We start from the raw sequence: 43,070 nt of genomic DNA on the forward strand, positions 1-43,070 counted from the left end.
AATGTTGGCCAGAAGCTGTTTGGAGCTTCCTCGGATAGGCCTGATACATAGATGCAACCGGGTACCAATGTTTGAAAAGCGGGTTGACAGTGGAGGGCGAGTCCATACATAGGAGCGAGCTTGCTCGAGAAAACCTGGAGAGCGCCGCGTACAACCTGATTACCCGCGTTATCGTTGGCGATTTTCGCGAGCAGGCTCGCTCCAAGGTTTGGGTCAGGCCAGGGCCTTGAGCAGCGTATCAATATCTTTCAGGACGCTCGCGTCGCCCTTTTCGCCCCAATACAGGGCAATCATTTGTTTGTCGGCCTCGACCTTGTAGACGTTTGCCGGCAGCGTTGCAAAATGCGGCAACAACTTCTCATCCACACAGGGTTCACGCCACTGATTGACCCACAGCCCCGGCTCCAGCTGCCAGTAGCTCCAGGTTGCGGGCGCGTTGCCGCGTCGTGGCCGGCAATACTGCGCGCACGGGCTCGGCGGCTCCTGTTTGAGCCAGTGCGGCCACTCCTGGGGCGCCAACTGCATGGCCAACCCGATGCGGCGTGCCTCCATGCGCAGGGCCATGCGCCCACTCTGCTGGCGCGAAGGGCGCAGCCATACCAGGGGGCTTAAAACCACCGCAAGGATTGACACCACTATCCAGACCGTCATATGTGTACTCCCGAATTTCTAGATGAGCGGATTTGATCTGCGGCAACCCCATCCGCTTGAAAGCAGCCATACTGAACTTATTGCAGCCCCCTGGAGGAACGCCTCATGCCCTACGAACATATTCTGGTCGCTGTCGACCTGACCGAAGAGTGCGATCCAGTGATCAAGCGCGCACAGGAATCCGCAATTGCCAATGGCGCCAAACTGTCGTTGGTGCACATCGTCGAGCCCATGGCCATGGCCTTTGGTGGTGACGTGCCGATGGACCTTTCCCAGCTGCAGCAGCAACAATTCGACCAGGCCAAGGAGCGCCTCGACCGCTTGATCCTCAAGTATCCCAAAGTCAGCAAGGAAAATTCCCACCTTACCTACGGTCAACCGCGCCAGGAAATCCACCACCTGGCCAAAGAACAGGGTTGTGACCTGATCGTAGTAGGTAGCCATGGGCGCCACGGCCTGGCCTTGCTGCTGGGCTCCACCGCCAATGATGTATTGCATGGTGCGCCGTGCGATGTACTGGCCGTCAAACTGGTAAAGAGTTCGTAAGACCAATAGAGGTCTAATGTGGGAGCTGGCTTGCCTCCTCCCACAGTTGAATCGCATTTCATATTAAAAAGCCCGGCGCTCATGAAGAGTGCCGGGCTTTTTTATTGCGGGTCGATCAGTCAGGCATCCAGCTCGGCCCAACGCTCAACCAACGCTTCCAGCTCCTGGTTCAGCGTCTCCAGAGAGGCGATGACCTTGGCGGTTTCTGCCGCAGGGCGCAGGTAGAAGCCGGCGTCAGCCATTTCCGCTTCCACCGCAGCGATCTGCTGTTCCTTGGCATCGATATCGCCTGGCAAGGCTTCCAGTTCACGCTGCAACTTGTAGCTGAGCTTTTTCTTGGCAGGCGCAGCTTCAGCAGCCGGCGCTGGCGTTTCGGCAGCGACCGGAGCCACCACCGCCGTATTCAGGTCGGCCTTGCCCGACTTGCTCTCGGTCACGCCCAGCAAGCGCGGAGAACCGCCCTGGCGCAGCCAGTCCTGATAACCGCCCACGTATTCACGCACCTTGCCTTCACCTTCGAAGACCAGGGTGCTGGTGACCACGTTGTCGAGGAATTCCCGGTCGTGGCTGACCATCAGCACGGTGCCGTTGAAGGTCAGCAAGACCTCTTCCAGCAGTTCCAGGGTTTCCACGTCGAGGTCGTTGGTCGGTTCGTCGAGGACCAGCAGGTTGGCCGGCTTGCTGAACAGCTTGGCCAGCAGCAAACGCGCACGCTCACCACCAGACAAGGCCTTGACCGGCGTGCGCGCACGTTGCGGGCTGAACAGGAAGTCGCCCAGGTAGCTGAGTACGTGGCGGCTCTGGCCGTCGATGTCGATAAAGTCGCGACCTTCGGCGACGTTGTCGATCACGGTCTTTTCCAGGTCCAACTGGTGGCGCAACTGGTCAAAGTAGGCCACATCGATGCGAGTGCCCTCTTCCACCTTGCCGCTGGTCGGTTGCAGACCGCTGAGCATCAGCTTGAGCAAGGTGGTCTTGCCGGTACCGTTGGCGCCCAGCAGGCCGATACGATCGCCACGCTGCAGGACCATGGAGAAGTCCTTGATCAGGAACGGGCCGTCCGGGTGATGGAAGCTGACGTTCTCCAGCACCATCACTTGCTTGCCCGACTTGTCGGCAGTATCGAGCTGGATATTGGCCTTGCCGGTACGCTCGCGGCGCTCACTGCGCTCGACGCGCAAGGCTTTCAAGGCACGCACGCGGCCTTCGTTACGGGTGCGACGGGCCTTGATGCCCTGGCGGATCCAGACTTCTTCCTGGGCCAGCTTCTTGTCGAACAGTGCGTTGGCGGTTTCTTCAGCCGCCAGGGCGGCTTCCTTGTGCACCAGGAAGCTGGCGTAGTCGCCGTTCCAGTCGATCAGGCCGCCACGGTCCAGCTCGAGGATGCGCGTGGCCAGGCTCTGCAGGAATGCACGGTCGTGCGTGATAAACAGCACGGCGCCCTGGAAGTCCTTGATGGCCTCTTCAAGCCAGGCGATGGCGCCGATGTCCAGGTGGTTGGTCGGTTCGTCGAGCAGCAGCAGGTCCGGCTCGGACACCAGCGCCTGGGCCAGCAGCACGCGACGACGCCAGCCACCGGACAATTCGGCGAGGGTCTTGTCGGCCGGCAGTTGCAGGCGGCTCAGGGTGCTGTCCACCAGTTGCTGCAAGCGCCAGCCATCACGGGCTTCGAGGTCTTGCTGGACGTGCATCAGCTTGTCCAGGTCTTCCTCGGTGACGCAGTTCTGCGCCAGGTGATGGTATTGCGCGAGCAACTCGCCAACGCCATCCAGGCCTTCGGCTACCACGTCGAACACTGTCCGTCCGTCGGCCACCGGCAATTCTTGCGGCAATTCGCCGATCTTGAGGCCCGGGGCACGCCAGACAGAGCCGTCATCGGGCTTCTGGTCACCTTTTACCAGCTTCATCATGCTGGACTTGCCGGTGCCGTTGCGGCCGATGATGCACACCCGCTCACCACGGGCGATCTGCCAGGACACCTTGTCCAACAACGGCATGGCGCCGAAAGCAAGGGACACATCGCTGAATTTGAGCAGGGTCATACGCTTCTCCAAAAACTGGGCGCGCATTCTACCTGACTTGAGGGTGGGATGCGGTCGGGATTTTCTGTATAGACACGTTCCGTAGGACATTTCCGTCGAACTTGAACGAACCAGCCGGCAAAGCTTTCGCGGGCCGCTGGCAAAAGGCTAAGCTAGGGGCAATCAGTGTCGGCGATGCCGGTGCTAGTCGTGATTTCTCTGCACGGACGTCTCATGCGCAGTCGCCTTTTCAACTTTTTATCTTGCCTGCTTCTTTCCGCCACTGCCGTTCAATCCGCCCAGGCGGTGGATCTCACCACTCAACGCCAGTATTACGATCAAGCCAAACGCGCCCTGGCCAAGGGCGACACCGGCCCTTACATGCAATACAGCCAGGCCCTGGCCGACTACCCGCTCACGCCCTATCTGGCCTATGACGAGTTGACCGCGCGCCTGAAAACCGCAAGTAACGAGGAAATCGAACAATTCCTCGCCAAACACGGCGACTTGCCCCAGGCCAACTGGATGAAACTGCGTTGGCTGCGCTGGCTGGCCGAACGCGGCGATTGGCAGACTTTTGAAAAGTACTACGACACCAAGCTCAATTTCGTCGAGCTGGACTGCCTGCATGGCCAGTACCAGCTCAGCCACAATCTGAAAGCCGAAGGCTACAAGACCGCCGAAAAACTGTGGATGACCGGCAAATCCCAGCCAGCCGCCTGTGACGCCACCTTTGGCCAATGGGCCGCTGCCGGCCAACTCACCGAGCAGAAGATCTGGGACCGCGCCAAGCTCGCCGCCGAAGCGCGTAACTACGCGCTGGCCAACAGCCTGGTGAAAACCCTGCCGACCCTTGGCGCCCAGGGCCGCCTGATGGTGGATGTGGCGCAAAAGCCGGACATGCTCAGCGACCCATCGCGCTTCCAGCCGGCCACCGAGGCCATGGCTGACGCCGTGGGCCTGGGGCTGCGTCGCCTGGCGCGCCAGGATCCGGACAAAGCCATGTCGCTGCTCGATGGCTACGCCAGCAGCATGCACTTCTCCCGTGACGAAAAAGTGTCGATTGCCCGCGAGATCGGCTTGACCCTGGCCAAGCGCTTCGACCCGCGCGCGCTGGAGGTCATGACCAAGTACGACCCCGAGTTGCGCGACAATACGGTTTCCGAGTGGCGTCTGCGCCTGCTGTTGCGCCTGGCGCGCTGGGAAGACGCCTACCAGTTGACCCGCAAACTCCCACAGGACCTGGCCAGCACCAACCGTTGGCGCTACTGGCAGGCACGCAGCCTGGAGCTGGCCGAGCCGAAGAACCCGCAAGCCTTGGTCCTGTACAAAAACGTGGCCAAGGAGCGGGACTTCTACGGTTTCCTCGCTGCTGACCGCTCCAAATCCCCTTACCAGTTGAACAACAAGCCGCTGGTGATGAGCCAGGCGCTGGTCAACAAGGTGCGCAATACCCCTGGGGTGCGGCGTGCCCTGGAATTCTACGCCCGTGGCCAGATCGTCGACGGTCGCCGCGAGTGGTACCACGTCAGCCGTCATTTCAACCGTGACGAGATGGTCGCCCAGGCCAAGTTGGCCTACGACATGAAGTGGTACTTCCCGGCCATCCGCACTATCAGCCAGGCGCAGTACTGGGACGACCTGGACATCCGCTTCCCGATGGCCCACCGCGACACCCTGGTGCGCGAAGCCAAGGTACGCGGCCTGCACTCCAGCTGGATCTTTGCCATCACCCGCCAGGAAAGCGCGTTCATGGACGATGCCCGCTCCGGCGTCGGCGCCAGCGGCCTGATGCAACTGATGCCCGGCACCGCCAAGGAAACCGCACGCAAGTTCAGCATCCCCCTGGCCTCCCCGGCCCAGGTGCTGGACCCGGATAAAAACATCCAGCTCGGCGCTGCTTACCTGAGCCAGGTGCACAGCCAGTTCAACGGCAACCGCGTGCTCGCCTCCGCTGCCTACAACGCCGGCCCAGGCCGCGTGCGCCAATGGCTGCGCGGCGCAGACCACCTGAGTTTCGACGTATGGGTGGAAAGCATCCCCTTCGACGAAACCCGCCAGTATGTGCAGAACGTGCTGTCTTATTCGGTGATCTACGGGCAGAAGCTCAATTCACCGCAGCCTTTGGTGGATTGGCATGAGCGGTACTTCGACGACCAATAAGGCTCTGAACCTGCTTCTAATGTGGGAGGGGGCTTTTGCCCCCCGATTGCAGGCTGTCAGTCACACGCCTATTGCTGATCCGCCGCTATCGGGGGCAAGCCCCCTCCCACAGGGTCTGCACTGAACTGCAGCGCCGCCAACCGCGCATACAGCGGATTGCTCGCAATCAACTGCTGATGCGTGCCCACCGCCACCAGCTTTCCCTGGTCCATCACCGCAATGCGGTCGGCATTCTTCACCGTGGCCAAACGGTGGGCGATCACCAGCGTGGTGCGCCCCTGCATTAGCTGCGGCAGCGCTTGCTGGATAAGGTGTTCACTCTGGGCGTCGAGGGCGCTGGTGGCTTCGTCCAGCAGCAGAATCGGCGCGTCCACCAACAAGGCGCGGGCGATGGCCAGGCGTTGGCGCTGGCCGCCGGAGAGGCCCAGGCCACTTTCACCTAAGTGGGTCTGGTAGCCGTCGGGCATTTTCAGGATGAAGTCGTGGGCGTGGGCGATTCGGGCGGCGGCTTCTACCTGGGCGATGGAGGCAGAGGGGTTGCCGTAGCGGATGTTGTCCTCGACGCTGCCGAAGAACAACGCCGGGCTCTGGGACACCAGAACGAAATGGCGCCGCAGGTCTAACGGGTCAAGCTCGGTCAGCGGCTGGCCTTCGAGCAGGATTCGGCCTTGCTGGGGGTCGTAGAAGCGCAGCAGCAGATCGAAAATCGTCGACTTGCCCGCACCGGACGGCCCTACCAACGCCAGGGTTTCGCCCGGGTTGATGGTCAGGTTCAAGCCGTCGATGGCGTAGCAGTCCGGTCGCGAAGGATAGGAAAAGCGTAGGTCCTGCAGTTCCATGCGGCCACTGACGCGTTCCGGCAAACGTACGCCGCCTGTGGCGGGCGCCTGGATCTCGTTGCCTGACTGCAACAGCTCACCGATACGCTCGGCTGCACCAAAGGCACGCTGCAACTCGCCAAGCACTTCGCTCAGGGTGCCGACGGCGCTGCCGACAATCAGGCTGTAGAACACGAACGCCGCCAGCTCACCGCCGGAAATGCGTCCGCTGATCACGTCCATGCCGCCCACCCACAGCATCACGCCTACCGCGCCGAGCACCAGCATGATCACCAGGGTGATCAGCCAGGAACGCTGCAAGATGCGTTTACGTGCCGTGACAAAGGCGTCCTCGACGGTAACGGCGAAGCGCTGTTCGTCCTGCACCTGATGGTTATAGGCCTGCACGGTCTTGATCTGGCCCAGCGTCTCGGCGACATAGCTGCCGACGTCCGCGATACGGTCCTGGCTCAAACGCGACAGGCTGCGCACACGGCGCCCGAAGATCAGAATCGGCGCCAGCACCAGCGGCAACGCCACCACCACGATGCTGGTGAGCTTGGGGTTAGTGATAAACAGCAACACGATGCCGCCGATCACCATCAGGGCATTGCGCAGAAACAGCGACAGTGATGAGCCGATCACCGATTGCAGCAAGGTGGTGTCGGTGGTCAGCCGCGACTGGATTTCCGAGCTGCGGTTGTTCTCATAGAAGCCGGGGTGCAGGTAGATCAGGTGGTTGAACACCTGCCGGCGAATATCGGCCACCACCCGCTCGCCAATCCACGACACCATGTAAAACCGCGTGAAGGTGCCCACGGCCAGGCCGAGCACCAGCAGCATGAACAGGCCTATAGACTGGTTGAGCAGATGCGGCGACTGGGTCATGAAGCCCTGGTCCACCAACAGGCGTATGCCCTGCCCCATGGACAAGGTGATGCCAGCGGTGACGATCAGCGCCAACAGTGCGCCAAGCGCCTGCCAGCGGTAGGGCGCGATAAAGCGGCTGGCCAGGCGAATCGCACGGCGTTGACGGATTGAGAACATGGAAGGATCACCAATGGAGAGTCTATACATCAACATTGGGGGAACTTGCACAAATAACAATGAGTCAGGTTAATTATGCCCACCGATGCAGGCCGCTAGAGGCTATCGGTCTAAGACTCATCTGGAAATATGTACCGGTTTCTGGTGGACTGGGTGTTCGAACCGATGAGCGTGTAAGGAGTTGTAACAGCGCGTTCATGCGGAGGAATTAAAGTAGGTACACAACCTGATGAGGAGACAGGCCATGACCTTGCAAAACAGCAGCAACGCCAAGATTGAAGTGATCCGCCAGCCGCAGCGATTGCCTTGCTCGTATATCGATGCCAAAGGCCGGGAAGTGCAGATTACCGAAGAAATGATCCAGCAAGCCTGCAGCGAGCTGGAACAGCGATTGGTCAAGCCTGCCCAGCAAGGCTGAAGCGCCCACGCTCTTTCAGACCCGGCCCAAGTGGCCGGGTTTTTTGTGTCCCTGTAGGAGCGAGCTTGCTCGCGAATGCCTCAAGAGCACCGCGATAACCGTTACAGCTGTTCGGCACCCAGAGCAGTCACGATCTGTGACAGCACCGCCGACTCCCCGTTGATCCGCACCTTCAAGCCATCGATCTCGCGACGCTCCGGATAGTGCTTGCGCAGCAGGTCGAAAGCTTGGCGCTGCTCCTGCACAGTGCCCACCAGGCTGCGACGGAAATCCGCGTCGTCACGGCGAGGGTCGTACACACTGCGGCACAACGTCGCCAGCGCCCAGGCCGGGTCCGTCTCAGGGTTCAGGTGCATCTCGGCCAGCCAGGGGGCCGGTAGCAAATCACTCAGTCGAATACTCGGTTCCTGGCCCAGGTGCGCGCACAGCGCCTGGTAAATCTGCGCGGTGCCACGCTGCTTGCCATCAAGGCTGTAACCGGCGATATGGGGCGTGGCCAGCACGCACAGGTCGGCCAGATCGACGTCCACCTCGGGCTCGCCTTCCCACACGTCCAGCACCGCTTGCAGGTCTTCGCGCGCCAGCAATACCTCGCGCAGGGCCGCGTTGTCCACCACCGCGCCCCGGCTGGCATTGATCAGCCATGTGCCTGGCTTGAGCTGTTCCAGGCGCTGGCGATCAAGCAGGTGCCAGGTGGAACCGTTGCCGGACTTGATCAGCGGCGTATGCAAGCTGATTACGTCGCACTGTTCGATGATCTGCTGCAGGCTGACGTAGTCGCCGTCTTCGGTAATCTGGAGCGGCGGATCGCACACCAACACATTCCAGCCCAGGCCCTTGAGCACCTTGACCAAGCGCCCGCCGACTTCGCCGGCACCTACGATGCCGTAGGTACGCTGCTTGAGGTCAGCGCCTTCGATTTCAGCCAGGGTCTGCAAGCTGCCAAGCACGTAGTCCACGACCCCGCGCGCATTGCAGCCGGGCGCGCTGGACCACTGGATACCCGCTTGCTTGAAGTAGTCGAGGTCCAGGTGGTCGGTGCCGATGGTGCAGGTGCCGACAAAGCGCACGTTACTGCCCTCAAGCAGGGAACGGTTGACGTTGGTCACCGAGCGCACCAGCAGTACATCGGCCTGCTCGACGGTGGCGCGGTCGATGGAACGGCCGGGCACGCGGCGAATCTCGCCAACCCCTTCGAAGAATGCATCGAGCAGCGGGATATTTTCGTCGGCAACAATCAGCATGGCAGGCTCCTTTGGCGGATTGGCAGTGTACAGAAGATCCTGTGTAGGAGCTGGCTTGCCTGCGACTGCATCGACCCGGTTTGCCTGATGTACCGAGGTGCCTGCATCGCAGGCAAGCCAGCTCCCACAGGGGTCAGCGCTGGCCTGGGCGCATCGCTTACAAATCCCTAACACAGGTTTTTTCCTGACCGCTGCGTCAACGCGTAGAATCCGCCGTCCTTGCGACTGCCTTTTTATTGGACACCTGTACGTGAACACTGCCACCGCTCCCCTCTCCCGCCCCGCCCGCATCAGCCGGGAAGTGCGCGGCCTGCTGACGCTGGCCTTGCCGATCATGATTGGCCAACTGGCCACCACCGCGATGAGCTTCGTCGATGCGGTGATGGCCGGGCGCGTGAGCCCGCAGGACCTGGCGGCGGTCGGCCTGGGTAACTCGATCTGGATCCCGGTGTACCTGCTGATGACCGGCACCTTGCTGGCCACCACGCCGAAAGTGGCCGAGCGTTATGGCGCGGGAAAACTGACCGAGATCGGCCCGTTGGTGCGCCAATCGTTGTGGTTGGCCGTGGTGGTCGGCCTCTGCGGTGCGCTGCTGTTGCTGTGTGCCGAGCCGATCCTGCATGCGATGAAGGTCGAGCCCGACCTGATCGAGCCGTCCATGGGTTACCTGCATGGCATCGCCGCGGGTATGCCGGCTATTGCGCTGTATTACGTGCTGCGCTGCTTTAGTGATGGCCTGGGCCGTACGCGGCCGAGCATGGTCATGGGCCTGTGCGGCCTGGCGCTGAATATTCCGTTGAACTACGTCTTCATCTACGGCCATTTCGGCGTACCGGCCATGGGCGGCGTGGGTTGCGGCTGGGCCACCGCCATTGCGATGTGGGTGATGCTGCTGGGCCTGGCCGGCTGGACGCGCTGGGGCCCGGTGTACCAGAGCAGCGAACTGTTCAAGCGCTTCGACTGGCCGCAATGGACGGTGATCAAGCGCATCCTGGGCATCGGCCTGCCGATTGGCGTGGCGATCTTCGCCGAGTCGAGCATTTTCGCAGTGATTGCCCTGTTGCTCGGTAGCCTGGGCGCTACCGTGGTTTCCGGCCATCAGATCGCGTTGAACGTCAGCTCCCTGGTGTTCATGATCCCCTATTCCCTGAGCATGGCCGTGACCGTGCGCGTCGGGCAGGCGCTGGGGCGCGGCGAACCTCGGGAAGCACGCTTCGCCGCCGGCGTCGGCATGGGCACCGCACTGGCGTATGCCTGTTTTTCCTGCAGCTTGATGCTGTTGTTTCGTGAGCAGATTGCAGCGATCTACACCCCCGACCCGGTGGTGATCCACCTGGCGTCGATGCTGATCGTGTTCTCGGCGCTGTTCCAGTTCTCTGACTCGATCCAGGTCACCGCCGCCGGCGCATTGCGCGGCTATCAGGACACCCGGGTGACCATGGTGCTGACCTTGTTCGCCTATTGGGGCGTGGGCCTGCCGGTGGGTTACGCCCTGGGCCTGACCAACTGGCTCGGTGAGCCCAGCGGCCCGAGCGGTTTATGGCAAGGCCTGATCGTGGGCTTGAGCTGTGCGGCGGGGATGTTGGTGGTGCGCCTGGCGCGCAGTGCACGCCGACGCATTCGGGCCGAAAAGGCGCAGGCTTAATCGGCTTTCTTGCGGATCCAGTACAGGTAGGTGCCAGCATCTTCCTGCTGATCCACCAGTTCGTGGTCGAGAAACACGCAGAACTTGGGGATATCCCGACGGGTCGACGGGTCGGTCGCGATGACCTTGAGCAGGCCGCCCGCCGGCAGGTCGCGGATGTGCTGGTGCAGCATCATCACGGGTTCCGGGCAGTTGAGGCCGGTGGCGTCGAGGGTGCCGTCGACAGGCTGTTCAAGACTCATACTTCACTCCTAAAACTGGCACCGCTCAACAATGTGGGAGCGGGCTTGCCCGCGATGACGGGGGCACATTCAACATAAACTTCGACTGTTATACCGCTTTCGCAGGCAAGCCAGCTCCCACATTTAATATCAGCGGCTTTTGGATTTCTTTACATCTACCAGGCGGCGCAAGTGACATGTCACCTCTTCGCGGTCGTGGTAGAGCTGCTTGCAGCCGATCTCCACACGAATGCCGCGCGCCTTGAAGCCCTCTTCGATGCGCTCCAGCAAGCGCTTCACCTCGGCGTAACGCTGTTTCATCGGCAACTTCAGGTTCACCACCGCCTCGCGGCAATGCCCTTCGCCAATCCAGGTTTCCAAGAGTGCCGCGTTGCGCGCAGGTTTCTCGACGATATCGCAGACCATCCAGTCCACCGGCTGCTTGGGCACGAAGGTGAAGCCGTCGGCCATCAGGTGTTGCACCAGGCCGGTGTCCATCAGGCTTTCGGCCATGGGGCCGTTGTCGATGGCGGTCACCAGCATGCCACGGTTGACCAGTTGCCAGGTCCAGCCGCCCGGTGCTGCGCCGAGGTCGACGCCGGTCATGTCGCCGTGCAGGCGTTCGTCCCACTGGTCACGGGGGATGAAGTGGTGCCAGGCCTCTTCCAGCTTGAGGGTCGAGCGGCTGGGCGCATCACGCGGAAACTTGAGGCGCGGGATGCCCATGGGCCACATCGCCGAGTTGTTCGACTCGGCCAGGCCCATGAACACTTCGCGGCCGCTCTTGAAGGTCAGCAGCAGGCGCGGCTTGCTCGGGTCGTCCACCAGCTTGCCGGCGTTAAGCAGGGCTTTGCGCAGGTGCACTTCGAATTTTTTGCAGAAGTTGGACAGTTCCTTGCCGTCGTTGGTGTCGACCATCTCCAGCCACAGGCTGCCGCACAACGGAAATTCGCGCAGGTGGGCGAGGATCACGCTGATGCGGTCGGTTTCCGGCAGGTCGATAAACACCCCGCGCGCCCACTGCCTGGGGAAGATCAGCTCGGCAAAGCGCTGGCCGTGCATCAGGCGCTGGGCGCCGTCTTCTTCGGTGCAGACAAATTCGGCGCAGGCGCTGCCGGTCTTGGCCTTGGCGTAGCCGGAAACGTTCAGGCGCGCGGCGTGCTCCGCGATCTCGGAACAGACTTCGCCTTCAAAACCCGGGCGGCAGTGCATAAAAAGGGTGTTCATTGAATCTCCTGGTGAATCAACCGGCGTTGCGCTATCGCAATACCTGTCATGAAAACGCGCGCATGATAGCCGAGTTCGGAACCTTGGACTCAGCGATAGAGTCCAGTTATTAGCCTGCTAATGAAAACAGCGCTAACGTGATAGCTCTGTTCGTCCCGTCAGGTCCGTAGCCGTGCGGACCATAAGGAGTCATGTAATGTCATCCCTTGATAGCCTGAGAACCCTTAAGACACTGCAAATAGACAGCAAAACCTACCACTACTTCAGCCTGCCCGAAGCCGCCAAGAGCCTGGGTGACCTGGACAAGCTGCCGATGTCCCTCAAGGTGCTGCTGGAAAACCTGCTGCGCTGGGAAGACGCCAAGACCGTCACCGGCACCGACCTCAAGGCCATCGCCGCCTGGCTCAAAGAACGCCAGTCCGACCGCGAGATCCAGTACCGCCCCGCTCGCGTGCTGATGCAAGACTTTACCGGGGTACCCGCCGTGGTCGACCTGGCCGCCATGCGCGCTGCCGTGGCCAAGGCCGGGGGTGACCCACAGCGCATCAACCCGCTGTCACCGGTGGACCTGGTGATCGACCACTCGGTGATGGTCGACAAGTTCGGCACCACCAGCGCATTTGAGCAGAACGTCGATATCGAGATGCAGCGCAACGGCGAACGCTACGCCTTCCTGCGCTGGGGCCAGAGCGCCTTCGACAACTTCAGCGTGGTACCACCGGGTACCGGCATCTGCCACCAGGTCAACCTCGAATACCTGGGCCGCACCGTGTGGACCAAAGAGGAAGACGGCCGCACCTACGCCTTCCCCGATACCCTGGTAGGCACCGACTCCCACACCACCATGATCAACGGCCTCGGCGTATTGGGCTGGGGCGTGGGCGGGATCGAAGCCGAGGCGGCGATGCTCGGCCAGCCGGTGTCGATGCTGATCCCGGAAGTGATCGGCTTCAAGCTCACCGGCAAGCTCAAGGAAGGCATCACCGCCACCGACCTGGTGCTGACCGTCACGCAAATGCTGCGCAAGAAAGGCGTGGTGGGCAAGTTCGTCGAGTTCTACGGCGACGGCCTGGCCGATTTGCCCCTGGCCGACCGCGCTACCATCGCCAACATGGCACCGGAATATGGCGCGACCTGTGGCTTTTTCCCGGTGGATGAGGTGACCCTGGACTACCTGCGCCTGTCCGGCCGCCCGGCTGAGACGGTCAAGCTGGTGGAAGCCTATACCAAGGCCCAGGGCCTGTGGCGCAACGCCGGCCAGGAGCCGGTCTTCACCGATACCCTGGCCCTGGACATGGGCAGCGTTGAAGCCAGCCTCGCCGGGCCCAAACGCCCGCAAGACCGCGTCGCTCTGCCGAATGTAGGCCAAGCGTTCAGCGATTTTCTCGACCTGCAATTCAAGCCCACCAGCAAAGAAGAAGGCCGCCTGGAAAGCGAAGGCGGAGGCGGCGTTGCCGTGGGCAATGCCGACCTGGTCGGCGAGGCGGATTATGAATACGAAGGCAACACCTATCGCCTGAAAAACGGCGCCGTGGTGATCGCCGCGATTACCTCCTGCACCAACACCTCCAACCCCAGCGTGATGATGGCGGCCGGGCTGGTGGCGAAAAAAGCCGTGGAAAAAGGCCTGACCCGCAAGCCCTGGGTGAAAAGCTCCCTGGCGCCGGGGTCCAAAGTGGTCACCGACTACTACAAGGCTGCGGGCCTCACCCAGTACCTGGACAAGCTTGGCTTCGACCTGGTGGGCTACGGCTGCACCACCTGTATCGGCAACTCCGGGCCCCTGCCCGAGCCGATCGAAAAAGCCATCCAGAAGGCCGATCTCACCGTGGCCTCGGTGCTGTCCGGCAACCGTAACTTCGAAGGCCGCGTGCACCCACTGGTGAAAACCAATTGGCTGGCCTCGCCACCCCTGGTCGTCGCCTACGCGCTGGCCGGCACCGTGCGCATCGACATCAGCAGCGAGCCGCTGGGCAATGATCAGCAGGGTAATCCGGTGTACCTCAAGGACATCTGGCCCAGCAGCCAGGAAATCGCCGAAGCGGTGGCCCAAGTCAGCACCAGCATGTTCCACAAGGAATATGCCGAAGTGTTTGCCGGCGACGAGCAATGGCAAGCCATTGAAGTACCGCAGGCAGCCACCTACGTATGGCAGCAGGATTCCACCTACATCCAGCACCCGCCGTTCTTCGACGACATTGCTGGCCCGCTGCCGGTGATCGAGGACGTCAAGGGCGCCAACGTGCTGGCCCTGCTGGGGGATTCGGTAACCACCGACCACATCTCCCCTGCCGGCAATATCAAGGCCGACAGCCCGGCCGGGCGCTACCTGCGCGAACAGGGCGTGGAGCCGCGTGACTTCAACTCCTACGGCTCACGCCGGGGCAACCATGAAGTGATGATGCGCGGCACCTTCGCCAATATCCGTATCCGCAACGAAATGCTCGGCGGCGAAGAAGGCGGTAACACGCTGTATATCCCTACGGGCGAGAAAATGGCGATCTATGATGCCGCCATGCAGTACCAGGCCTCGGGCACACCGCTGGTGGTGATCGCCGGCCAGGAATACGGTACCGGCTCCAGCCGCGACTGGGCGGCCAAGGGCACTAACCTGCTGGGCGTCAAGGCGGTGATCGCCGAGAGCTTCGAGCGTATCCACCGCTCCAACCTGGTAGGCATGGGCGTGTTGCCGTTGCAGTTCAAGCTGGATCAGAACCGCAAGACGCTCAAGCTCACCGGCAAGGAGAAGATCGACATCTTCGGGCTGACCGATGCCGAGATCGAGCCGCGAATGAACCTGACGCTGGTGATCACGCGGGAGGATGGCAGCAGCGAGAAGGTTGAGGTGCTGTGCCGGATTGATACCTTGAATGAAGTGGAGTACTTCAAGGCCGGTGGGATTCTGCACTACGTGCTGCGCCAGTTGATCGCCTCTTAAGAGCAACGCAGATCAAAGGTGGGAGCTGGCTTGCCTGCGAAAGCGGTGGGTCAGCCAACATTTTTATAGCTGATACTCCGCCATCGCAGGCAAGTCAGCTCCCACAGTGTTGATCACATTCCAGGCATGAAAAAGGCGCTGCATCTTTCGATACAGCGCCTTTTTTAGGGTGTGCGGTTTAGCCGAACAGCCACTTCCAGAGCAGCACCAGCACCACCACCGCCAGCACCGGCCGCGCAATGCGGTACGCCTTGGGATGCTTGCGCTTCCACTGCTTGACCTGTCCACTGAACTTGTCGCTGAAGGTCTTGCTCCAGGCGTACGCCTGGTTGATGCCGCCCACGCGCTCGTCATCGAGGTTCTGCGGTGCGGTTGCGCGGCCCAGCTGCTTGCTGACCCAGCGGTTGATGCGGGTCATCACGCGGTTGCTCAATGGCCGCTCGATGTCGCAGAACAGGATCACCCGGGTCTGTTCGGTTTCGTTTTTCACCCAGTGCACGTAGGTTTCGTCGAACATCACGTCTTCACCGTCGCGCCAGGCGTAGACCTGGCCGTCGACGAAGATACGGCAGTCGTCGGAGTTCGGCGTGGACAGCCCCAGGTGATAACGCAGGGAACCGGCAAACGGGTCGCGGTGCGGGTTGAGGTGACTGCCGCCCGGCAACAGCGCAAACATAGCGCCCTTGACGTTAGGGATGCTGCTCACCAACGCCACGGTCTTGGGGCACAGCGCCTCGGCCGATGGCAGCGGCTTGTCGTACCACTTGAGGTAAAAACGCTTCCAGCCCTTCTTGAAAAACGAACCGAAACCGGCGTCGTTGTTCTTTTCGGCGGCGCGGATGTAGCCCTCGTCGAACAGGTGCATGGCCTCTTCGCGGATCACTTCCCAGTTGTCCTTGAGCACATCCAGTTCCGGGAATTTGCTGCGGTCCAGGTAGGGCTTGGACGGCACCGCGGAAAACAGGTACATCAGGGCGTTATATGGGGCGAACAGCGCCGAATGGTTGACGAACTGACGCAACATCGGCAAACGGGCCTTGCCACGCAAGTGCACATACAGCGTGCTGCCGATGAACAGCAGCAACACCGACAGTTTGGCGGCCAAAGAAAAGGTCATGCAGCAACTCCTGGAAATAAGCGCCTGGCCAGCAAATTTCCGTCAATGGGAAACCAGACGTAACAGCCGGCCATGATAAACACTTGAGCCATTATGCAGAAGGCCCAGACCGACCGGGTGACATACATCAACCTTGTGGCGAGGGAGCTTGCTCCCGCTGGAGTGCGAAGCGCTCCCAGAATAATGGGGCCGCTGCGCAGCCCAGCGGGAGCAAGCTCCCTCGCCACAGGGTTGCTCTTAAGATCAGGCCTGGTTTTCCTGCTCGGTAAACAAATCGCTGAACAACATGCTCGACAGGTAGCGCTCACCGGAGTCCGGCAAGATCACCACAATAGTCTTGCCCTGCATCTCTGGCTTCTCGGCCAGGCGCACGGCCACGGCCATGGCGGCGCCACAGGAGATCCCGCACAAGATGCCTTCTTCCAGCATCAAGCGTCGGGCCATGGCCTTGGACTCTTCGTCGGTTGCCAGCTCCACGCGGTCGACCATCGACAGGTCGAGGTTTTTTGGCACGAAACCGGCACCGATACCCTGGATCTTGTGCGGGCTGGGCTTGATCTCTTCACCCGCCAAGGCCTGAGTGATCACCGGGGAAACCATGGGTTCCACGGCCACCGACAGAATCGGCTTGCCCGCCGTGTTCTTGATATAGCGTGATACTCCGGTGATCGTGCCGCCGGTCCCCACGCCTGCCACCAGCACGTCCACGGCGCCATCGGTGTCGCTCCAGATTTCCGGGCCGGTGGTTTTCTCGTGGATCGCAGGGTTTGCCGGGTTATCGAACTGGGCCGGCATAAAGTAGGTAGCCGGGTCGCTGGCGACGATCTCGGCAGCCTTGTCGATGGCGCCCTTCATGCCCTTGGCCGGCTCGGTCAGCACCAGTTCGGCGCCCAGAGCCTTGAGCACTTTACGGCGCTCAAGGCTCATGGACGACGGCATGGTCAGCAGCAATTTGTAGCCACGGGCGGCGGCGACAAACGCCAGGCCGATACCGGTGTTGCCCGAAGTCGGCTCGACAATGGTCATGCCCGGCTTGAGCTTGCCGCTGCTTTCCGCATCCCAGATCATGCTGGCGCCAATGCGACACTTGACCGAATAACTCGGGTTGCGCCCTTCGATCTTGGCCAGGATCGTCACGCCACGCGGTGCGATGCGGTTGATCTGAACCAGAGGCGTATTACCGATGGAGTGCGCGTTGTCTGCGAAGATGCGGCTCATGGCGATTCCTGTTGTCGAGACTTTGGGAAAGGCCCCAAGGGTATGCCTCGTGCTCCCAAGCGTCCAGAAGGAGGAACGTTGCGACGATCAGAGCAGTCAATCCCCTACAAGCTAGGAGAACTGCCCAATGAAACGTCGCTACAGTTGGCCGTTAGGGACAATCGCCGCTCTGGTGCTGGTCCTGATTGCCGTGCACATCGCGCTGCCCTACCTGGTACGCAACTACCTGAACGACAAACTCGCCAACATGGGCGATTACCGCGGCGAGATTGCCGATGTGGACCTGGCGCTATGGCGCGGCGCATACCGGATCAACGGCCTGCAAATCGTCAAGGTGGACGGCAAGGTCCCGGTACCGTTCGTCAAGGCGCCGCTGATCGAGTTCGCAGTGAGCTGGCATTCGCTGTGGTACGACCATGCCGTCGTGGCCGAAGGACATTTTGTGCGCCCGCAGATCAACTTCGTCGATGGCGGGGCCAACAAGCAGGCGTCCCAGACCGGTAAAGGCACCGACTGGCAGGAACAACTGCGCAAGCTGCTGCCGATTACCCTCAATGAAGTGCGCATCGAAGACGGCGAGATCGCCTTCCATAACTTCAGCTCCAAGCCCCAGGTGAATATCAACGCCACCGGGGTCAACGCCAGCTTCTATAACCTGACCAATGTGGTGGATGTCAAAGGCAAGCGTGATGCACGCTTTGAAGGCAAGGCACTGCTGCAAGGCCAGGCGCCCCTGGAAGCCAACGCCACCTTTGACCCGCTGAGCGATTTCGAAGAGTTCGAGTTCCGCTTCCGCGCCCGCGACCTGCAACTAAAACGCATGAATGACTTCGCCTCTGCCTATGGCAAGTTCGACTTCAAGGCTGGCACAGGCGATGTGGTGATCGAAGCCCAGGCTGAAAATGGCCGGCTCAGCGGCTACATCAAGCCGCTGCTGCGCGATGTGGAGGTGTTCGACTGGCAACAAGACGTTGAAAACCAGGACAAGAATATCTTCCGTTCGATCTGGGAAGCCGTGGTGGGCGCCAGCGAAACCGTGCTGAAAAACCAGCGTAAAAACCAGTTCGCCACCCGTGTAGAGCTGAGCGGTAGCGTGCATCAGCAAAATGTCAGTGCGTTTTCTGCGGTGATCGCGATTCTGCGCAATGGGTTCATCCAGGCGTTCAATGCTCGTTACGAACAGCCCAAGCCCAGCGCTGATTAACCCTGTGGGAGCTGGCTCCACACTTCCTGCATGGGCCAGGGCTGATGTGACCCGCCATTCAGAGACTGAATAGCCCGTCTGCGTTCACAGTCGCCGGGGCTGCGCGGTATAGTCAGGCCATTGATGAATTCGAGGAATGACCGATGAAGTTCGAAGGCACCCAGGCCTATGTGGCTACCGATGACCTGAAACTGGCCGTCAACGCCGCCATCACCCTGGAGCGGCCGCTGCTGGTCAAGGGCGAACCGGGCACCGGCAAGACCATGCTTGCCGAGCAACTGGCCGAATCCTTCGGTGCCAGGTTGATCACCTGGCACATCAAGTCCACCACCAAGGCGCACCAGGGCCTGTACGAGTACGACGCGGTCAGCCGCCTGCGCGACTCGCAACTGGGCGTGGACAAGGTGCACGACGTACGCAACTACCTGAAGAAGGGCAAGCTGTGGGAAGCCTTTGAATCAGAAGAGCGGGTGATCCTGCTGATCGATGAAATCGACAAGGCCGACATCGAGTTCCCCAACGACCTGCTGCAAGAACTCGACAAGATGGAGTTCTACGTCTACGAAATCGACGAGACCATCAAAGCCAAGAAGCGCCCGATCATCATCATTACCTCCAACAACGAAAAAGAGCTGCCGGACGCGTTCCTGCGCCGCTGCTTCTTCCACTACATCGCCTTCCCCGACCGCACCACCCTGCAAAAGATCGTGGACGTGCACTACCCGGACATCAAGAAAGACCTGGTCAGCGAAGCGCTGGACGTGTTCTTCGATGTGCGCAAGGTACCGGGCCTGAAGAAAAAACCGTCCACCTCCGAGCTGGTCGACTGGCTCAAGCTGCTGATGGCCGACAATATTGGCGAAGCAGTGCTGCGCGAGCGCGACCCGACCAAGGCCATCCCTCCCCTGGCTGGCGCCCTGGTGAAGAACGAGCAAGACGTGCAGTTGCTGGAGCGTCTGGCGTTCATGAGCCGTCGCGGTAATCGCTGATGCTGCTCAACCTGTTCAACGAAATGCGTGCCGCCAAGGTACCGGTGTCGGTGCGCGAGCTGCTCGACCTGATCAACGCGCTCAAACAGCGCGTGACCTTCGCCGACATGGACGAGTTCTACTACTTGGCCCGGGCGATCCTGGTCAAGGACGAGCGGCATTTCGACAAGTTCGACCGGGCCTTCGGCGCCTATTTCAACGGCCTGGAAAAGCTCGACGACCACCTGCAGGCGCTGATCCCCGAAGAATGGCTACGCAAGGAATTCGAACGTTCCTTGAGCGATGAGGAACGCGCGCAGATCCAGTCCCTGGGTGGCCTCGACAAGCTGATCGAGGAGTTCAAGAAACGCCTGGAAGAACAGAAAGAACGCCACGCCGGTGGCAACAAGTGGATCGGCACCGACGGCACCAGCCCCTTTGGTTCTGGCGGCTACAACCCTGAAGGCATTCGCGTCGGTGACGCCGGCAAGCGTCAGGGCAAGGCGGTGAAAGTCTGGGACCAGCGCGAGTACAAGAACCTCGACGACCAGGTGGAACTGGGCACGCGCAACATCAAGATCGCCCTGCGCCGCCTGCGCAAGTTTGCCCGCCAGGGCGCGGCCGAAGAGCTGGATATCGACGGCACCATTGACCACACCGCCCGCGATGCCGGTTTGCTGAATATCCAGATGCGCCCCGAACGGCGTAACACTATCAAGCTGTTGCTGCTGTTCGACATCGGCGGCTCGATGGATGCCCACGTGAAGATCTGCGAGGAGCTGTTCTCCGCGTGCAAGACCGAGTTCAAGCACCTGGAGTATTTTTACTTCCACAACTTCGTGTACGAATCGGTGTGGAAGAACAACCAGCGCCGTACTTCCGAACGCACCTCCACCCAGGACCTGCTGCACAAATACGGCGCCGACTACAAAGTGATTTTTATCGGCGATGCGGCCATGGCGCCCTATGAAATCACCCAGGCCGGTGGCAGCGTCGAGCATTGGAACGAGGAGCCGGGGTATGTGTGGATGCAGCGCTTCATGGCCAAGTACAAGAAGCTGATCTGGATTAACCCCTACCCGAAAGATACCTGGGGCTATACGGCGTCGACGGGGATCGTGCGGGAGTTGGTGGAGGATCAAATGTATCCGCTGACGCTGCGCGGGCTTGAAGAGGGCATGCGTTTTCTATCCAAGTGAACCCTGGCCTGTAGCCGATGCTATCGGCTACAGGCACGGCACTCAGCAGTGCTCGGTGTCGATCCAGGAAAACCTGAGAAAGAGCGCAGCGAACTGTTTGATCAGTTCAGAATCCTGGCGGTCTACTTTCCCGTCGTTGTTCACATCCTGATTGATCGAAACACTGGCCCCTTGACCATTCCCGTCGCTGTATACCGCCGCCGAATAGACGATGGTTTCATCTCGAGGGTCTCCCTCGCCCTGATGGAAGTGCAGCCGCACCGTATCAGGAATCCCGTTGTCATCGAAGTCGCCGGCAAACACCTTCAGGTATTTGTCAAAGGGCTCATCGAGACTGAACCACTGGAACGCCAGAAACAGCTGGGAAAACTCCAGTGCCATCTCCCGGTCAACCTTGTCGACAATGCCGTCTTGATTGAGATCATCCGCAATAATCCAGTCAAACTGGCCATCGTCAGTAATATCAAATGCCGTTGCCCGATGCACAAGCGCGGGGGTTTGGGCGGTGTCATAAAACTCCAGATAGACCACATCCGGAATATCGTTATCGAGTACATCCTGGGCATATATCTTCAAATAGCGCATAGCAAAGCCTGATAGTGAATAAGCCACTCAAGGCTTGCATGGCTGTGCGCTGGGGCAAAGACGACAAAATTCTGCAATGTCGTAGGACTCATCTTTAAAACCCATTTACGCTGAAAACCTGCGTAAATACTCTATGTGCTGCCGATGCGCTGTTTCCTGCACCACCGGGGCCAACCGGACTTTCTCCCCCGGCAAACACTGCGCCAGCCGCGCCAAGGATAAAGGCGTCAACGCGCCCAACCGCGGATAACCACCGATCGTCTGCCGGTCATTGAGCAACACAATCGGCTGCCCATCCGGGGGCACCTGGATCGCGCCCAACGGTATCCCTTCGGAAATCAACGACGGCCCCTGATACTGCAACGGCGTGCCGAGCAAACGCACGCCCATACGGTCGGCACGGCTGTCCAGAGACCATTCGGCGTTGAAGGCATCAAACAGACTCTGCCCGCTGAACTGGCCTATCTGCGCGCCGATGATCACGTCCAGTGATGCACCGGATTGCAAATCCGGGCTAGCCAGCACCTTCATCGCGCCGCCCGTACCGGAATACGCCAACCGCCCGCCTTCGGCCAAGGCCTTGCCGAAACCGTCCACGCCGCCCAACGCTTCGCGCACGACCGTTGCACAACTGCCCAGTACCGCCTGCGCATCAAAGCCACCGGGCGCGGCCAGATAAGCGCGTGCCCCATTGAACGGCTGGGTGAAGCGCAGTCGCTGGCCCTTTTGCAGGATAAAACTGCGACCGGGGCTTATCGCTCGCTCATCGACATAGGCGCCCAGGTCTGCACCGGCCAAGGCCAGCAGGCAATAATCCTCGGCCTGTACGGTAAAGCCCCCAAGGGTGATCTCCACCACCGGCGCATCCAGGGCATTGCCCAACAGCCAGTTGGCCCAGGACATCGACACCCAATCCAGCGCGCCGCCCTGGGTCACGCCCAGGTGGCGTACGCCAAAACGACCGGCGTCCTGCAACAGGCACAGTGGCGTGCTGGCCTCGATGATCAAGCGGCTCATGCTTGCGCCTCCAACGGCGTGTCATCGCCACCCAAGTTGATGAATTCGGCGTGGCTGACCGAGGCGAAGCGCACCGTGTCGCCGGGCTGCATCAGGCTGTAGCCGTCGCGCTCACGGTCGAACAGTTTGGCCGGGGTGCGGCCGATCAGGTTCCAGCCGCCTGGGGACACCACCGGGTAAGCGGCGGTCTGCCGCTCGGCGATACCGACACTGCCAGCGGCCACGCGTTTGCGCGGCGTGTTGAGGCGTGGGGTGGCGAGCACTTCGTCCACCAGCCCCATAAAGGCAAACCCAGGGGCAAAACCGAGGGCGAACACCTGGTACTCGTGGGCGCTGTGGCGGCGGATCACCTCCTCCACGGCCAGCCCGCTGCGCTGGGACAGCAAGGTCAGTTCCGGGCCGACACTCAGGTCGTACCACACTGGCAACACATGGCACTGGCCGCTGCCCTGGGCCTGGGGTTGCAGATCGGTGAGGGCCTGGTCAATCAGCGCCCGGGCCTGGGCCGGGGTTAGCGCAGTGAGATCGTAATGCACCATCAAGGTGGTGTAGGACGGCACCAGGTCCACCAATGCCAAGCCAAAGCCATTGCGCAGGCGCTCGGTAGCCGCGAGCATCCACGGCATGTTGGCTTCGGCGATCACGTCAAACAGGCGCACCATCAGGCAGTCGATCGCCACCACTTCGATGCGTGGCTTCATGCTGTTTTCAACGCTTCGCGGATACGCTGCACGGCAGCCACCGAGCTGGCGTTGTCGCCATGCACACACAGGGTATTGGCCTGGAGTACCAATGAGCTGCCGTCGCTTGCAATCAGCGATTCGCCACGGGAAAGGGTCAGGGCCTGCTGCACAATGGTTTCGCTGTCGTGGTGCACCGCGCCGGGCAACTGGCGGGAAACCAGATGGCCGTTGCTGTCATAGGCACGGTCGGCAAAGGCTTCGAACCACAGCGTCACCCCGTATTCATCACCCAACGCTTGGGCCGCGCGGTTATCCCGGGTGGCCAGTAGCATCAGCGGCAGGTCGCCGTAGGCGGCCACGGCCTGGATCACCGCACGCAACTGCGCGGGGTTGGCCATCATGTCGTTGTACATCGCACCATGGGGTTTCACATAGCTGACGCGCCCGCCCTGAGCGCGGCAGATGCCATCCAGCGCGCCGATCTGGTAGTGCAACAGGTCCTGGATTTCCTGCGGCGTGTAGTTCATGGAGCGCCGGCCGAAGCCTTGCAGGTCCTGGTAGGCCGGGTGGGCGCCCACTTGTACGCCGTGCTTGAACGCCAGGCTGACGGTCTTGCGCATGATGCTCGGGTCGCCGGCATGGAAGCCGCAGGCCACGTTGGCGCAATCAATGAACGGCATGACTTCGGCGTCCAGACCCATGGTCCAGTTGCCAAAGCTTTCGCCGATGTCGCAGTTCAGTAGCAGGCGGCTCACGGTGGTCGCTCCTGTAGGTTTTGTTTTTTTGTAGTGTGGGATTTATTACACAGAACTCGCAACTTGTCCTGGCACCCCAACGACGCTTATCGTGGAACGGCTCGATTTTTGGCGCTTGCCCGGTGCGACGTCCAACTAATAAAAACCGATCCATGCATAAGAAAAAGTTGATCCCATGAATTTGAAGTTCCTCGAAACCTTCGTCTGGGTGGCCAGGCTCAAGAGCTTCCGGCTCACGGCCGAGAAGCTGTTCACCACCCAGGCCTCGATTTCCAGCCGCATTGCCGTGCTTGAAAGCGAGCTGGGCGTGAAGCTGTTCCTGCGTGACTCGCGAGGCGTGAGCCTGACCCCGGAAGGCTTGAAAGTGCTCGACTATGCCGAGCAAATGATGGTGACCATGCAGGGTTTGAAGCAGTCTCTGGAGACCACCAGCAGCAAGGTCGGGCGCATTCGGATCGGCGCGATGGACACGGTGATCCACACCTGGCTCAGCCCGCTGGTCGCTGAACTGATGAAGCTGTTCCCGCTGGTGGAGATCGAGCTGATCGCCGATACCGCGCTTAACCTCAGCGATCAGCTACAAAAAGGCTTTCTTGACCTGATCCTGCAAACCGACCTGCTGCGCCTGGAAACCGTGCGCAGCCTGGAACTGGCCAGCCACCCCATGGCCTGGATCGTGGCCAGCCAGTCGATCTACAACCGCGACTACGCCTCCCTCGCCGAACTGGCCCAGGAGCGCATCATCACCTACTCGAAAAACTCTCACCCGCATCAGGACGTGTTGAGTTTGATGCAGGCCAATGGCGTGGCCGCACCGCGCATGAACTGCGTGAATTCGGTGTCGGCGATTACCCGGTTGCTGCGCGATGGCTTCGGCATCGGCGCACTGCCGCCGGTGCTGGTGAGCGAAGAGCTGGAGCGAGGGGAATTGGTGATGCTGCCCATGGCCCAGCGCCTGCCGAACTTGCAAGTAGTGGTGTCGTGGCGCGTGGGGGTGGAGTTGGTGGAGGAAATTGTGGGGTTGTGCCAGAAAGTCGTCGCCCGCTATGCCGAGCAAGTCGGTGCAGATCGCATGCAACTGCATAAACCCGATTAACACTGTGGGAGCTGGCTTGCCTGCGATAGCGGTGGGTCAGCCTGCACATCGGTAACTGACCCACCGCTATCGCAGGCAAGCCAGCTCCCACATTGGACCGAGTCGGTCCTTGATCAGAGGCCCTTGAGGTCCCGCTCTTCGATGGGCCGGCTCCGGCGCAGGCGCCGGCCGCCCAACACCACCCAGTCGATCAAGCGGTACAGGCATTCAATGCCGAACGACAACAGCATCGCCCCGCCCAGGCCCCAGCCCATGGCTTCAGGCGTCAGCAGAATCTGGTAGCTGTAGCCATTCCAGGTCTCCCGACGGATATCCGGATCGGCAGCCACTGCAACTTGCAGGGCACGGATGTACCACGGGCCTTGCATGGCCTGGTATTGCTTGTCCAACTCGAGCTGGCGATCGAGCATAGCGCCCAGGCTGCTGGCGTCGCTCTGGAATACCGGGTCATCGCTGGCGCGGTAATGCGCCACCAAGGCTTGCATATCACCGTTGAAGAACTGCTGCGCCGTGGACTCGAAACCGCGCAAGCCGGTCTGGGCCTCGATCAGGTGGGCTTCGACGCGCTTGGCGTAGTCATTGATAAACCCCGGCACCTGCACGCCGACCAACAAGCCAACGGCAAACAGCACCAACCGCAGATAGCTAAGCAACATGCTCGATTCCTTACTCGGTAACGCCCTGGCTGACACATTCACCGCGTCGCCACAGGCTCCATTGGCCCGGTTCGTAGCGGGTCCAGTTTTCGTTGTCGGTCAACGGCTCGGTGGCGATCACCGTTACCACATCATTGGGGGTGGTTTCGGCCTGAAAATCGACGATCACGTCGACATCTTTCAACCGCGCCGGGCCAAAAGGCGCCCGCCGGGTGATCTGTGCCAGCTTGGTCGAGCAATAGCAGAACAGCCAGTCGCCGTCGCTGAGCAGGCAGTTGAACACGCCTTTGCTGCGGTATTCGGCGCAGGCGGCGATCAGGTCGGGCAACACCTGTTCGATGTCCACCGGCTCGGGGAAGGCTTCGCGCACACGGTTGAGCAAGTCGCAGAACGCCGCTTCGCTGTCGGTATCGCCCACCGGGCGGTAGAAGGTGGCGCGGGGATTGAAGTCCGCCAGTTGGCCGTTGTGGGCAAAACACCAGTTACGCCCCCACAGCTCGCGCACGAACGGATGGGTATTGGCCAGGCTGACCTTGCCCACATTGGCCTGGCGGATATGGCCGATCACCACTTCGCTCTTGATGGGATAACGCTGAACCAGCAATGCGACTTCCGACTCGCTACTGGCAGCCGGGTCCTGGAACAGGCGCAGGCCACGGCCTTCATAGAAGGCAATGCCCCAGCCGTCGCGGTGCGGGCCAGTGCGCCCACCGCGCTGCATCAGCCCGGTAAAGCTGAACACGATATCGGTGGGGACGTTGGCACTCATGCCCAATAATTCACACATGCCAGGGCTCTCGCTGCAGGGCAAACAACGTTAAAGGCGCGGTTCGACCCGCATACCACCGGCAGGCGCCGGACGACGGAACGGTTCGTCGTCTTCCGGCTCGGCGGCCAAGGCGGCATCGGCAGCCGCCTTGCGCTCACGGCGAGCGTTGGCGGCGCGTTCGATGGGCCAGCGGATCAGCACAAACACGATGTACAGGGCAAACACGATCATCGTGTACATAAACAGATCGGAGATCGCCCGCCAGGCGTTGTTGCCGACCTTGAGCACCAGGTCCAGGGCGGTAATGGCCACGGCCGGCGCAAACTGGGTCTTGACCGGGTCGACAATGGTCGGGCTGAGCAGCAACACCGCCATCAGCAATTGCAGGGGCTCGCGCAGCCAGCGCCAGATCCAGCGGGTCATGCGCCACCACACCAACAGGCAGCCCAAAGCGGCGAAGGCGTAAAGGCCCCAAGCGGTCAGATAGTCGTTCTCGGTCATGGTGTCCATGGCAAGGTTGGCAAACAGGCGGCTATGATAACGGCTTTTGCGTGTCGAGGCTGCAATGCCTGCCACCGTCTGCCAGATAGGGAATTATCCATGCCTATTTCCACCGCACCGATTGCCCGCAAGGCCCCAGGCCCAGACCCGTATGCCTGGCTGCAAGAACGCGACAACCCTGAGGTTCTCGACTACCTCAAGGCCGAAAACGCCTGGCAGGAAGCCCAACTGGCCGATCAGCAAGCGTTGCGCGAGACCCTGTTCGACGAGATCAAGGGCCGCATTCTGGAAACTGACCTGTCCCTGCCCTCCCCTTGGGGCCCGTATCTGTATTACACCCGCACTACCGCCGGCGACGAATACGCCCGCCATTACCGCTGCCGCCGCCCGGCCGATGACAGCAACCAGGTGGACACCAGCAGCGAAGAGCTGTTGCTGGACCCGAACGTGCTGGCCAATGGCGGCTTTTTCTCCCTGGGCGCGTTCAGCATCAGCCCCGATCACCAACGCCTGGCCTACAGCCTCGATACCAGCGGCGAAGAGATTTACACGCTGTTCGTGAAGGAATTGGCGACCGACAAGGTCAGCGAACTGGCGTTCGACAACTGCGATGGCAGCATGACCTGGGCCAATGACAGCCTGACGCTGTTTTTCGGCGAACTGGACGACACCCATCGCCCGCACAAGCTGTATCGCTATCGCCTGGACGGCACCGCCGCGCAGGAAGTGTTCCACGAGCCCGACGGTCGTTTCTTTCTGCATTGCTACCGCTCAAGCTCCGAACGCCAACTGTTGCTGGCCCTGGGCAGCAAGACCACCAGCGAAGTCTGGGCGCTGGACGCCGATCAACCGCACCTGGCCTTCACCTGCCTGGCGCCACGGGTCGAAGACCACGAATACGACGTCGACCACGGCAAGCGCAATGGCCAGTGGACCTGGTTTATCCGCAGCAACCGCGACGGCATCAACCATGCGCTGTACGTGGCCGCCGACACCGGCACGCCGCCCACCGAAGCCGACTGGCAGAACCTGATCCCCCACAGCGACGAGGTCATGCTCGACGGCGTGAGCCTGAACGCCAACGCCATGACCTTGAGCCTGCGCATCGGTGGCCTGCCAGTCATCGAAGTGCACCCTGAGGATGTGCCGGCCTATCGGGTGCAATTGCCTGACGCCGCCTACAGCCTCTATGTGCAGAACAGCCTGGAGTTTCCCAGCGACAAGATCCGCCTGCGCTATGAGGCCTTGAATCGCCCGGCCCAAGTGCGCCAGCTTGAGCTGGCGACAGGCGCACAGGTCGTGCTCAAGGAAACTCCGGTGCTGGGCGTCTTCAACGCCGACGATTACGTCAGCCAACGCCTGTGGGCCACTTCCGCCGACGGCACTCAGGTACCCATCAGCCTGGTGGTCAAGCGTGACCAGCTCGGCAAGCCGACGCCGCTGTACCTGTATGGCTACGGTGCCTACGGCTCAAGCCTGGACCCGTGGTTCTCCCATGCGCGCCTGAGCTTGCTCGACCGTGGCGTGGCGTTTGCCATCGCCCATGTGCGCGGCGGCGGTGAGCTGGGGGAAGCCTGGTATCGCAACGGCAAGCAGGAACACAAGCAGCACACCTTCAGCGACTTTATCGCCTGCGCCGAACATTTGATTGCCGAGGGCCTGACCACCTCCCAGCAACTGGCGATCAGTGGCGGAAGTGCCGGCGGCCTGTTGATCGGCGCGGTGCTCAACCAGCGTCCGGAATTGTTCCAGGCGGCGATTGCCGAAGTGCCGTTCGTCGATGTGCTCAATACCATGCTCGACCCGGAACTGCCGCTGACCATCACCGAGTACGACGAGTGGGGCAACCCCGAGGAACCCGAGGTGTATGCGCGCATCAAGGCTTACGCGCCGTACGAGAACGTCAGCGCCCAGGCTTACCCGGCCACGCTGGTGATCGCCGGCTATAACGACAGCCGCGTGCAGTACTGGGAAGCCGCCAAGTGGGTGGCCAAGCTGCGGGATATCAAGACGGACGACAACCTGCTGCTGCTCAAGACCGAGCTGGGTGCCGGCCATGGCGGCATGAGCGGGCGCTATCAGGGCTTACGGGACGTCGCCCTCGAATATGCCTTTGTGCTCAAGGCTCTCGGCCTGGTCTAACCGCCCGGTGTTTTCGGCTTGCTGTCGTTCTGCTGCAGGCCGGGGACCGTCTGGTCCTTGGGCGGCGCGGGCAGCACGATGGGCACCAGCGGTGGCGAGCCATTCTGGGTCTTGGGCGCAACGGGCGGCGTGACTTGCGGGTACAACGTGGGTGTTGGCGTGCCCGGCGCGCCTGGGGTTGGCGTGGGCGCGACCGGTACGGTTTGTAACTCCTGAGCCTGCGCGGTACCCAATGCGAGCGCGCTCAACACAATGACCGTTAGAATGCTGCACTTCATCGATGGCTCCATGGCCTGACCGGAATGCCCTAAGGCTACTCCCAACCGCGCAAGAATGCCCTTCCCAATGAGATTTCCATGAAACGTTTCGTTCTGCTGGACACCACCCCAATCCCCGACAACGGCGGTGCCTTGTGCCTGTTCGAATACGGCGAGGACTTCGTCATCAAGATCCAGGGCGGTGACGGTGGCCAGTTGATGAACACGCGCATGCATGGCTCCGAAGATGCCCTGGCGGAGATTCCCTGCCGCAAAGTGGCCGGGCGCCCGGGTTCACGGGTGCTGATCGGCGGCCTGGGCATGGGCTTTACCTTGGCCGCGGCGCTCAAGCATTTGGGCAAGAGCGCCGAAGTGGTGGTGGCCGAACTGGTGCCCGGCGTCGTGGAATGGAACCGTGGGCCGCTGGGGGAGAAATCCGGACGCCCGCTGCTGGACCCGCGCACCGTGGTCCGCCTGGAAGACGTGGCCAAGGTACTGCAGGCCGAGCCCCAAGGCTTTGATGCGATCATGCTCGACGTCGACAACGGCCCCGAGGGGCTCACGCAAAAAGCTAACAGTTGGCTGTACTCGGCCAGTGGCCTGGCCGCGTGCGCCAAGGCCCTGCGGCCCAAGGGTGTGCTGGCGGTGTGGTCAGCCAGCGCCGACAAGCTGTTCAGTGACAAACTGCGCAAGGCCGGTTTCAAGGCCGAGGAAGTGCAAGTGTTTGCCCATGGCAACAAGGGCACGCGGCATACCATCTGGATTGCAGAGAAGCTCAAGGGCTGATCACGGTTGATTCAATAGCGCCAATCCCCTGTGGGAGCGGCTAGAATCAACCTTGTCCGTGAACCACCCAATAATAGCCAGGAGCCATGATGAGCTCGAACAACCCGCCCTCCCACACCGCCAAACTGGACCGCATCCTCGCCGATGCCCAGCGCGACCGCGAAATGGGCTACCGCGATAAAGCCTTGAAGATGTACCCCCACGTGTGTGGCCGCTGCGCCCGTGAGTTTTCCGGCAAGCGCTTGAGTGAACTGACCGTCCACCACCGCAACCACAACCATGATGACAACCCCCAGGACGGTACCAACTGGGAGTTGCTGTGCCTGTACTGCCACGACAACGAACACTCGCGCTACACCGACCAGCAGTACTTCGGCGAAGGCTCCACCAGCAGCCCGAGCATTGCCAAGGCGACGCACAACCCGTTTGCGGCATTGGCGGGATTGATGAAGAAGGACGACTAACGTTCTTCTTTGCCTGTTCCGGCCTCATCGCAGGCAAGCCAGCTCCCACAGTAGGAATGCATTTCCCTATGGGAGCCGGGCTTGCCCGCGATGCGATCGCCCAAGCACTGCATCCCCCCAGGCCGTATAATCGCCGTTTTTCTCAAGGCACCCTTCCCCGTGGGCAATAAACGCTACAGCTGCATCGGTCTGTATAACCCCAAATCCCCCGAAAACGTCGGCTCGGTGATGCGTGCCGCCGGCTGCTACGGCGTGGCCTCGGTGTTCTACACCGGCGTGCGTTACGAGCGCGCCCGGGATTTCATCACCGACACCAAGAAGGTGCACCACGACATCCCGCTGATCGGCATCGACGACCTGAAAAAGATCCTGCCCCTGGGCTGCATCCCGGTGGCCGTAGAATTGGTCGAAGGCGCCCGTCCGCTGCCTGAATACACCCACCCCGACCGCGCCCTGTATATCTTCGGCCCCGAAGACGGCTCCCTGGACAAAGAGATCCGCGACTGGTGCGAGGACGTGGTGTACATCCCCACCACCGGCTGCATGAACCTGGCGGCTACGGTCAACGTGGTGCTCTACGACCGCCTGGCCAAGGGCAATAACACCCGTTCGGGCCCCAAGTACTAACATTGCGGGAACATCCGGCACGTGCGCATAGTCAGCTAGTAACACTTGCCCTTGTTGGAGACTGATCATGAGCGACAGCAAAACCTTGCGACCTATCATCGAAGCCACACCCTTGAAGCCTCAACCCACCCAGAACGTGCATGGCTGGGAGCGCATCGGCTCGGTGGCCGGCGGGGTAATGATGGTGGGTAAAGGCTTGCGCCGCGGTGGGATTTTCGGCTTGATCCAGGTGGCGATTGGTGGCGTGGCACTGGCCCGTGGCTTTACCGGGCACAGTTCGCTCAAGGACAAACTGGAACAGGGCCGCCAGGAAATGAACAGCGTGCGCACCAAGATCGAACGTGCCGGTGAAGAGTTGAAGAACCTGAAGACCAAGGCTGAAGTGGCGGCTGAAAAGGCGGTGAAACCTAAAGCCTGATCTCTGTCTTCAAGACTGTGAAGATCTAAAATGTGGGAGCTGGCTTGCTCCCACAGTTTTGTTGCTCAGCGCAGTAATTTGGAATCCAGTACCACCGACGACTCACCGATCACGCTCTCGGCCAACTGCACGAATTCTTTGGTGTTGACGCTGTTCACCCGCATCACCGCCTGCGCCAGATCGTCCAGGGAGCGTTTGTTGTGGGTCTTCACGCGGATCTCACGGTCCAGTTCCTGCAATACCACCACCGAACGCGCCAGCGTCGCGCCGTTGACGTGCTCGCCTTTGAGAGTGGTGACATCTTTGCCTTCTTTGGTCAGCCGCGCCTGGATCGCCGCATAGCGTTCATCGGTGATGCCACCGGCACGTCGCATCAGCTCAATCGCGTAGTACTCGCCCAAGCCCTCGCTGATCCAGTCACTGCTGTCGTGGTCATTGAAACGTCCGATGGCCTGCACCACTTCGCGCAGCAGCGGGCTGCTGCCATTTTCGCCCACCAGCGGCGTGCGGCTGTTGAGGTAGATCGAATCGCGTAACGAATAAGCGCCCCGCCGCATCGGGTCACTGGCACCGACAATCAACAGTTTGCCGGGATGGCGCGGGAACGCGGCTTCCACCTGGGGCCAGACAAAAGTCAGCAACGTCAGCACATCCATGCGGCGCATGCCCTGGCCCTTGGGCGAGGCCACGGTGACGTCGGTTTCACCCAGGCGCAGGCGGCGGCTGCCGAGGTTGCCCGCCAGCATCCAGCCGGTGGGACGGTCGAACAGGCGGGACACGTTGTCGATGCGGAATTTGTTCTGGCCGATGCGCGGCCAGGCCGTTTCGACGCTCTTCCAACCCGTCGGCAGTTCGAACATCAGGCGTGAGACCAGCTCGATACCGTCTTGCTGGTCGAGACGTGCGGCCGGCACCAGGTCTTCGCCGCGCAGTAACGCCCAGCCGGGCGTGATGCGTGTGTCATACACGCCGGGCTTGCGCACATGGGCCAGGCGCACCCGGTAGGTCAGGCTGGCCTTGTCAGGGCTGGGTTGCCACAGGCCACGGTTGCCCGTGACTTGCCACTGGCCATCGGCCTTGAAGTCGCTGTAGTCACCGTCGCGGCCCAGGTCGAAGTTCAGGCTGCGCACCGCCGCGCCCAGGGACAGGCTGACGCGCACCTCGGCCTGCTGGCTTTGGGGCAACAGCTTGATGTGGTAATCCAGGTCGACTTTCTTCGCGCACCAGCCCGGCCCGCTCAGCGCCAGCACGACCAGGCCCGCGGCCCACTTGGCGGCCACCTTCATACACACTCCTCGTTCAGCCTGCGCGGAAAATCAGGTAATCCTCCCAGTCGTCCTCGGGCACGCTGCCTTCGCTGAGCATGCGCCCGGACTGGGAAATGCGTTCGTGGTGTACCGCGTCACGGTCGCCGCAGACCAGGTGATGCCACAGCGGCAAGTCCTTGCGCTCGCTGACCAGGCGGTAACCGCAGGTCGGCGGCAACCATTTGAATTGGTCGGCCTGGCCCGGCGTGAGCTGGATGCAATCGGGCACCGAGGCGCGGCGGTTGGGGTAATCGGTGCACTGGCAGGTTTTCAGGTCGAGCAGCTTGCAGGCGATACGCGTGTAATAGACGCTGTTGTCGTCCTCATCCTCAAGCTTTTGCAGGCAGCACAGGCCACAGCCGTCGCACAATGACTCCCACTCCTCTTGATCGAGGTGCTCAAGGGTTTTGCGTATCCAGAAAGGTTCGACTTTGGCGGCCATGGCTCTGCATCAGTATCGGAAGGTGAAAAGGCCGCCAGTCTAGTGCCCAAGCCCGTTGGGGCCAAGCGCTTACGACTGACGGTGTTGCAAGACTTGTCAGGCCTGGGTGGGCGCAGTAGTTTTGAATCCCGTTTTTTTCATCAGGGTCTGTCCATGAGCAATAACCCCCGTGTTGCCGATTATCCGATCCACACCCAATTCACCGAGCGCTGGTCGCCCCGCGCCTTTACCGGCGAAAGCATCCCGCAAGAGACCTTGCTGAGTTTCTTCGAAGCCGCACGCTGGGCACCCTCGGCCTACAACTCGCAGCCGTGGCGGTTTCTGTATGCGCGCCGTGACACGCCGGACTGGGAGCGCTTCCTGGGCCTGCTGAATGAATTCAACCGCAATTGGGCGCAGCATGCGTCGGCCCTGATCATCATCGCGTCGAAAACCGACTTCATCGCCCCGGGTGCTACCGAAGAAACCCCGGCGCTGTGGCACACCTTCGACACCGGCTCGGCCTGGGGCCACCTGGCGCTGCAAGCCAGCCTCAGTGGCTGGCACACCCACGGCATGGCCGGCTTCGATCAGGAACTGACCCGCAAGGAGCTCAAGATTCCCCAAGGTTATGCGCTGCATGCGGCCGTGGCGGTGGGCAAGCTGGGTGACAAGTCGAGTTTGCCGGAGTACCTGCAAGGGCGCGAAATGCCGAGCCCGCGCAAGCCGTTGAGCGAGCTGGTGTCCGAGGGTGACTTCAGCCTCTAAGCATCGCACTCTGACCCTCTGTAGGAGCGAGCTTGCTCGCGAAAAACTCACAGGCGCCGCGTTTATTCAGAAAGTACGCGTCATCGTTGACATTCTTCGCGAGCAAGCTCGCTCCTACAGGAGGGCATGGGGCAAGCTCAGTAACCGCGCTCGAAATCCACTTCCCCGCGCAGCGCTTGCTTGGCCTGATACGCCCGCAGGTTCTGCACAAACAACTCCACCATCATTGGCGGCGAGGTCGGGGCAGAGCTGTGCCCGGTCAACAGCAAACCCCACGCCGTCCAGAACGGGTGGCGTTGCGGCAAGGGCTCCTGGCGGCATACGTCGATCACCGCGCCGGCCAGGTGCCCTTCTTTGAGCGCCTCGACCAGGTCGGCGTCCACCACCGCCACGCCGCGTCCGACGTTGATAAACAACCCTGTGGGCTGGAATTGCTTGAACAGCGCCGCGTCGTAAAGGTCATGGGTATCAGGCGTGTTGGGCAGCAGGTTGATCACGTAATCCACCTCCCCCACCAGCCGGCCCAACTGGTCGAGCCCCGCCACTTCGATAAACGGTGCCTGCTCGCGGGCCTGGCTGGCGATGCCATACAACTGCACGCCGAACGGCAGCAGAAACTCGGCCACGCGCTGGCCGATGTCACCGGTGCCGACGATCAGCGCCTTACGCCCCGCCAGGCTCTGGCCCATGCGGTTATCCCATTTGCGCTCCACCTGGCTGACCAACCGCGCCAGCACTTCGCGCTCGTGGCCCAGCATGTAGGTGAGGACAAACTCGGCCATGACCTGGCCAAAAATGCCTACCGCGCGGGTTAGCCGATAGTCGCGTGGCAAGCCATCGGCCAGCAGTGGCGTGATGCCCGCCCAAGTCGATTGCAACCATTGCGGATGATGGCCCTGGCGCAGCAGGGTAGCCAACAGATCGGGCTGGCCCAGCCACACCGGACAGTCGGCGGCCAGGCGCGAGAGCTCGGCCGAATCGCCGCTGGTCAGCACTTCGAGGTCTGGGGCGGCGTCCCTGAGCAATTGGGCGTAGAGCGGATGATCCTGTTCAGCAATCAGAACACGCATGGTTCAAACCTTTGAAAAAACAGTGCAGACGGCCGCCCGCATCCTTACGGCCACCGTCCTCTAATACGATTCCATTGAAGCTGTGCCCTGAAGCGGGCACTGGTCGATCACATCGGGTCGTTGCGGCGCAGCAGCTCTTCGGGCAAGTGCTCGATGTACTCGTCCTCGGCCGGCGGCATTTGCAGGTGGTAGCCCTGCTTGTCGAGGTTTTCCAGCACCACGGCGATGTCTTCGCGCGACAGCTTGCGCTCCGGCGTCAGCACCATGTCAAAGGCGTGATGCGCCTTGCCGAAGGCTTCCATCAACGACTCGGGTACGCGCTCCAGGGCATCGCTTTTGAGCACATAGAGGTACATGCCGTCTTTTTTCTTGCTGCGGTAGATGGAGCAAATACGTTTCAAGGCTGTTCTCCGGCATTGGCCAGGCTGTCGAGCAACGCCTGGCCCATCAACTCGCGGCGCCAGCCACGCAGCGAGTCTGGCAATTGGTAAGGCCCATCGGGGTAGCCACTTTTAACCAGGGCTTCGAGGGTTTTCTTGCGCAGCATCAGTTCCGGCGCCATGTCCAGGCGCTCGGCGAAGGTTTGGCCCAGGGCCCGCAGTTGCTTGATCAACGCGGCAGCGTCCACGGGTAACGGCTCAGCCACGGCAGGCGGCCATTGGTCCATGGGCACGCTACCGGTGCGTTTGATCAGGTCCAGCAAAAACTGGCCGTCCTGGCGCACGGTGCGCGGGTGCATGTCTTCGATCTTGCCCAGGGCGGCGAGGTTATCCGGCTGGGATTTGGCCAGGGGCCACAACGAGTGTTCGCGAATAATACGGTTGCGCGGCAAGTCGCGAGCACGGGCCTGCTGCTCGCGCCAGGCGCACAGTTCACGCAACACCGCGAGTTGGGCACGGGATAATTTCCACGCCAGCTTGGCGTCGCGGTACACCTCGTAGGGGTCGATCTCGCGGCGCAGGTTGGCCACCAGTTCGGCGCCGTCTTCCAATACCCACGCGTATTTGTCATCCGACAGTTGCGGGCGCAGACGGGTGTAAACCTCGGCCAGGTGCACCGCGTCTTCGGCGGCGTAGCTGATCTGCGTCTCCGACAATGGCCGCTGCAGCCAGTCGGAGCGGGTTTCACCCTTGGGCAACTCGATATCCAACACCGCCTGCACCAGGCGCGAGTAGCCCATGGAAAAACCGAGGTTGAGGTAGGCCGCTGCCAATTGGGTGTCGAACAATGGCACCGGCAAGCTGCCGGTCAGGCGCGACAGCACTTCCAGGTCTTCACTGCAGGCGTGCACCACCTTGATCACCGCTGGGTTTTCCAGCAAGGCGGCCAAGGGTTGCCAATTGTCGATGGTCAGGGGGTCGATCAGGTAAGCGCGCACGCCATCACCGATCTGGATCAGCCCGGCAATAGGGTAAAAGGTGTCGACCCGCATGAATTCGGTGTCGAGGGCGACGAATGGCAACTGCTGCCATTCGGCGCAATGCTGGCCGAGGCTATCGTTGTCGCAGATCCAGTGAATATCGATGGCCACACGGCTCTCCCTTGAAGAATGGCGCGCAGTATATATCGCGAAAGGGGCTAGCGAGCATCCGCAGTGCACACGCCATCATGAAAACTCCGATAGGAGATGAAGAATAGTCCGACAAACAGGCGTTATCCTCTCTTACGCAAAACGTAGACGCACCATCGCCGCGAGCCCGGCAGGAACTCTTGGTAATTGAGGATTTTGAAGCCGGCTTGGCGAAACTCGCTCTCTACCGGCGTGCCCACGTTCACGGCAACAATCACCGTGTCGCGACTGACGCGGTGAAACTCGTGCAATAACATGAGTCGTGCATCGCTGTCGGGCACATGGCGAAACAAATCCAGGCAGAAAATGCAGTCCACCGCATTCGCCGAAAGGCCAATGGAAAACGCCGAGCCCTGGAATGTTTTGACACGCTTGAGCAACCCGCCCGGGTGATGGGTGCGCGCGTGATCGAGCATCGCCTGGGAGTTGTCCGAGGCCAGGATCACACGGTTGACGTGTTCGGCCAGCACCGGCCAGAAGCGCCCGGAACCACACGCCAGGTCGAGGATAAGCCCTGGCTCGCCCGCCACTTTCAGGGCCTGGCGTACCAACCGCGCATCGCGCCACGCCGACAGGCGCTGCAACAGCCTGGGCGGACGCGGGTCGCCACAGCCCCTGGCATGCTCACGGTCATAGCGCTCGGTGAATTCGGTCTCGATGGAGGATGGAGGTTGTGGCGACATCGCGGGCTCATGTGAATGAAACGGTAGTGAACGACCTTGATCCGCAGCTTAACCTTCGCAACGTGAAAAAAAGGTCGAAAGCCCACCCCGCTAAAACCGGTCACGCTTGATGCAAGTACCACCGCCAATCCTGCTCCCCCACCTCGCCCATGAACTGACGGTATTCGGCACGTTTGACCGCCAGGTAAACGCCGAGGAATTCGCGCCCGAACGCATCCGGTGCCCAGCGGGACGTTTCCAGCGCGCGCAAGGTGGTCAGCCAGTCGGTGGGCAGCAGTTCCTTGGCCTGGGCGTAGCCGTTGCCTTGCACCGGGGCGCCAGGGTCGAGCTGTTCGCGGATGCCTCGATGAATGCCGGCCAGGATCGCAGCAGCCGCAAGGTAGGGGTTGGCGTCGGCACCGCAGATGCGGTGTTCGATATGCCGCGATTGAGCCGGGCCACCGGGCACGCGCAGGCTGACGGTGCGGTTGTCCACGCCCCAGGTGGCAGCGAGCGGCGCATAGCTGTTGGTTTGGAAGCGTCGATAAGAGTTGGCGTTGGGGCAGAACATCAACAGGGAATCGAGCAAGGTACTGAGCATGCCGCCCACGGCCTGGCGCAGCAGTGGCGTGCCGTCGGTCGCTTCACTTGCAAACAGGTTATTGCCCTGGGCATCGGCCAGGCTGACGTGCATGTGCATGCCGGTGCCGGCCAGGTCGTCGAACGGCTTGGCCATGAAACAGGCGGTCATTCCATGTTTGTGCGCCACGCCCTTGACCAGGCGTTTGTAGCGCACGGCTTCGTCCATCGCCTGCAGCGCGTCGGTGCGGTGTTCGAGGGTGATTTCCACTTGGCCCGGCGCGTACTCGGAGATAGCCGTGCGCGCCGGAATCCCTTGCAGTTTGCAGGTGCTGTAGAGGTCGGCAAGAAACGGCTCGATCTGCTCCAGTTCGCGCAGGCCGTAGACTTGCGTCGAACGCGGGCGATTGCCATCCACATCCCGCGCCGGTTGCGGGCGGCCGTTGCTGTCGGGCTTCTGATCGAGCAGATAGAACTCCAGCTCCGCCGCCATCACCGGGTAATAACCATCGGCCTTGAGCGCCTCGATAACATTGGCCAGCAGGTGCCTGGGGTCGGCCACGGTGGCGGGCAGGCCTTCGGTGGGGTGCATGCTGACTTGCACCGCTGCGGTGGGGATCAAGCGCCATGGCATGCGCTGCAAGCTGCCGCTGATCGGGTAGGCGCGGCAGTCAATATCCCCTACCTCCCAGACCAGCCCGGAGTTTTCTACGTCATCGCCATTGATGGTCAGGCCGAGGATGGTACTGGGCAGAGGCCGGCCACTTTCGTACACCGCCAGCAGTTCGTCGCGGTGCAGCAGCTTGCCGCGCGGTACGCCGTTGTTATCGAGGATAAACAGCTCGAACATCTCAATGTCGGGGTTCTGTTCAAGGAAGGTCTGGGCTTCATGCAGGCTGGCAAAAACACTCATGGGAATTCTCATACGTTTGCGTCAGGCAAGCGCGCAGGCGCCGCCGGGCAGATGCGCACAGGTGTGCGTCATCCATGGGGGTAGATCAACGTAGGAGAGAGGTATCTGGCGGGCGCGCGTGTCGGCAATGGAACAAGGCCCAGAACGCAAGCGCAGACGGCAATGTCGCGGTGTGAGTGTCGGGGCAAGCGTGCATGCGCGATCCACAGTGATTGAGAGAATGGAGCGTCACACGCGAGGATACGCGAGTAAATTCAGGCTTGATGGAGTTTGGTTGCAGTTTGGCTAAACATTCACCGCGCCTTGCCACCCTGCCCTGTGCTGGAAATAATGAGCCCCCGACCGTGCCCCAAGGATTCGACCCCATGAAAGCGCCTCTGGCCCTCTGTGTACTGGCAAGCCTGGCCACTGTCGCCCAGGCCGACACCGCTGCTTCTCGCCTTGACGAAGTGATTGCGCGCGGCACCCTCACCGTGTGTACCACCGGCGACTACAAGCCTTACACCTCGCTGCGCAGCGACGGCGGCTATGAAGGTATCGACATTGCCATGGCCGAGTCCCTGGCCAAGAGCCTCAACGCTAAAATCAACTGGGTGCCCACCACCTGGAAAACCCTGATGCCGGACTTTCTCGCCCAACGCTGCGACATCGCGGTGGGCGGTATTTCCGTGTCGTTGGAACGTCAGAAAAAAGCCTTCTTCAGCCAGTCTCTCGGGGTCGATGGCAAGATCCCACTGGTGCGCTGCGCCGATGTGCAGCGCTACCAGACGGTGGAACAGATCAACCAGCCCCAGGTGCGAGTGATCGAACCAGCGGGCGGCACCAACGAAGTGTTTGCCCGTGCGCACTTGGGCCAGACGCAGATTCGCCTGCATGACAACGTGACGATTTTTGATGAGCTGCTGGCGGGCAAAGCCGATGTGATGATTACCGACGCCAGCGAGGCGCGTTATCAGCAGAAGCTCAAACCTGGGTTGTGTGCGGTCAACCCGGAGCAACCGATGCAGTACAGTGAAAAAGCGTTTTTGTTGCCGCGCGATGATGTGGCCTGGAAGAGTTACGTGGATCAGTGGTTGCATTTGAGTGTGGCGACGGGGGCGTATGCGGGGATTGTGGGGCAGTGGTTGGCTGCGCCTTGAATGCGGGGTGTCAGGTAGATCGGTGTTGATTGTCCGGCCGTCATCGCAGGCAAGCCAGCTCCCACATTGGGATCCTGGGGCGTCAGCCCGGTCCTACGCCTTGATCAACGCTACAAACGCCGCACACGCAGCGCTGCGATACGCGCCCTTGCGACTCAGCAGTGCCGCGGTGCGCTGCGGCAACGGTGGATTGATCACCACGGCATGCAGGCCTGCCTGGGCCTCGGCCAGTGCGCGGGGCAGGATGGTTGCCAGGAGCGTGCTGCGCACGATTTCGATGATCGCGCTGATGGAGTTGGCCTCCATGGCAATCTGCGGTTTAACCCCTTGCTGGTGGCAGTAGTCGTCGATATAGCGGCGGGTGGCGAAGCCTGTGTTCAGTAGCACCAGGGGCTGTTCGAGCCAGGCTGGTTGTGTGCGTTCGGGATGGCTGGCACTGACGACCAGGCTCAGCTCTTCGACAAACAGCGCCTCACAGTCGATCTCCAGCCCATGCTCGCCGGTAAAGCCGATGCCGATATCCAGCAGGTCTTCGCCCAGGGCGGCTTCGATGCGGTCTTGGGTCAGTTCCTCGATGCTCAGGGTGATGCCGGGATACAACGCATTGAACCGTGCCAACAGCGGGCCGATCAGGTAGGCGGTGAAGGTCGGCGTCATGGCCAGGCGCAAATGCCCTCGGCGCAGGTCCTGCACGTCGTGTATGGCGCGGGTGCCGGCCTGTAGATCCTGCAAGGCCAGCCGCGCATAACGCACATAGGCCTGCCCCGCGTCGGTCAGGCTGACACTGCGCCCGGAGCGGTCCAGCAGTGGCGCGCCCAGGCTTTCTTCCAGTTGCTTGATCTGTTGCGACAAGGTCGGTTGCGAGACATGTAGCGCCTCGGCGGCACGCGTGAAGTTGCGATGCTCGGCAACGGCCAGCAAGTAACGGATATGACGCAACAGCATGGGCAGCGCTCCAACTATAGGCAGGACTTATAGAAAGCATAATAAACCGGTCTTGGACGCTATAGCCGAAAACTTCCATCCTTGCCCCATCAGCGACGCAAGGAGAACCACCATGCAACATCTCATCGACGGCTTTCGCAAATTCCAACGTGAAGCCTTTACCCCTCGCAGTGACTTGTTCAAACATCTGGCGACCACACAAAACCCCGGCACCTTGTTCGTGTCCTGCTCTGACAGCCGCGTAGTCCCTGAGCTGTTGACCCAGCAGGAACCCGGTGACCTGTTCGTCATCCGTAATGCCGGCAACATAGTGCCGTCCTACGGCCCGGAGCCGGGAGGTGTGTCGGCCACAGTCGAATATGCCGTAGCGGTGCTGGGCGTCAGCGACATTGTGATTTGTGGGCATTCGGACTGCGGCGCAATGACCGCGATTTCCACCTGCAAATGCCTGGACCACCTGCCCGCCGTGGCCAATTGGTTACGCCATGCCGAGTCGGCCAAGGTGATCAATGCCGCCCGCACGCACGTATCGGACGCTGCACGCCTGGATTCGTTGGTGCGCGAAAACGTGGTCGCCCAACTGGCTAATCTCAAGACCCACCCTTCGGTCGCCCTGGCGCTGGAACAAGGCCGGATGAACCTGCATGGCTGGGTGTACGACATCGAAACCGGCGGCATCGACGCTTTGGACGGGCACACCGGGCGCTTCGTCTCCCTGCTCGACCACCCCAGCACCCGCGCCCACGCCGCCTGAACCTTATTCAACCCAAGAGGACCTCACCATGTTGCAATCCCAATTCGCCCAAACCCCACGCCTGGCCCTGGCCGACACCGTTATCGACCTCAAGGCACGCAAAAACCTGTCGTGGCAGGACCTCACCGACGGCACCGGGCTGAGCCTGGCATTCGTCACCGCAGCCCTGCTCGGCCAGCACCCGCTGCCCAAGGAGGCGGCCGACATCGTGTGCGGCAAACTCGGCCTCGACGAGGACGCCAGCCGCCTGCTGCAAAGCGTCCCACTGCGCGGCAGCTTCCCGAGCGGTGTGCCGACCGATCCAACCATGTACCGTTTCTATGAAATGCTGCAGGTCTACGGTTCCACCCTCAAGGCCCTGGTGCATGAGCAATTCGGCGACGGCATCATCAGCGCCATCAACTTCAAACTGGACATCAAGAAAGTCGAAGACCCGGACGGCGGCTCCCGTGCGGTCATCACCCTGGACGGCAAATACCTGCCGACCAAACCCTTCTGATTTGCCGCCAACCGTCTACGCTCTTGGCACACCAACAAGAACGAGGGACGGGTAAATGAAGAGACTGCTCCGATTCACCTGGCTGCTGCTGTTGTGTTGCAGCCAGGTGCATGCCGCCACGGCACAGGAAGCGGATGCCCAAGCCGCCAAGGCCCTGCTGGAAAAGGCCTTGGCGTACTACCACAAGCAAGGTGACAAGGCGTTCGCCGCCTTCAGCCGTCAGGGCGAGTTCATCGACCAGGACCGTTATGTGTTTGTGGTCAATACCCAAGGCGTGCTGTTGGCCAGTGGCGGGCCCTCCTCCGCGCTGATCGGTCGCGACGTGTCCGAGGTACTCGGGCCCGACCTGCAAGCCTCGTTCAAACAAGCCTTGAGCGTGCCGGAAGGCCAGGGTATCCAGCAGGCTGACTACCGCTGGCAGAACTGGAATGACGGCAAGGTCGAACATAAGCACGTGTTTTATCAGCGGGTGGGCGAACGCATCCTTGCAGTCGGGTATTACTTGCCGCGCGCCACACCGGAACAGGCACGGGCGCTGCGCAACAAGGCGGTGGAGGCGTTGGTCAAGGATGAAACCGGCACGCTCAAGGCGATCAACTCCTTGCAGAGCGGTTTCCTGCAAGATGATCTCTACGTGTTTGTGGTGGACCTGAACACGCGGCGCTACGTCGCCCATGGCACCAACCTGCGGCTGCTCAACACCGATTTTGCGAAGATCAAGGACCCGGATGGCAAACCGGTGGGTGTGCCGATCCTCCAGATGATGGCCGAACAGGACCAGGGCGAATACAAATACCGCTGGAAAAACCCGGTGACCGGCAAGGTCGAGAACAAGCATGCCTATGTGCGCAAGAGCGGGCATTTCATGGTTGCGGTGGGGTATTACAGCCCCTGATCCTGATCGTTCCCACGCTCTGAACTGACCCCACAAAGTTGGACGATTTTCTATCTATGCCTGAGCGGCCTGAATTCTGTATTCAACAGGACTCAGGCCGTTTAGCTTCAGTCTGATACGCGAGTGATTGTAATACTGGATGTACTC

At 61.3% G+C, this 43,070-nt stretch carries 44 protein-coding genes; 19 read left to right on the plus strand and 25 right to left on the minus strand.

Translation table 11 applies throughout. The features are described 5' to 3' along the window. Nucleotides 1–213: 213 nt before the first annotated feature. Nucleotides 214–651, minus strand: coding sequence for a hypothetical protein (locus JJD66_RS22465; protein ID WP_072446782.1), 438 nt, complete (start codon nucleotides 649–651; stop codon nucleotides 214–216). A gap of 105 nt (nucleotides 652–756) precedes the next feature. Between JJD66_RS22465 and JJD66_RS22470 the strand changes: the two genes are divergently transcribed. Beyond that, the gene (locus JJD66_RS22470) at nucleotides 757–1,197 is read left to right on the plus strand and encodes a universal stress protein (protein WP_034126643.1); all 441 of its coding nucleotides are present in this window, start codon (nucleotides 757–759) and stop codon (nucleotides 1,195–1,197) included. Between the two features lie 119 nt (nucleotides 1,198–1,316). On the opposite strand, the gene JJD66_RS22475 is transcribed toward JJD66_RS22470, so the two are convergent. Beyond that, nucleotides 1,317–3,239, minus strand: a complete 1,923-nt coding sequence (locus JJD66_RS22475; protein ID WP_034126642.1) for an ATP-binding cassette domain-containing protein — start codon at nucleotides 3,237–3,239, stop codon at nucleotides 1,317–1,319. A 213-nt stretch (nucleotides 3,240–3,452) separates the two neighbouring features. Between JJD66_RS22475 and JJD66_RS22480 the strand changes: the two genes are divergently transcribed. Then, nucleotides 3,453–5,381 (plus strand): transglycosylase SLT domain-containing protein, encoded by a 1,929-nt coding sequence (locus JJD66_RS22480; RefSeq protein WP_200649060.1) that lies wholly within the window; start codon nucleotides 3,453–3,455, stop codon nucleotides 5,379–5,381. A gap of 68 nt (nucleotides 5,382–5,449) precedes the next feature. On the opposite strand, the gene JJD66_RS22485 is transcribed toward JJD66_RS22480, so the two are convergent. Continuing rightward, nucleotides 5,450–7,276, minus strand: coding sequence for an ABC transporter transmembrane domain-containing protein (locus JJD66_RS22485; RefSeq protein ID WP_200649080.1), 1,827 nt, complete (start codon nucleotides 7,274–7,276; stop codon nucleotides 5,450–5,452). Nucleotides 7,277–7,490: 214 nt separating this feature from the next. Between JJD66_RS22485 and JJD66_RS22490 the strand changes: the two genes are divergently transcribed. Then, nucleotides 7,491–7,664, plus strand: coding sequence for a PA1571 family protein (locus tag JJD66_RS22490; protein ID WP_200649061.1), 174 nt, complete (start codon nucleotides 7,491–7,493; stop codon nucleotides 7,662–7,664). A gap of 101 nt (nucleotides 7,665–7,765) precedes the next feature. Here JJD66_RS22490 and pdxB read toward each other — a convergent pair whose 3' ends face one another. After that, nucleotides 7,766–8,908, minus strand: coding sequence for a 4-phosphoerythronate dehydrogenase PdxB (gene pdxB, locus JJD66_RS22495; RefSeq protein WP_200649062.1), 1,143 nt, complete (start codon nucleotides 8,906–8,908; stop codon nucleotides 7,766–7,768). Nucleotides 8,909–9,158: 250 nt separating this feature from the next. Between pdxB and JJD66_RS22500 the strand changes: the two genes are divergently transcribed. After that, nucleotides 9,159–10,553, plus strand: a complete 1,395-nt coding sequence (locus JJD66_RS22500) for an MATE family efflux transporter (RefSeq protein WP_200649063.1) — start codon at nucleotides 9,159–9,161, stop codon at nucleotides 10,551–10,553. On the opposite strand, the gene tusA is transcribed toward JJD66_RS22500, so the two are convergent. Then, a complete protein-coding gene (gene tusA / locus JJD66_RS22505) occupies nucleotides 10,550–10,795 on the minus strand; it encodes a sulfurtransferase TusA (protein WP_020302891.1) in 246 nt (81 codons plus the stop codon). The two genes, JJD66_RS22500 and tusA, sit on opposite strands and share 4 nt — an antisense overlap. Nucleotides 10,796–10,924: 129 nt before the next feature. Beyond that, nucleotides 10,925–12,001: a 23S rRNA (cytidine(2498)-2'-O)-methyltransferase RlmM gene (rlmM, locus tag JJD66_RS22510; RefSeq protein ID WP_105226166.1), complete on the minus strand. Its 1,077-nt coding sequence runs from the start codon at nucleotides 11,999–12,001 to the stop codon at nucleotides 10,925–10,927. Between the two features lie 196 nt (nucleotides 12,002–12,197). Here rlmM and acnA point away from each other — a divergent pair, with 196 nt between their 5' ends. Then, nucleotides 12,198–14,939 (plus strand): aconitate hydratase AcnA, encoded by a 2,742-nt coding sequence (gene acnA, locus JJD66_RS22515; protein WP_200649064.1) that lies wholly within the window; start codon nucleotides 12,198–12,200, stop codon nucleotides 14,937–14,939. Nucleotides 14,940–15,117: 178 nt separating this feature from the next. On the opposite strand, the gene JJD66_RS22520 is transcribed toward acnA, so the two are convergent. Together JJD66_RS22520 and cysK are read right to left on the minus strand one after the other, a co-directional pair. Then, nucleotides 15,118–16,056, minus strand: a complete 939-nt coding sequence (locus JJD66_RS22520; protein WP_005786126.1) for an aspartyl/asparaginyl beta-hydroxylase domain-containing protein — start codon at nucleotides 16,054–16,056, stop codon at nucleotides 15,118–15,120. A gap of 243 nt (nucleotides 16,057–16,299) precedes the next feature. Next, on the minus strand, nucleotides 16,300–17,274 hold the full coding sequence (cysK, locus tag JJD66_RS22525; protein ID WP_200649065.1) for a cysteine synthase A: 975 nt from the start codon (nucleotides 17,272–17,274) through the stop codon (nucleotides 16,300–16,302). 127 nt (nucleotides 17,275–17,401) lie between these two features. Here cysK and JJD66_RS22530 point away from each other — a divergent pair, with 127 nt between their 5' ends. The 3 genes from JJD66_RS22530 to JJD66_RS22540 all read left to right on the plus strand — a co-directional run bounded on the left by JJD66_RS22530 (nucleotide 17,402) and on the right by JJD66_RS22540 (nucleotide 20,645). Further along, complete coding sequence (locus tag JJD66_RS22530) at nucleotides 17,402–18,478, plus strand: DUF748 domain-containing protein (RefSeq protein ID WP_127881791.1); 1,077 nt, start codon at nucleotides 17,402–17,404, stop codon at nucleotides 18,476–18,478. Nucleotides 18,479–18,621: 143 nt separating this feature from the next. Then, nucleotides 18,622–19,467: an AAA family ATPase gene (locus tag JJD66_RS22535; RefSeq protein ID WP_003189627.1), complete on the plus strand. Its 846-nt coding sequence runs from the start codon at nucleotides 18,622–18,624 to the stop codon at nucleotides 19,465–19,467. Further along, entirely contained in the window at nucleotides 19,467–20,645 is a 1,179-nt protein-coding gene (locus JJD66_RS22540; protein WP_200649066.1) for a vWA domain-containing protein, read from the plus strand. Before JJD66_RS22535 ends, JJD66_RS22540 begins: the two co-directional genes overlap by 1 nt. Nucleotides 20,646–20,687: 42 nt before the next feature. Here the strand turns inward: JJD66_RS22540 and JJD66_RS22545 are convergent, their stop codons facing one another. The 4 genes from JJD66_RS22545 to JJD66_RS22560 form a co-directional block, all read right to left on the minus strand. Beyond that, the gene (locus tag JJD66_RS22545; RefSeq protein WP_200649067.1) at nucleotides 20,688–21,230 is read right to left on the minus strand and encodes a hypothetical protein; all 543 of its coding nucleotides are present in this window, start codon (nucleotides 21,228–21,230) and stop codon (nucleotides 20,688–20,690) included. Between the two features lie 105 nt (nucleotides 21,231–21,335). Further along, the gene (locus JJD66_RS22550) at nucleotides 21,336–22,247 is read right to left on the minus strand and encodes a biotin-dependent carboxyltransferase family protein (protein ID WP_200649068.1); all 912 of its coding nucleotides are present in this window, start codon (nucleotides 22,245–22,247) and stop codon (nucleotides 21,336–21,338) included. After that, nucleotides 22,244–22,948, minus strand: coding sequence for a 5-oxoprolinase subunit B family protein (locus tag JJD66_RS22555; protein WP_198714991.1), 705 nt, complete (start codon nucleotides 22,946–22,948; stop codon nucleotides 22,244–22,246). The genes JJD66_RS22550 and JJD66_RS22555 overlap by 4 nt, the downstream gene beginning before the upstream one ends. Further along, a complete protein-coding gene (locus JJD66_RS22560; protein WP_057975686.1) occupies nucleotides 22,945–23,685 on the minus strand; it encodes a 5-oxoprolinase subunit PxpA in 741 nt (246 codons plus the stop codon). Before JJD66_RS22560 ends, JJD66_RS22555 begins: the two co-directional genes overlap by 4 nt. Nucleotides 23,686–23,860: 175 nt before the next feature. On the opposite strand from JJD66_RS22560, the gene JJD66_RS22565 reads away from it, so the two are divergent. Then, nucleotides 23,861–24,781 (plus strand): LysR family transcriptional regulator, encoded by a 921-nt coding sequence (locus tag JJD66_RS22565; protein ID WP_200649069.1) that lies wholly within the window; start codon nucleotides 23,861–23,863, stop codon nucleotides 24,779–24,781. Between the two features lie 113 nt (nucleotides 24,782–24,894). Here JJD66_RS22565 and JJD66_RS22570 read toward each other — a convergent pair whose 3' ends face one another. From JJD66_RS22570 to JJD66_RS22580, 3 genes are read right to left on the minus strand one after another with little or no spacing between them, the layout of a single operon-like run. Next, complete coding sequence (locus JJD66_RS22570; RefSeq protein ID WP_200649070.1) at nucleotides 24,895–25,437, minus strand: DUF2937 family protein; 543 nt, start codon at nucleotides 25,435–25,437, stop codon at nucleotides 24,895–24,897. A 10-nt stretch (nucleotides 25,438–25,447) separates the two neighbouring features. Next, complete coding sequence (locus JJD66_RS22575) at nucleotides 25,448–26,224, minus strand: class II glutamine amidotransferase (RefSeq protein WP_003189615.1); 777 nt, start codon at nucleotides 26,222–26,224, stop codon at nucleotides 25,448–25,450. A gap of 30 nt (nucleotides 26,225–26,254) precedes the next feature. Next, nucleotides 26,255–26,782, minus strand: coding sequence for an MFS transporter (locus JJD66_RS22580; RefSeq protein WP_200649071.1), 528 nt, complete (start codon nucleotides 26,780–26,782; stop codon nucleotides 26,255–26,257). 24 nt (nucleotides 26,783–26,806) lie between these two features. On the opposite strand from JJD66_RS22580, the gene JJD66_RS22585 reads away from it, so the two are divergent. Then, entirely contained in the window at nucleotides 26,807–28,849 is a 2,043-nt protein-coding gene (locus JJD66_RS22585) for a S9 family peptidase (RefSeq protein ID WP_200649072.1), read from the plus strand. Here the strand turns inward: JJD66_RS22585 and JJD66_RS22590 are convergent. Continuing rightward, nucleotides 28,846–29,127, minus strand: coding sequence for a hypothetical protein (locus JJD66_RS22590; RefSeq protein WP_200649073.1), 282 nt, complete (start codon nucleotides 29,125–29,127; stop codon nucleotides 28,846–28,848). The two genes, JJD66_RS22585 and JJD66_RS22590, sit on opposite strands and share 4 nt — an antisense overlap. Nucleotides 29,128–29,205: 78 nt before the next feature. On the opposite strand from JJD66_RS22590, the gene JJD66_RS22595 reads away from it, so the two are divergent. The 4 genes from JJD66_RS22595 (at nucleotide 29,206) to JJD66_RS22610 (ending at nucleotide 31,401) form a co-directional block, all read left to right on the plus strand. After that, on the plus strand, nucleotides 29,206–29,892 hold the full coding sequence (locus JJD66_RS22595; RefSeq protein ID WP_034126624.1) for a spermidine synthase: 687 nt from the start codon (nucleotides 29,206–29,208) through the stop codon (nucleotides 29,890–29,892). Nucleotides 29,893–29,981: 89 nt separating this feature from the next. Then, on the plus strand, nucleotides 29,982–30,356 hold the full coding sequence (locus JJD66_RS22600; RefSeq protein ID WP_200649074.1) for a YajD family HNH nuclease: 375 nt from the start codon (nucleotides 29,982–29,984) through the stop codon (nucleotides 30,354–30,356). A gap of 159 nt (nucleotides 30,357–30,515) precedes the next feature. After that, nucleotides 30,516–30,983 (plus strand): RNA methyltransferase, encoded by a 468-nt coding sequence (locus JJD66_RS22605; RefSeq protein ID WP_003189607.1) that lies wholly within the window; start codon nucleotides 30,516–30,518, stop codon nucleotides 30,981–30,983. Between the two features lie 67 nt (nucleotides 30,984–31,050). Continuing rightward, complete coding sequence (locus JJD66_RS22610; RefSeq protein ID WP_019818260.1) at nucleotides 31,051–31,401, plus strand: YgaP family membrane protein; 351 nt, start codon at nucleotides 31,051–31,053, stop codon at nucleotides 31,399–31,401. A gap of 65 nt (nucleotides 31,402–31,466) precedes the next feature. Here JJD66_RS22610 and JJD66_RS22615 read toward each other — a convergent pair whose 3' ends face one another. Then, a complete protein-coding gene (locus JJD66_RS22615; RefSeq protein ID WP_200649075.1) occupies nucleotides 31,467–32,687 on the minus strand; it encodes a hypothetical protein in 1,221 nt (406 codons plus the stop codon). 13 nt (nucleotides 32,688–32,700) lie between these two features. Continuing rightward, the gene (locus JJD66_RS22620; protein ID WP_003172524.1) at nucleotides 32,701–33,150 is read right to left on the minus strand and encodes a YcgN family cysteine cluster protein; all 450 of its coding nucleotides are present in this window, start codon (nucleotides 33,148–33,150) and stop codon (nucleotides 32,701–32,703) included. A gap of 153 nt (nucleotides 33,151–33,303) precedes the next feature. Between JJD66_RS22620 and JJD66_RS22625 the strand changes: the two genes are divergently transcribed. Then, entirely contained in the window at nucleotides 33,304–33,897 is a 594-nt protein-coding gene (locus JJD66_RS22625) for a nitroreductase family protein (RefSeq protein ID WP_054898831.1), read from the plus strand. Between the two features lie 137 nt (nucleotides 33,898–34,034). Here JJD66_RS22625 and JJD66_RS22630 read toward each other — a convergent pair whose 3' ends face one another. From JJD66_RS22630 to JJD66_RS22650, 5 genes are all read right to left on the minus strand, one after another. Beyond that, nucleotides 34,035–34,967 (minus strand): D-2-hydroxyacid dehydrogenase, encoded by a 933-nt coding sequence (locus JJD66_RS22630; protein WP_054919992.1) that lies wholly within the window; start codon nucleotides 34,965–34,967, stop codon nucleotides 34,035–34,037. A gap of 107 nt (nucleotides 34,968–35,074) precedes the next feature. After that, entirely contained in the window at nucleotides 35,075–35,368 is a 294-nt protein-coding gene (locus JJD66_RS22635; protein WP_200649076.1) for a YcgL domain-containing protein, read from the minus strand. After that, entirely contained in the window at nucleotides 35,365–36,498 is a 1,134-nt protein-coding gene (gene rnd, locus JJD66_RS22640; protein WP_014717481.1) for a ribonuclease D, read from the minus strand. The genes JJD66_RS22635 and rnd overlap by 4 nt, the downstream gene beginning before the upstream one ends. A 122-nt stretch (nucleotides 36,499–36,620) precedes the next feature. Continuing rightward, nucleotides 36,621–37,220 (minus strand): class I SAM-dependent methyltransferase, encoded by a 600-nt coding sequence (locus JJD66_RS22645; protein WP_014717480.1) that lies wholly within the window; start codon nucleotides 37,218–37,220, stop codon nucleotides 36,621–36,623. 100 nt (nucleotides 37,221–37,320) lie between these two features. Then, nucleotides 37,321–38,691, minus strand: coding sequence for a glutamine synthetase family protein (locus JJD66_RS22650; protein ID WP_200649077.1), 1,371 nt, complete (start codon nucleotides 38,689–38,691; stop codon nucleotides 37,321–37,323). Nucleotides 38,692–39,056: 365 nt separating this feature from the next. On the opposite strand from JJD66_RS22650, the gene JJD66_RS22655 reads away from it, so the two are divergent. Beyond that, the gene (locus JJD66_RS22655) at nucleotides 39,057–39,830 is read left to right on the plus strand and encodes a transporter substrate-binding domain-containing protein (protein WP_200649078.1); all 774 of its coding nucleotides are present in this window, start codon (nucleotides 39,057–39,059) and stop codon (nucleotides 39,828–39,830) included. A 93-nt stretch (nucleotides 39,831–39,923) separates the two neighbouring features. Here JJD66_RS22655 and cynR read toward each other — a convergent pair whose 3' ends face one another. Beyond that, nucleotides 39,924–40,775, minus strand: coding sequence for a transcriptional regulator CynR (gene cynR / locus JJD66_RS22660; protein ID WP_200649079.1), 852 nt, complete (start codon nucleotides 40,773–40,775; stop codon nucleotides 39,924–39,926). 112 nt (nucleotides 40,776–40,887) lie between these two features. On the opposite strand from cynR, the gene JJD66_RS22665 reads away from it, so the two are divergent. Genes JJD66_RS22665 through JJD66_RS22675 form a run of 3 tightly spaced genes read left to right on the plus strand, consistent with a single transcriptional unit; the run spans nucleotide 40,888 to nucleotide 42,923 of the window. Continuing rightward, nucleotides 40,888–41,529 carry a carbonic anhydrase gene (locus tag JJD66_RS22665; protein WP_054919998.1) on the plus strand — a complete coding sequence of 214 codons (642 nt, stop codon included), beginning with the start codon at nucleotides 40,888–40,890 and terminating at the stop codon, nucleotides 41,527–41,529. Between the two features lie 28 nt (nucleotides 41,530–41,557). Continuing rightward, the gene (gene cynS / locus JJD66_RS22670) at nucleotides 41,558–42,028 is read left to right on the plus strand and encodes a cyanase (RefSeq protein ID WP_014717475.1); all 471 of its coding nucleotides are present in this window, start codon (nucleotides 41,558–41,560) and stop codon (nucleotides 42,026–42,028) included. Nucleotides 42,029–42,083: 55 nt separating this feature from the next. Then, entirely contained in the window at nucleotides 42,084–42,923 is an 840-nt protein-coding gene (locus JJD66_RS22675) for a cache domain-containing protein (protein ID WP_198715001.1), read from the plus strand. Between the two features lie 54 nt (nucleotides 42,924–42,977). On the opposite strand, the gene JJD66_RS22680 is transcribed toward JJD66_RS22675, so the two are convergent. Continuing rightward, nucleotides 42,978–43,070: IS3 family transposase (locus JJD66_RS22680; RefSeq protein WP_181076956.1), on the minus strand; the 93-nt coding region annotated here is incomplete at its 5' end.

Origin of the sequence: Pseudomonas sp. MF6751 (assembly GCF_016613265.1) — a bacterium.
In the GTDB taxonomy this organism is placed as follows: Bacteria; Pseudomonadota; Gammaproteobacteria; order Pseudomonadales; family Pseudomonadaceae; genus Aquipseudomonas; species Aquipseudomonas fluorescens_BV.

What these genes read in the sequence shown, in the direction of transcription:
- JJD66_RS22585 (WP_200649072.1), top strand. Translation starts at nt 26,807, where the DNA reads ATGCCTATTTCCACCGCACCGATTGCCCGCAAGGCCCCAGGCCCAGAC.
- JJD66_RS22620 (WP_003172524.1), bottom strand. Translation starts at nt 33,150, where the DNA reads ATGGCCGCCAAAGTCGAACCTTTCTGGATACGCAAAACCCTTGAGCAC.
- rlmM (WP_105226166.1), bottom strand. Translation starts at nt 12,001, where the DNA reads ATGAACACCCTTTTTATGCACTGCCGCCCGGGTTTTGAAGGCGAAGTC.
- JJD66_RS22595 (WP_034126624.1), top strand. Translation starts at nt 29,206, where the DNA reads ATGAAACGTTTCGTTCTGCTGGACACCACCCCAATCCCCGACAACGGC.
- JJD66_RS22570 (WP_200649070.1), bottom strand. Translation starts at nt 25,437, where the DNA reads ATGTTGCTTAGCTATCTGCGGTTGGTGCTGTTTGCCGTTGGCTTGTTG.
- JJD66_RS22610 (WP_019818260.1), top strand. Translation starts at nt 31,051, where the DNA reads ATGAGCGACAGCAAAACCTTGCGACCTATCATCGAAGCCACACCCTTG.
- JJD66_RS22465 (WP_072446782.1), bottom strand. Translation starts at nt 651, where the DNA reads ATGACGGTCTGGATAGTGGTGTCAATCCTTGCGGTGGTTTTAAGCCCC.
- JJD66_RS22600 (WP_200649074.1), top strand. Translation starts at nt 29,982, where the DNA reads ATGAGCTCGAACAACCCGCCCTCCCACACCGCCAAACTGGACCGCATC.
- JJD66_RS22615 (WP_200649075.1), bottom strand. Translation starts at nt 32,687, where the DNA reads ATGAAGGTGGCCGCCAAGTGGGCCGCGGGCCTGGTCGTGCTGGCGCTG.
- JJD66_RS22555 (WP_198714991.1), bottom strand. Translation starts at nt 22,948, where the DNA reads ATGAAGCCACGCATCGAAGTGGTGGCGATCGACTGCCTGATGGTGCGC.
- JJD66_RS22490 (WP_200649061.1), top strand. Translation starts at nt 7,491, where the DNA reads ATGACCTTGCAAAACAGCAGCAACGCCAAGATTGAAGTGATCCGCCAG.
- tusA (WP_020302891.1), bottom strand. Translation starts at nt 10,795, where the DNA reads ATGAGTCTTGAACAGCCTGTCGACGGCACCCTCGACGCCACCGGCCTC.
- cynR (WP_200649079.1), bottom strand. Translation starts at nt 40,775, where the DNA reads ATGCTGTTGCGTCATATCCGTTACTTGCTGGCCGTTGCCGAGCATCGC.
- JJD66_RS22665 (WP_054919998.1), top strand. Translation starts at nt 40,888, where the DNA reads ATGCAACATCTCATCGACGGCTTTCGCAAATTCCAACGTGAAGCCTTT.
- JJD66_RS22645 (WP_014717480.1), bottom strand. Translation starts at nt 37,220, where the DNA reads ATGTCGCCACAACCTCCATCCTCCATCGAGACCGAATTCACCGAGCGC.
- JJD66_RS22535 (WP_003189627.1), top strand. Translation starts at nt 18,622, where the DNA reads ATGAAGTTCGAAGGCACCCAGGCCTATGTGGCTACCGATGACCTGAAA.
- JJD66_RS22475 (WP_034126642.1), bottom strand. Translation starts at nt 3,239, where the DNA reads ATGACCCTGCTCAAATTCAGCGATGTGTCCCTTGCTTTCGGCGCCATG.
- pdxB (WP_200649062.1), bottom strand. Translation starts at nt 8,908, where the DNA reads ATGCTGATTGTTGCCGACGAAAATATCCCGCTGCTCGATGCATTCTTC.
- JJD66_RS22470 (WP_034126643.1), top strand. Translation starts at nt 757, where the DNA reads ATGCCCTACGAACATATTCTGGTCGCTGTCGACCTGACCGAAGAGTGC.
- JJD66_RS22480 (WP_200649060.1), top strand. Translation starts at nt 3,453, where the DNA reads ATGCGCAGTCGCCTTTTCAACTTTTTATCTTGCCTGCTTCTTTCCGCC.
- JJD66_RS22655 (WP_200649078.1), top strand. Translation starts at nt 39,057, where the DNA reads ATGAAAGCGCCTCTGGCCCTCTGTGTACTGGCAAGCCTGGCCACTGTC.
- JJD66_RS22675 (WP_198715001.1), top strand. Translation starts at nt 42,084, where the DNA reads ATGAAGAGACTGCTCCGATTCACCTGGCTGCTGCTGTTGTGTTGCAGC.
- JJD66_RS22630 (WP_054919992.1), bottom strand. Translation starts at nt 34,967, where the DNA reads ATGCGTGTTCTGATTGCTGAACAGGATCATCCGCTCTACGCCCAATTG.
- JJD66_RS22530 (WP_127881791.1), top strand. Translation starts at nt 17,402, where the DNA reads ATGAAACGTCGCTACAGTTGGCCGTTAGGGACAATCGCCGCTCTGGTG.
- JJD66_RS22545 (WP_200649067.1), bottom strand. Translation starts at nt 21,230, where the DNA reads ATGCGCTATTTGAAGATATATGCCCAGGATGTACTCGATAACGATATT.
- JJD66_RS22520 (WP_005786126.1), bottom strand. Translation starts at nt 16,056, where the DNA reads ATGACCTTTTCTTTGGCCGCCAAACTGTCGGTGTTGCTGCTGTTCATC.
- cynS (WP_014717475.1), top strand. Translation starts at nt 41,558, where the DNA reads ATGTTGCAATCCCAATTCGCCCAAACCCCACGCCTGGCCCTGGCCGAC.
- acnA (WP_200649064.1), top strand. Translation starts at nt 12,198, where the DNA reads ATGTCATCCCTTGATAGCCTGAGAACCCTTAAGACACTGCAAATAGAC.
- JJD66_RS22625 (WP_054898831.1), top strand. Translation starts at nt 33,304, where the DNA reads ATGAGCAATAACCCCCGTGTTGCCGATTATCCGATCCACACCCAATTC.
- JJD66_RS22590 (WP_200649073.1), bottom strand. Translation starts at nt 29,127, where the DNA reads ATGAAGTGCAGCATTCTAACGGTCATTGTGTTGAGCGCGCTCGCATTG.
- JJD66_RS22575 (WP_003189615.1), bottom strand. Translation starts at nt 26,224, where the DNA reads ATGTGTGAATTATTGGGCATGAGTGCCAACGTCCCCACCGATATCGTG.
- JJD66_RS22565 (WP_200649069.1), top strand. Translation starts at nt 23,861, where the DNA reads ATGAATTTGAAGTTCCTCGAAACCTTCGTCTGGGTGGCCAGGCTCAAG.
- JJD66_RS22550 (WP_200649068.1), bottom strand. Translation starts at nt 22,247, where the DNA reads ATGAGCCGCTTGATCATCGAGGCCAGCACGCCACTGTGCCTGTTGCAG.
- cysK (WP_200649065.1), bottom strand. Translation starts at nt 17,274, where the DNA reads ATGAGCCGCATCTTCGCAGACAACGCGCACTCCATCGGTAATACGCCT.
- JJD66_RS22650 (WP_200649077.1), bottom strand. Translation starts at nt 38,691, where the DNA reads ATGAGTGTTTTTGCCAGCCTGCATGAAGCCCAGACCTTCCTTGAACAG.
- JJD66_RS22540 (WP_200649066.1), top strand. Translation starts at nt 19,467, where the DNA reads ATGCTGCTCAACCTGTTCAACGAAATGCGTGCCGCCAAGGTACCGGTG.
- JJD66_RS22485 (WP_200649080.1), bottom strand. Translation starts at nt 7,276, where the DNA reads ATGTATAGACTCTCCATTGGTGATCCTTCCATGTTCTCAATCCGTCAA.